Origin of the sequence: Pedobacter flavus (assembly GCF_036324285.1) — a bacterium.
GTDB lineage: Bacteria > Bacteroidota > Bacteroidia > Sphingobacteriales > Sphingobacteriaceae > Pedobacter > Pedobacter flavus.
The window spans coordinates 367,892-425,562 of sequence record NZ_JAZDQU010000001.1 but is presented as its reverse complement, the minus strand read 5'-3'; the positions used below and the strand labels follow the sequence as shown (position 1 = coordinate 425,562).

The following is a 57,671-nucleotide window of genomic DNA, read 5'->3' as shown; positions in this document are numbered from 1 at the left end:
AACTGTATTGTTTGAAGTATTTGCCCTAATATCCATTGTTTTTTTAAAGTCTTCTAAACCTTTTGCTTTGGTTCTTAACCAACTTTGTGTTAAACTTTTAATAGATCTATTGAACGATTTTAATGCTATCCATTTTTCGCCGTTTTTAGCTACGATTGGACCATGATGAGAAAAATAAGCTTTAAAAATTTTAGTAATTACCCCATTTTGCTCCTTAACATTAATTCTTATTTCTCGTTCTTCAATTGGAATCCATCGATCGTTGTATTTTGAAAAGTACTTACCACCCTTTTCTATAATTGTTTCTTCATATAAGTCGGCAACATCAACCGCACTTGAAGTATGCATCCATCCGCAATATTCATTAAAGCCTTGGTAAATGAAAAACTGACCCCAGGTAACAGCTCCATATGAATTTAAACCTTCATTACTTTTAACATGAATTTCTGGTCGGAAATAAAAAGTAACATGTGGATTAATATATAAAATTGAATTTTTGCTTTTTGTTTTAGCGGGGCCTAAGGCAAAACCATTAGATCCGGTTTGTATTTCTATAAAATCTTCCTTTTTCTGAAAAGTTCTGGCTAATGTGTTTTTTGAATAAAAATTTTTTAAATCATTTAATGTGGCTCCACCTGTACTAATTGCCCCTATACTGCCATCTGTCCATAATAAAGCATGCCAAGGCTTAAATTTTTTTATTATTTGAGGTTTTACCGATGGGTTTTTATAGAGATAAAAATTAATTCCATCAGCAAAAGCAACCATCAGCTTTTTAAGCCAAGGTTCGGCCATTTCAAATTCTTTTTTTGCATCTACAGTATCAATTAATAAGTGGATTTGTAAATCTTTATATAAATCTATTTCACCATTTATCTCAGATAACTTCCCTAATTTCTCAATATAATTTAATTCAATTCTTTTAAAATCATCTTCGCACTGTGCATATAGCATTCCAAAAACTGCATCTGCATCGGTTTTGCCATAAACATGTGCAATCCCATAATTATCTCTTATAATTTTCACATTGTTTGCCATTTTATTAAATCTGGTAATCTCTTCTTGATTAAAAATTTGAGCATTTAATAAAAGTGGAAATAGTAGAATAGCTGTTTGTGTAAATAATAATCTAAACATAATATCTATGGTGTAAAACTTTAACTATGTGCAAGATATAGTTTTTGTTATATAAAATTTCTGGAAATTTTCCCTTTTACAATATAAAGTGAGGTAATATTTTCCTTATTAATGATCATTTCTCCTTTATAATTAGGGTTTGATGACTTTAGAATAATTTTGGAGGAGTCGGGGTGCTCATGGATTAATTTTAACAATTTTAAATTGTTTGTTCGATGATCTGTAAAAATCACGTAGGCTTCGCCCCATTGTAAAACATTAAAATTATTAATTTCTTTGACTGCTATAATATCTCCAGCAATGTATTTGGGCGACATAGTATTTCCAAATACTGGCAAATATGCCGTACAATCGTTAAATGGTTTAAAATTTATAAAGTATTCTGGATGAACTTCATTCATAGATAAATCGGGATTTGCCTCCTGTATATTTATCGTGTACATGGGAACACCGCCTTCGAAATTATTAGAAATTAAAGATGTGTTATATGGTGTTCCTTCACCTGTTTCTAGCCATTTTATATTTACGTTTAGAATTCTTTCTAATTTTTGCTTTAACATTTTAGATACGCCTAATCCATTCTTTGCCCTTAAAACATCAGAAATAGAGCCGCTTTGCATACCAATTTTTTCCGAAAACTCTTTCTGAGTTTTATAAGGACTGTTTTTAATTAGAATTTTTAATCTCTCATTCTCCGTCATATCTAAGCGCTTAAATACTTGACAAATTTTAGAATTAATAAGAATTCTAATAAATTTATCCAATGGTAAAAATAATTACTTTTAAATATATGAATTTTAATTCAAAGAGTCGAAAGGGAGATTTTATTAATGGGTTTATGCTAATGATGGAAGAATTTGAAATGTATGCTTCTATTAAGCAGCATAAAGCATATATTAAGCGGTGGACTAAATTTTTATTAAATAATACTGGCTTTAATTTAAGCACATCTGATATTTTTATTAGGTATATTATATTAACTGAATTCTTAAATAACCTAAAATATTACTTAGATAAAAGTTTTGATGACAAAGAATTTCAATTAACTAATTTCACTTCAAAGTTTAAGGTAATATTGGTGGAGTTAAATATGCTCTGTAATCAAAAAGAATTTAAAAATAGAGATGAAATATTAATTCAATGGATGTTATCAACCTATATGAAAGAAAGAACTACTGAAAATCAAGTTAAACCATTAAGAAATTGTTTAAAGAAGATATTTCAATATTTGGCAAAATTAAGCGACACAAAAGTTCTTAAGAATAACTCAACAAATTGGTTTTAACTAAAAAGCTTCAGCTAGACTAATATATAGCCCAGATTGTCTTTTTTCGTTAGGTAATTTTTCTCCAATTCCATAATCAACTCTTATACTCAAACCTTTTTCTGGATCAAAAAAGTATCTCAATCCACCTCCATAGTTAGGTTTTAGATTTGATAATTTCAATTTATCAACACCATAAACGTTTCCAGCTCCCGCAAATGCAACAAATCCAAATCTAGAATTATACCTATATCTAAGCTCTGCTTGAAATGCGGCTAAATTTTTGTCTCTATATCTTCCGGTATAATATCCACGCATTAACTCATCATTTCCTAATTGAGGAAGCAGAAAAAATGGGGTATTCTTTCCTCCAACATGGTTGAAATATCCTTGAATACCTAATACTAACTTATTAGTAATTGTAGAGAAATTTCGTAAGTTAACTTTCGTTATAACGCCATTGTAATTTAATTTGGAGTCTATATTTGGCAAATACTGAACAGAAATTCTACCATAGAAACCTTTTGTTGGATAGTTATTAGAATTTCTTGTGTCAAAGCTTTGGGAAACGCCAAAAAATCCTACTGAGCCGCCATTTTTACTTGTATAATTATTTAAGTCAAAAATTCCACCCACTACTTCATCTTTGAAACTATATTTCTCTACCCCAATAGAAACACCCGTATATAAATTGGGAGAAATTCTCTTTTCTACCTCGGCTGTACCGCGAAAAAACGATTGTACCAATTTATCAGCGTTTGTCTCTAAAGTATTGTTTCCAATTCCATAAAAATTAAATGGAATTTCTTTAAATCTTAAATCGCCTAGAATATGATGATCATTGTTTTTAGTCCACAAATCTCCTTTTAAATTTAAATTATAAATACCTTTTGTAGAGTATGAAGCATTTAAAATAAAATTACTACTTCTATTTAAAGTGTCATTTCTATCCATATAATAGGAATAGATTGCACCAATGCCGAATTCAGCACCTCGTTCTTGACTGTAACCAAAAGTAGGAAGGGGCAAAAAACTTGAATTTCGAGCTGTATCGTGTTCGTTAGAAATTAATTTTTGTATTATTTTTTTTTGTGCGAAAACTGGCGTACAAAAAAGCAAGGAAATTAGGAAAATACTGGTTTTCATTAGGTCAAAGGTAAATGAATTAAATGTGAACCTCATTAAAATGTTGATATATAGTTTAGTTATCTCTTAAATATTCCCTATTTAGGTTAAACTTTATAAGAATTGGACTTTATTGCTTATTTTTACACTTCAATTATAATTACACATGAATAAAAGAGGACCAATTTCTGACTTTATTGAGAAAAATTATCTTCACTTTAATGCTGCGGCATTAATGGATGCAGCAAAAGGATACGAAAGTCATCTAGATGCTGGTGGGAAGATGATGATTACTTTAGCAGGGGCTATGAGTACGGCTGAATTAGGGATATCATTAGCAGAAATGATTCGCCAAGACAAAGTTTCAATTATATCTTGTACTGGAGCTAATTTAGAAGAAGATATAATGAATTTGGTGGCTCATTCTCATTACAAAAGAGTGCCAAATTACAGAGATTTGAGTCCGCAAGATGAATGGGATTTGCTAGAAAATCATTATAACAGAGTAACTGATACTTGTATTCCTGAGGAAGAAGCATTTAGAAGACTTCAAAAACATATCCATAAAATTTGGACAGATGCTGAAGCTGCTGGAGAGCGTTATTTCCCACATGAATACATGTACAAGATGTTATTAAGTGGTGATTTGGAGCAATATTATGAAATTGATCCAAAGAACTCTTGGATGTTAGCTGCTGCTGAGAAGAATTTACCGATTGTGGTTCCAGGATGGGAAGACTCTACAATGGGTAATATATTTGCATCGTATGTTATTAAAGGCCAAATAAAAGCCACTACAATGAAAAGCGGTATAGAATATATGGCTTGGTTGGCAGATTGGTATATTAAGAATTCAGAAGGAAAAGGTGTAGGTTTCTTTCAAATTGGTGGTGGTATTGCTGGAGATTTCCCAATTTGTGTAGTTCCTATGTTGTATCAAGATATGGAAATGGAGAATATTCCATTTTGGAGTTATTTCTGTCAAATATCAGATTCAACTACTTCTTACGGCTCTTATTCGGGTGCAGTACCTAACGAAAAAATAACATGGGGTAAATTAGATATTAATACACCAAAGTTTATAGTTGAATCTGATGCGACAATAGTAGCTCCGCTGATATTTGCGTGGTTGTTAAAAATGTAACATAAAAAAGTCCAAAAGTAGAACCATTAAGACTAGATTTAGTTCTAATTTAGAATGAATATAAATTGTATTTCCATGTCATTAATTTGTCAGGGATGTCTTAATAAGTTATACTTTTGTTCAAGTGTTAATGAAATAAAATCAATAAGACCAATAAAACAGTTCATAAATTGCATAAAATACTCATTATGAGGAACATCTCATTAGTCTGTAGGAACGTTTTGAAATCAGCTATGTTGATTTCGGCGTTTACTTTTTTATTAAATTTTTCTGCAAATGCGCAGGATTTAGTAGAGGGGCGAAAAATTTTCCGTGAAAAATGTGCTTCTTGTCACTCTTTAGATAGGGATAACGTAGGACCTGCGTTACAAGCTAAAGTAAATGAGAAGAGCGAAGCATTTTTAATTAAATGGATAAATAATGCTCCGGCCTTTACGGCATCAGGTGATCCAGAAGCGGTAGCTGCTTCTAAATTCAGTGAAAAAGAAATGACTGCATTTCCTTCTTTAACTGAAGATCAAATAAAAAATATTATAGCTTACGCAAAAGCTGGCGAGCCTAAGAAAGAAGGTGCCGTTGCTGCACAAGCTAATTCTGAAATATCAGGCTTATCAATTGCTGGTGTAATAGCAGTTATAATTGGAGCTATTTTAGTATTAGTGATGTTAGGAAGAGCTACTAAAATGCTTGAGCGTTTAATACTTCAAAAACAAGGAATAGAGGTTGTAGAAGTAGAAAGCGTACCTGCGTCAGTTGTAGCGCGTAAAATGTTCAAGAACAAGAAATTTGTTTTCTTCGTGGTATTATGTCTATTAATGGTTTTAGGATCATTTGGATGGATGACCATGTGGAATACAGGTGTTCATACTGGATATCAGCCAGTACAGCCTATTAAATTCTCTCACGAGTTACACGCAGGTATCAATCAAATAGATTGTCAGTATTGTCACTCAGGAGCATTTAAATCTAAGAACGCTACAATTCCTAGCTTAAATGTTTGTATGACTTGTCATAAACAAGTTCAGGCAACAGATAAATATGATGGTGAGATTTCTCCAGAAATTCAAAAAATTTATAGTGCAATGGGTTACGATCCAACTAAGCCAGATGCGCCTTTAGATCCAGCAAAACAACGTCCAGTTGAATGGGTTAGAATACATAATTTACCTGATTTTGCATATTTTAATCACTCACAACATACTGTTGTAGGAGAAGAGGCAATACGTAAGCAGTCTGGATTAAAACCAAATGAGCCTGTGTGTTTTGCATGTCACGGACCAATTGATACAATGGAAGAAGTATATCAATATTCTCCTTTAACCATGAAATGGTGTATCAATTGTCATAAAGAAGCAGAAATCTCTACAAAAGATAATGCTTTCTATGAGAAAGTAATTGCTGCTCACGAGCAAATTAAAAAAGGACAAAAGATTACTCCTGCATTATTAGGAGGTCTTGAATGCGGTAAATGCCATTATTAATAAAAAACTAAAACAGTAAAATAGCTTAAATGGAAAGCAATAAGAAATACTGGAAAGGCCTGGAGGAGTATAATAATACTTCTGAGTTTGTTGAGAGTTCAAAAAATGAATTCGCTGAGCCGCTTCCAATAGAAGATGTTTTAAATGAAGCAGGATTAAGCACGGTAACACCACGCCGTGACTTCCTTAAAGCGTTAGGTTTTGGCTTAAGTGCAGTTACACTTGCTGCTTGTCAACCTGGCCCTGTTCATAAATCAATCCCTTACTTAATTCGTCCAGAGGAAGTGATTCCTGGGATACCAAACTATTATGTGTCTAGTTTTAATGGACAAAGTATTTTGGTTAAGACGAGAGAAGGTCGTCCAATTAAAATTGAACCTAATCCAAATGCAGGCGCATTTAATCAAGGTACAGATGCACAAGCACAAGCTTCTGTATTAGATTTATATGATGTTTCTAAATTAGAGTCGCCAATTTTAAAAGGAAACTTAGAAAAAAATTGGGACAAAATTGATTCATTTGTTAAAGGTGAATTAAATAAAGTTCAATCTGCAGGTAAGAAAATTAGAATTGTTTCTTCATCTGTAAATAGTCCGTCTACAAAAGGTGTAATTGCTGATTTTACTGCAAAATACACGAATACAAAACATATTCAATACGATGCGGTATCTTATACAGGTATTATTAAAGCAAATGAGAATAGTTTTGGTAAAGCTGTATTACCTAAATATAATTTCGATAAAGCAGACTTAATTGTAAGTTTTGCTGCTGATTTCTTAGGAACATGGATTAACGGAGAAGAGTTTACTTCGCAATACATTTCTAATCGTAATTATAAGTCATTAAATAATGGCAAGATGAGCCGTCACTTCCAGTTTGAGTCTGGAATGAGCTTAACTGGTACAAATGCTGACACTAGAATCCCTGTAAAGTTATCTGAGCAAGGTCCGGCATTAATTGCTTTATATAATGCAATTACTGGCAATAATTTAGCTGGTGCTGGATTACCAAATAACGTTAACGCAGATAAAGCGATTAAATTAGTTGCAAAAGAATTAATTGCAAATCGTGGAAAATCGTTAGTAGTTTGTGGTTCAAATGATGTATCTATTCAAACTATAGTAAATGCGATCAACGCTGCTATCGGCAGTTATGGTACTACTATAGATTTAGATAATCCTTGTAAAAAATATAGTGGTAATGATGCTGAATTAGCTGAATTTATCAACGAAGTAAATAAAGGTGAAGTAGGTGCAGTTATCTTCATGGATTGTAATCCAGTTTATGACTTGCCTAATTCTAAAACTTTAACTGATGCTTTAGCTAAAGTTTCATTAAAGGTTTCATTAGCTGATAGAAACGACGAAACTGCTTCTCTTTGTGATGTTGTTGCTATCGGATTTACTTATTTAGAGTCATGGGGTGATTCAAATGCTTATGAAGGTCAATATACCATCGTACAGCCTACTATCAACCCTGTTTTTAATTCTAGACAAGCAGAACAAAGCTTATTAATTTGGTCAGAAAATCCTGTTACAGATTATTATCAATACGTTCGTAATACTTGGGAAACCAAAATTTTGCCAAGCGTAGGTAAAACATGGGCAGAATTATTGCAAACAGGCGTTGTTAATGCTCCAGCAAAAACTGCAGGTGCATATAGCTTTAGCATGTCGTTAGACTCTGTTGTATCTAGTATCACAAGTACTAGCAAAAACTTAGCTAAGGATATTGAATTACAAGTTTATGAAGGTGGTGCTATTCGTGATGGTAGATATGCAAATAATGCCTTCTTACAAGAATTACCTGATGGTGTAAGTAAAGTAACTTGGGATAACTATGTTGCTATAGGACCAAAATTCGCAGAAAAATTAGGCTTTAAACAATCAGATGTAGTTAGTGTTAAAGCTGCAAATGGTTATTCAATAGATTTACCAGTATTAATTCAACCTGGACAAGCAACAGGAACTATTTCTATTGCTTTAGGTTATGGTCGTACCAATTCTGGTAAAGTAGGTGATAACGTTGGTAAAAACGCTTATCCATTTATTCAATCAGTAAACGGAACTAATTTATATGCTAATTCAGTAAAATTAGAAGGTACTGGAAGAACATATGAATTAGCACAAACGCAAACACACCACTCTTTCGAAGGAAGAAATATTATTCGTGAAGCTACTTTTTCTGAATATGTAAAAAACCCAACTGCAGGTTCTGGTAATCATGCTCCTAAACATAAAACTTATGATTTATGGGATAAATATGAGACACCTGGAAACAACTGGGTTATGGCAATTGACTTAAATGCATGTACAGGTTGTGGATCTTGTGTGGTAGCATGTAACGTTGAAAACAACATTCCTGTTGTTGGTCGTGATGAGGTTCGTCGTAGAAGAGAAATGCATTGGTTAAGAATCGATCGTTACTATAGTTTCGACGAAGGAGCGGCTACTCAGGCTACTGTAAATAAAACTGGTGCTACTCAAAAAGTAACTAAAGAAACTGAGATCGCTAAATTGGATAATATGGATACGGTAACAGTTGTACATCAGCCTATGCTATGTCAACATTGCGACCACGCTCCATGTGAAACAGTATGTCCGGTATTAGCAACAGTTCACTCATCAGATGGTTTAAACCATATGGCTTATAACCGTTGTGTAGGTACTAGATATTGTGCTAACAACTGTCCATATAAAGTTCGTCGTTTTAACTGGTTTAACTATTGGAATGATAGCCGTTTTGATAACTACTTAAATAATGAGTTTACACAATTAGTGTTAAATCCAGATGTTACTGCTCGTACAAGAGGGGTAATGGAGAAATGCTCAATGTGTATCCAAAGAATTCAAGCTGGAAAATTAAAGGCTAAAATAGAAAAACGTCCACTACAAGATGGCGACATTAAAATGGCTTGTCAGCAAGTTTGTTCAGCAAATGCAATTGTATTTGGTGATGCAAATGATCCTGAATCAGAAGTTTCTAAAGCTTTACGTAGTGAAAGAATTTACTATGTATTGGAAGAAATCAATGTTCAGCCAGGAATTGGTTATATGACCAAAATTAGAAATGTAGACACTGTACAAGCATAAGCTCGACTAAAAGAATTAAAAATTATGTCAGGACATAACGAATCGATATTAAGAGAACCGTTAATTACGGGAAATGACATCACTTACGATAAAATAACGAGTGATGTATTATACCCTGTTGAAAATAAGCCAAATAAAGCTTGGTGGATAGGATTTATTGTAGCTTCATTAGGAGCTTTACTTTGGATCGTAGCAGTAAGTTATACTTTTTGGTTTGGTATTGGCGCATGGGGATTAAATAAAACAGTAGGTTGGGCTTGGGATATTACCGGCTTCGTATGGTGGGTAGGTATTGGTCACGCTGGAACATTAATTTCAGCAGTATTATTACTTTTCCGTCAGAATTGGAGGAACTCAATTAACAGATCTGCTGAGGCGATGACCATATTTGCAGTTATTTGTGCTGCAACTTATGTTGTATCGCACATGGGTAGACCATGGTTAGCATATTGGGTATTACCATTACCAAATCAGTTTGGCTCATTATGGGTTAACTTTAACTCACCATTGGTTTGGGATATGTTTGCTATTTCTACTTATTTTTCAGTGTCATTATTATTCTGGTACACTGGTTTATTACCTGATATTGCAACAATTAGAGATAGAGCTACAGGAACTAGAAGAAAAATTTATTCAATATTTTCATTTGGATGGACAGGTAACGTAAAGACTTGGCAAAGATTTGAAGCAGTATCTTTAATCTTAGCGGGTATTTCAACTCCATTAGTACTATCTGTACACACAATTGTATCTATGGACTTTGCAACTTCGGTGATTCCAGGATGGCATACAACAATTTTCCCTCCATACTTTGTGGCAGGAGCTATCTTCTCTGGATTCGCAATGGTACAAACCTTATTATTGGTTGCGAGAAAAGTATTAGGCTTAGAGAACTATATTACCATGTTCCACATTGAATCTATGAACAAAATTATTATTGTTACTGGATCTATAGTTGGGGTTGCTTATTTAACTGAGTTTTTTATTGCATGGTATTCAGGATCTGAATATGAATTATATGCATTCCAAAACCGTGCAGCAGGACCATACTGGTGGGCTTATTGGTTAATGATGACTTGTAACGTTATTTCACCACAGTTATTTTGGTTCAAGAAAATTCGTACCAGCATTGCAGCATCGTGGATATTATCAATAGTTGTAAATATTGGTATGTGGTTCGAGCGTTTCGTAATTATTGTTACTTCGTTGCATAGAGATTATATTCCATCAAGCTGGGCTATGTTCTATCCTACATGGGTAGATGTGGCGATATTTGTTGGATCAATTGGTTTATTCTTTACCTTGTTTTTATTATTTATCCGTGTATTACCATCAATTGCGATGGCAGAGGTTAAATTACTAGTGAAAAGCGCTAGTGAGCAAGAGAAGAAAAGACAAATTGCTGCAGGTGAACATGATTCTGAATATGTAAAAGAATATATAGAATCCTTAGAGAAATTTGATAGTGTTAAACAAGAAGATTACGCAAAAGTATAACAATGAGTAATATCAAATATATTTTAGGAAGTTTTGGCGATCCAGATCAAATGATGGATGGCATTGGAAAGCTTCAGGAACAAAACATTTCCATTTATGATGTTTATACACCCATGCCAATTCACGGCATTGAGGCTAAGTTAGGTGTTAAAAGATCTAGACTTGATATTCTTGCATTCTTTTGCGGAATTACAGGAACTATTTCAGCTTTCGCTTTAATTTATTTAACGTCAGTTGTAGATTGGAAACATAATATTGGTGGTAAACCTGCATTAGCAATGCCTGATTTTATTCCAATTATGTTCGAATTAACAATTTTATTTACGGCGTTTGGTTTAGTATTATCTTACTATGCATCTAGCCATATGTTCCCAGGAAGAGCGCCTAGGGTAATGGATTTAAGGGCTACAAACGATCGTTTTGTAATTGCAGTAGATGCATCAGAAAATGCAGATCATTCTAAAATCGATGAACTTTTTAAACAAGCAGGTGCTCTTGAAGTAAAATATAATGAAAGGAAGTATATCAGCTATGAATAGGAATAAAATTATATATGGTTGCTTTTTTTCAGTGGTTATCGCGGTAGCGGTTGCTGCTTGTGGAAAGCGTAGTACAGGAATGGAATTTGCAAGAAATATGTATGATCCAATTGGATACAATCCTGACCAACCTAATAAAGGTTTTAAAAATGGATTAACATCACAAGTTCCTCCTTCAAATACTACACCTGTAGGTTTCCAAGAAGTGGATACTTTTCCAAATACTAACGAAGGTGCTGTAATGGCAGGTGTTCAATTAGTTAATCCTTTGTTACCTGAAGAGAAAGTATTATTAGAAGGTAAAAAGTTATTTAACGTATTTTGTTCTCCATGTCATGGTGAGCTGGGTGATGGCCAAGGTCATTTAGTTAAACTTGAAAAAGTATCTGGTGTGCCAGCATATTTTGGAGATGCAGCTTCATCAAGAGGAGGTTTAGTAAAAGATATTCCTGCAGGAAAGATTTATCATACCATTAAACATGGTTTAAATACAATGGGTTCTTTTGCTTCTCAACTAACTCCTACTGAACGTTGGAAAGTAGTTACATATGTTCAACAATTACAAAAAACACAATAAGATATAAATGGCAACTCATCAATATAATTTATCCGAACAATTTGAGTTTACAGGAAAAGCAAAAACTTTAAGCATTGTTGCTATAGTTGTTGGTTTAATAGCAATTGGTTATGGCTTTTCTGATAAAAGTATGCATGAGCGTACTTTTGCTAATTTATTGTTAATGAGCTACTATTTTGCTTGTGTATGTATGTCAGGTGCATTCTTTTTAGCAATTCAGTATGTAGCTCAAGCAGGTTGGTCGGCATCTATTTTGCGCGTTCCACAAGCGATGGCAAAAATTTTACCTTTAGCTTCTATCATTTTACTTTTAGTGATGGGTTTAGGTTTATATACTCATAATTTATATCACCACTGGTATGCTGAAGGATTAACTGATCCTAATAGCGAAAATTATGATAAATTAATCGCAGGTAAATCAGCATTTTTAAATGTTCCATTTTTTATGGGACGTCAAATTGTTTTCTTATCAATTTATTCATTCTTTGCAGTATTATTAGCAAAATTATCTAATAATGAAGATTTAGAAGGAGGCTTAAACTCATACAAACGTAGTTTTAAGAATTCTTGTATATTCTTAGTTATTTATGGTTTTACTACACCTATTTTTGCTTTTGATACAGTTATGTCATTAGAAGCACACTGGTTCTCTACCATGTTTGGTTGGTATAACTTTGCTGCAATGTGGGTTAGTTGTTTAGCTATTATTGCAATTATTGTAATTAGCCTTAAAAAAGCAGGTTATATGAGCTATGTAAATAGTAGCCATTTACACAACTTAGGTCAATTTATCTTTGGTTTCTCTATTTTCTGGACTTATGTATGGTTTGCACAGTTTATGTTAATCTACTATGCAAATATTCCTGAGGAAACGGTATATTTTTACAAGAGATTTGAAATGTATAAATTTTGGTTTTTCTTAAATCTAATTTTAAACTTCTTAACTCCTGTATTATTGTTAATGGACAGAGATAACAAGCGTAGTGAGAATAAATTATTAATTGTATCGATTATTGTATTATGTGGACACTGGGTAGATTATTACCAAATGATTATGCCAGGAACAGTAGAAGCACATAACGGTTTTGGTATTTTAGAAATTGGTACTGCAGTAGGTTTTGTAGGATTATTTACATTTACTGTTTTAAATGCTTTAAGTAAAAAGGCATTGGTTGCTAAGAATCACCCGTTTTTACAAGAAAGTTTACATCATCATATTTAGGATTAATAAAATACAGGGCACGTACTGGTTAAAAAAATGAGGTTAATAAATTTTATAAATAGAAAAGTAATTGCAGTTACAGGCTTATTCTTATCATTAATGGTAAGTACTACTGCATTCGCGCAAACAGCTGCAGCTGGGGCTGCAACAGCTAAAGTAGATATGGGACCGATTTATAAATCGATTTCTTTCTATGTTCTCTTGTTTCTATTGTTATGTCTATTTGTAGGCATTATTGGGAAAGCATTAAAAATATATGAGCTTTCTCGTGAAGTTCAAGGAAAACCAATAGGAATCAATTGGAATATTGTAAACGGAACTCTATTTGCAATATTTTTAGTTGTTGGTTTATATGGCGTTTATTGGGAATATACTGTACATGGAAGTATGATTCTGCCTGATGCTGCATCTGAGCATGGTCAAAGAATTGATAAAATGTTTAATTTAACATTAATCATTACTTCTATTGTATTTATATTAACCCACATCGCATTATTTGTTTTTGTTTACAAGTATAAAAATGATGGAAAGCGTAAAGCTTATTTTTACCCACATAATAATACATTAGAGTTAGTTTGGACTATTATTCCTGCTATTGTTTTAACAATATTAGTTTTAATGGGCTTCTTAACTTGGAGATCTATTTTCTACAAAGAGACTGATCCAAATAATTTGCCAATTAACATTGAAGTAACTTCTTCTCAATTTCAATGGGATGTAAGATATCCAGGTGAAGATGGTGAAGTAGGTGAGCGTTATTATAAATTGACTACACCAACTAACTCGATTGGTATTAATTTTAAAGATACAAAGAGTTTAGATGATCAAATGGCTCCTGATACAATTACTATTCCTATTGGTAAGCCAGTTAAATTTAGACTAAGTAGTAAAGATGTAATCCATAGTTTTTATTTGCCTCATTTTAGAGTTCAATTAAATACTGTTCCTGGTTTAACTTCATATTTTGAATTTACGCCTACTGCTACTACAGCAGATATGATCGCAAAAACAAATGATCCTAAATTCTCATATGTATTATTGTGTTCTAAAATTTGTGGAGATGGACATTATAACATGAAGAGAATTATAAATGTTGTTTCCGTAGAAGAATATGAAAAATGGGTTAAGAGATTACCAAGATACCTGAATAATGATTTGAGAAAACAATTTGATATTCCGGTAGTAGAAGAGCCAACCGTAGAAAAAGTTGACTCAGCATCTACAATGAGTACTTTAACTGCACAAAATAATTAATTTATACTGAAAGCTAATTATGTCAACAATAGCAATACACGATACAGATAATCATCATAATCATGACGACCACTCTCATGGTCATCATAAAGAGACATTTTTGACTAAATATGTTTTTAGTCAAGATCATAAAATGATTGCTAAGCAGTTCCTTATAACAGGTGTTATAATGGCTGTTATTGCAATGGTTTTATCTATCTTATTTAGGTTACAATTGGCTTGGCCAGATAAATCGTTTCCTATTTTAGAAACTTTTTTAGGTAAATGGGCTGAAGGCGGTCGTATTAAGCCTGATTTTTTCCTTGCCTTAGTTACCATTCACGGTACCATAATGGTATTCTTTGTTTTAACAGCAGGGTTAAGTGGTACATTTAGTAACTTATTAATTCCTTATCAAGTTGGTGCTAGAGATATGGCTTCACCATTCTTAAACATGCTTTCATATTGGTTATTCTTTGGTGCATGTGTTGTAATGATGAGCTCATTTTTTACACAAACTGGTCCAGCTAGTGCGGGATGGACGATTTATCCTCCTTTGTCTGCTGTACCTACTGCTATTGATGGCTCTAAATCTGGTATGACATTATGGTTAATCAGTATGGTTATGTTCGTTGCTTCTTCATTAATGGGAGGTATTAACTATGTAACTACTGTTTTAAACATGCGTACTAAAGGGATGGATTTATGGAAAATGCCATTAACAATTTGGTCATTTTTCTTAACTGCTATCTTAGGTATCTTATCATTCCCAGTATTAGTTGCCGGTGTAGTTCTATTAATTTTTGATAGAAGTTTTGGTACCAGTTTCTATTTAAGTGATATGGCATTTGGTACTCAAATTTTACCAAATGAAGGTGGTTCGCCAATTTTATGGCAACACTTATTCTGGTTCTTAGGTCACCCTGAGGTATATATCGTTATTATGCCAGCTTTAGGTATTTCGTCTGAAGTTATTGCAGTGAATGCTCGTAAGCCAATATTTGGTTACCATGCGATGGTTTATTCATTAATTGGTATTACTACATTATCATTTATTGTATGGGGTCACCACATGTTCGTTACTGGTATGAATCCATTATTAGGGGGTGTATTTATGATTACAACCTTAATTATTGCGGTTCCATCTGCTGTAAAGACTTTTAACTACTTAGCTACATTATGGAGAGGTAATATTCGTTTCACTCCTGCTATGTTATTTGCTATTGGATTAGTTTCTTTCTTTATTTCAGGAGGTTTAACTGGTATTTTCTTAGGTAATGCTGCATTAGATATAAACTTACACGATACTTATTTCGTAGTTGCTCACTTCCACTTGGTAATGGGTTCTGCGGCTATTTTTGGTATGCTTGCTGGTGTTTATCATTGGTATCCAAAAATGTTCGGTAGAATGATGAGTTCTAAATTAGGTTATTTACACTTCTGGTTAACTTTTATCTCTGCTTACTTAGTGTTTTTCCCAATGCACTTCTTAGGATTAGATGGTGTACCTAGAAGATATTATGCATTTACTGAATTTGAATTCATGAATAAATGGTTAACTGTTAACGTATTTATTACATGGGCTGCAATTATTGGAGCATTAGCACAAGTTGCTTTCTTATTCAACTTCTTTTATTCTATGTTTAAAGGAAAACGTGCTCCTCAAAACCCTTGGGGTGGTACAACTTTAGAATGGACAACTCCAGTAGAACACATTCACGGAAACTGGCCAGGAGAAATTCCTACAGTTTACCGTTGGCCATACGATTACAGTAAGCCAGGTGCTGATGAAGATTTTATTCCTCAGACTGTACCTTTCTCTCAAACTATGAGATCTAATATGCCTCATGATTTTGAAGGTGATGCTGAAATGGAGCGCATCCAAAAAGAATGGAATGATGCAAATCCGCTAGAAGAGACTAAAAATTCTTAATAGCGATAATTTCAAAATATACAGTATAAACAGGAAGATTTTCTTCCTGTTTATGCATAGTACCAATACAAGTGATGGTGTCAAAAGCAGAAAATAACTTTATTAGATTTAACTTTTTTACAATTGTTATTACTTTTCTGTTAATATTAGCTGGAGGTGTAGTTAGAAGTACGGGCTCAGGAATGGGTTGCCCAGATTGGCCAAAATGTTTCGATAGCTATGTTCCACCAACTAATTCTGCTCAGTTACCCCCAAACTATCAACATAAATATATTGAAGGTAGAATTAAGAAAAATGAGCGTTTTGCTGGTTTTTTAGAAAAAATTGGGAAGCAAGAATTAGCCGATCAAATTCGTAACGATAAATCTGTTTTAGAGCCAGAAGTTTTTAATGCTACTAAAACATGGACTGAATATGTTAATCGACTAATTGGGGCTTTAACAGGAATTTTATTGATAATATTAGCTGTTAAATCTTATCATTACATTAAAATTGCGCCAAGAATTTTCTGGTTAAGTGTAATTAATTTAGGAATTACAATTTATCAAGGTTGGTTGGGTTCTATTGTGGTTACCACAAATCTAACTCAATGGGTAGTAACTATTCATATGCTTCTGGCCGTTGTAATTGTCTCTATATTAATCTACACCTACTTTTATTCTAAACACTTAAATAAAGAGGCCAATGTTATTATGGCAAAATTACCATGGTTAAAATGGTTCCTTGTGATCTCTTTAATATTAAGTTTTATTCAAATAATATTAGGTACCGAAGTAAGGGAAGCAATTGATGTTGTCGCTAAACAATTAAACTTTATAAATAGAGATTCTTGGGTTGAGAAGACAGGTAAAATATTTTTTGACCATAGGAACTTATCTATTTTTGTAGTTGTTATTAATGTAATTCTTTATAAAATGATAAAGGATAGATTTAATGGCAAAGCAGAACCGTTAATTGTTTGTAATTGGATGTTGGGAATTTTGATCGTTCAAATTCTTAGCGGAATTATTTTAACTTATTTAGGACTTCCTCCTGTTACCCAAATGATTCATATTTTATTTGCTGTTTTATTATTTGGGATGCAGTTTTATTTATACTTATTGGTTAATAGAACCAAGACTTACAAACCACAATTAAATTGAAGCAGTTTTTTTCTGATTTCTCGAAACTCATAAAATTTAGGTTAACGTTTCTAGTTGTATTTTCAGCTTCTGTATCGTTTCTAATAGGATCTCAAGTACCAAATGCTGAAGGGATAATATCACCTATAGATTGGGGAAATTGGGGCTTACTTATTATTGGTGGGTTTTTGGTTACAGGTGCAGCAAATTGTTTTAACGAAGTTATTGAGGTAGATCTAGATAAATTAATGTCAAGAACTAAGGACAGACCCATGCCTTCTGGGCATATGACCACAGGTCAGGGTTTGGTATCTGGTTTAGTGATGGGTATTTTAGGTACTTATATTTTAGGTAAATTAAACTTAGAAACGGGTTTATTATCTGTTTTTTCTATTTTTTTATATGCATTTGCTTATACGCCATTAAAGAAGAAATCGCCAATAGCCGTGTTTGTTGGTGCAATTCCAGGTGCTTTGCCGCCGTTAATAGGTTATGTTGCGGCACATGGTAAAATAGATGATATAGCAATTATTATCTTTTTAATCCAATTTGTATGGCAATTTCCACACTTTTGGGCAATTGCATGGGTATTAGATGACGATTATAAAAAGGCAGGTTTTAGATTATTGCCAACTACACACAGAGATAAAAGAAGTGCTTTTATTACCTTTGTAAGTACTTTAATTTTAATCCCTATTTCTTTAATTCCTACCTTTATGGGATTTGGAGGATATATTATTGGTGTTGTTTCACTAATTTTAGGGGTGATTTTTTCTTATTACGGTTTCAAGTTGTATAAGACTTTAGAAATGGCTGATGCAAGAAAAGTAATGTTTGGTTCATTTTTCTATTTGCCTATTGTGCAAGTAGTATTGTTAATAGATTTTTTAGGTAAATAATAATGGTTGATAATTTAACAAGTTCGGAAGAACAAAGAACTTTTAAGGCTAAGAAATTTATAGTGTGGTTATTTGTAGTATCCTCATCAATTATGTTTGGTGGATTTACAAGTTATTATATTGTATTTTCGGAAGCTAAAGGTAAAGGTCATGGTTTAGTGCTACCAGACTTATTTATGTATAGCACTGTAGTATTACTGTTAAGTAGTATTTGTTTATTTATTGCATCAAAATCTTTTAAATCTGGAAATTTTGCTAGACAAAGGATGTTGTTGTGGATTACAATAATATTAGGCGTTATATTTGGTGCTTTACAATTTGAAGGTTGGAAGAGTTTAATATTAAATGGAGCGGTTTTAGTAAATAATAACGCTTCAATTTCTATGATTTATGTATTATCTGGTTTCCATTTATTACATATTTTAGCCGGGATATTTATTATTATCGGCGTATTATTGGGCTCATATAAAGGGATTTCTTTAGAGCGACAAGGTTTTCGTGTACAAATTGCCAGTATTTTTTGGCATTTTATAGATATATTATGGATATATCTGTATGTTTTTTTACTTTTGAATAGTTAGAATTAATAATACTAAATACAACAATAAATAATGGATTCTATCACCCAATTAGACAAAGTTAAATCCACCCCTTGGAGCGGTGGAAGATCCCCATGGTCTTTAGAGTATGGAAAAATCATGATGTGGTTTTTCTTAATTTCTGATGCCTTTACATTTTCTTCATTATTAGTGTATTACGGAGCTCAACGTTTCTCAAAAGATACTTGGCCGTACCCTGATCATGTATTTCAATCTATTCCAGGTATAGCTGATAGCGGTTATCCATTGGTATTTGTGGGTATAATGACCTTCATTTTAATTATGAGTTCATTAACTATGGTATTAGCTGTAAATGCAGGTCATAGAGGTAAGAAAAAAGAAGTTATCTGGTGGATGGTTGCAACTATTATTGGTGGTTTTGTATTCTTAGGCTGTCAAGCTTTAGAGTGGAGTCACTTGTTTCACCAAGGATTTAATTGGGGACAAATTCCAGCTGACTTAAATGCGTTCTTTTTAGGAGAGCCATCTACAATAGCTGCTCAACAGTTTGCAAATTTATTCTTTACGATTACCGGTTTCCACGGTTTCCACGTATTCACAGGAGTTGTTATTAATATCATAGTTTTAATTATGGTAATAAATGGAACTTTTGAGCGTAGAGGTCATTATTTAATGGTTGAAAAAGTTGGTTTATACTGGCATTTTGTCGATCTAGTTTGGGTTTTCGTATTTACATTTTTCTATTTAGTTTAATCTTATTTTTATGTCAGTAAATAATCATAGTTCAGAAGAACACGAAGAGTTATCTGTAGGTAAAATTTGGAAGGTTTTCTTTATTTTATTGGTTTTAACTGTTATTGAGTTTATAATTGCTCTTTGGGTTAAACCAGCAGGTTACTTTGGTAATCACGCTTTATTAATAGGAAATACAATATATATTACTTTAACCTTAATTAAGGCTTATTATATTGTTGCATATTTTATGCACTTAAAATATGAGAAGTTTGGATTTCAATTAGCATTAACTGTATCATTCATTTTTATTATTTACTTCATAGTACTTATGCTAATTGAAGGTGAATTTTTGAACTTGCATATGGTTGGTTAAATGAAGAACTTTTCAATAAAAAAAATATTAATCCTGGTAACTATATTAGCGTTGCCAGGATTTTTGTATTATTTACTAGAGGAAAAAGGTAAAAACAGATACAAAACATTAGCCTATTTTGGGCCAAAAACACCTGCTGATACTTTTCATTCTAAAATGGGTAAAAAGATACGTGATACAATTTATCATGAAGTTAAATTACCTGTATTAACAGATCAAGAAGGAAAGAAATTTGACTTTAATTCTGAAAAGGATCAAATTTTCGTTTTTAATCTTTTTTATACTCAAGCTGGTCATCCTGCTTTAATTGCTAATCTTGCCGTTTCTAAATTTGCTCAATCATTTCAGCGTAACGAACGTGTCAAATTTTTAAGTATTACTTTAAATCCTGAAGTTGACACTCAAAAACGCCTAAATTTATACGCAGATAGTTTAAATGTAAACTATGGTCAGCATAAGTTGTTGACAGGTGAGAAGGATAGTATTTATTTGGCAGTTAAAAATAGTCTGCTTTTAGATGTTAACAATACCACTCCAATTTCTTATACAAATATGATGGTTTTAGTTGATTATAAACATCGTATAAGAGGAATTTATGAAGTAGCCAATGCTGAAAGTCTATTAAGACTAGAAGATGAAATTAAAGTTTTAATTGCAGAAGAATTAAGAAATATAAATGATGGAAGATAATTTAAGCACTCAAAGTGAAAGTTTAAAATTTAAGAAACTAATAATATTGCTTTCAGTGGTTATTCCTTTAGCTGTAGCAGCATTATTTGTGATTAAAATTCCAGGTGCCACTCCTTTAAATTTCCTGCCTAAAATTTATGCATTTATAAATGGAACTACTGCTGTAGTATTAGTTAGTGCCATTATTGCTGTGAAGAATAAAAAGTTCAAACTTCATGAAGGCTTAATGAAATTGGCTATTTTTTTATCTCTGGTTTTTTTATTGATGTATATCGCTTATCATATGACTTCTGAATCTACTAAGTTTGGTGGTGAAGGAACAATTAGAAGCGTTTATTTTTTTATTTTAATTACCCATATATTATTATCTATCCTTGTAATCCCATTGGTGTTAATCTCTTTTGTAAGGGCATGGTCTAAACAATTTAAACATCATAAGAAAATTGCAAGAATTACGTTTCCTATATGGTTATATGTTGCTGTTACTGGGGTAATCGTATATTTAATGATATCTCCTTATTATAATTTTTAGTTATTATGAAAAGAGGCCTATTAATATTGTTTGTTGTATTCCTGATATTTTCAGCTGGGGATGCTATGGCGCAATGTTCTATGTGTTCTGCTAATGCAGAATTGGGCGCTCAGAACGGTAATACACATACTAAAGGCATAAATCGTGCTGTTTTGTATTTATTGTCTTTCCCTTTTGCTTTAGCTGGTGGGGTAGGTGTGCTATGGTATACTAAGTTCCGTGTAAAGAAAATGCAAAGTGAAAATTGAAAAATCAACTTTACAATTTTTAAATTCGCTCTCAGCAAATAATAATAAAGACTGGTTCCTAGATCATAAGTTAGATTATGAATCTGCAAAAAATAATGTTTTAAATTTTGCTGAGGAAATAATTAATATCATAAGTGCTATAGACCCGGCAGTTCCTGCTACTTATCCTGTTAAAAAAGCTGTATTGCGTATTTATAGAGATATAAGATTTAGTAAGAATAAAGATCCCTATAAGCAGTACTTCGGAATTTGGGTGCCAAGTTTTACTAATTTGGCAAGTGGGCCAGGTTATTATCTTCATATCCAGCCTAATCAATCATTTTTAGGTGCAGGTTATTGGATGCCAAGTGGGGAGCATTTGAAATTAATCAGGCAAGAATTAGACTATAATTCAAGTGATTTCATTAATTTAATTTCAGAAAAATATTTTTCATCTAACTTCAAATTCAATTTTGAGAATGCTTTAAAGCGGGCGCCAATAGGTTATTCGCCTGATCATGAATTAATGCAATATTTGAAATTAAAAAGCTTTGAAGTATCAAAACCTTATACAGATGAACAATTAATAGCAGAGAATTTCGTTCATGAGTTACAGAAAGATTTTCAAAAATTAACTTCATTTATAGCCTTTATTAGGACTTCTATTACAATTTAATCAGCATGAAGCATTCTATATTAATATCTACTATTTCATTACTTCTATTTTTAAGTTCATGCGTGATTTTATCACCTAAAAAGTATAATTCATTATTAGCAAAACAAGACTCGCTAAGTAAGGGTTGGGGTGAAGCGCAAGTTAAAATTGAGGATTTAGAAAAATACATTTCCAAACTTCGTTATGATACGACCGTATTAAATGGGATGATTAAAAACTTAAAAAGTGAATTGGAAGATAGTGAAGTTAAATTAAACGCCTTAAAAACTAATTCTAATGCTGAAATCAATAAATTACTTGCCGATTTAAAGGTCAGAGAATCTCGTTTAAAGGAAGTTGAAGAAATTCTTAATAAACGCGAAGAAGCTAGTCAGCAGTTAAAAGAGAAACTTCAGAATGCTTTACTTGGATTTACAAAAAATGGGTTAAGTGTTGAATTGAAAAATGGGAAAGTATATGTTTCACTTACTGACAAGTTATTATTCCCTTCTGGAAGTATAATTATTGATGAAAGAGGGAAACAAGCTTTGACGGGTTTGGCTGAAGTTTTAAAACAACAGCCTGAGATAAATATAGCAGTTGAAGGTCATACCGATAATCAAAAAGTTAATAATTTAGGTCAGATTAAAGATAATTGGGATTTAAGTGTATTGAGGGCAACTTCTGTAGTAAGATTTCTTACCGAGGTTACTAAGGTCGAACAAATAAGGATGACGGCTACTGGGAAAGGTGAATTTCAACCATTGGTGCCCAATGTATCATCTGAAGATAGAAGTAAAAATAGGAGAATAGAGATTGTGTTGTCTCCGAAACTTGATGAATTATATGAATTAATCAAAAAGTAATTTTAGCCTTTTAAATTTATAAAAGTTAAAATTTATTATACTTATAATGATTTAATTTTTAATAATTATTCTCTAGTTGAACTTTTAATAATAACAATCATAAATAATTTAAAATTTTTATTAACTTTAAATTAATAGTATATTTTTCAATTAATTTAAAGTTATGAAAGTAATAATTATTGGAGAAGATGCATCTATCTTAAATCTTCTAGCGGATTATCTAACTAATATTACGGATTTCGAAATTGTGGACGTGTTTAATTCCACTAACTATGCATTAATGGTTGAAAAGTTGCATAAAAATGAAATCGATCTAATTTTTTTCGAAATTAATAGAGAAACTTCTGATTTAATTGAGGTATGTAGATATTTAAGAAAATGTACAAAGTCGTTGATTTTAACTTCAAAAAATAAGGATTTTACCAGTTTTGCTTTTGATGTTGGTGCGGATAACTATTTACATATACCCATAACAGAAGAAAAGTTTAATATTGAAATTTTTAAGATTAAAAATAAAATTAGGGAGAAGCAAATATTAGAGACGCATAAATTTGGAAATTTCTATTTAAAAGGAGGATCAAAAAATTCCTTTTCTTCAATTTCCATTAAGGAAATATTAAGTGTTGAAGGGTTGAGGAATTATGTAATCTTTAATTATTTTGACTCCTCTAAGCCAGAATCAAAGAATTCAATTACTTATTTAAGTTTAAAAGAAGTTGAGAAAAACTTAGAGTCACTATATTTTTTAAGAATTAATAAATCTCAAATAATTTCTCTACGTCATATTTTAAAAGTTAGCGGAAATAAAATAACGATGAAAAATGATAGGGAATTCATTGTAGGTGCAAAATATAGAGATAAGTTCTTTACCCATATTAATAAGCATAAAATATTTTAGGATTAAATAGGTTTATACCTTTAAAAATTGGGTTTGGGATAATAATTGATGTAGTTGGTATAATAAATTTTTGATTTTTAGAATGGTAACACATATTTGATATGAATTTAATAAACCATTTATTACTCAATTAGGGATGATTGAAAGGTGGGAATCAGCGGTGAGTAGGTATTAAAAGCAAATTCCGAAAGCTGCTGATAACCATAAAGTTGAAATTTAAGGTTAAGTATATAATAAAAAAATCCCATTTAGTGTTTTGCTAAATGGGATTTTTAATTAAACTATTTAATTTTTATTTAAATGCGAATCTAACTGAAATACCAAATCTTCCAGCTTCAGATGGACCATCCGTAACGGTTAATGAAGGTCTCCAGTCAAACGCAAAGTTTAAAGGTGCGTTAATGATTTTATAATCTAATCCCAAAACTGGTCTAATTTGAACTTCAGTATTATTATTTCCGAAGATAAAATTTGGACCTATACCTGCATAATACTTTAGGCCTGAAGCACCATTTACATTTCCATTATATTGGTATTCTCCCCCTAGTCCAACTGCACCACCATCAAAAAATATTAAATTGGCATCAATTGCACCTGTTGAAGTAAGGAAATGTTTAACATTTAAACCGAATCCTGAAGCTCCATCGCCTACATCAATTCTAAGACCTCCTGCAGTTTTATAAGAACTTCCATTTACTTGTGCTTGAGCTTCACTTGAAGAAGCTGCTAAAACCACACCGAATACAATTGCTAATAATAATCTTTTCATATTAATCTTTTTTTTAATTAAATACCGGAATCAACCGATTTGTTTTAGAAAAAAAAATTATAGCGAAAATTAAGCCACAATCATGAATTTTCAGAAAAAACTTTAACTTTTTTGCTGGAAAAACTATTTTTTGAATATAAATAGCTCTTTTTGAGCTTTATCCGATTTGTAAAATTGTACGATTTTATTAGATTTGGAAACCACGTGTTCCTAAACACAAAAACTAAATTTGAACTATATGTCGACTACAATAAAAAGGGTTTTTGATTTTCTTCCTTATAATATTCAATTAAGAGGGGATTATGATTTTTTAAATGGAAAAGTTGGGGGAAAATGGAATAAAATTTCCAATACTGAGTTTCAGAATCAAATAAATTTAGTTAGTAATAGTTTAATAAATTTAGGCGTCGGAAAAGGTTCGAGGGTGGCAATTATGTCGTCTAATAGAATAGAATGGAATATTTGTGATTTTGCAATCATGCAATTAGGTGCATATCAAATTCCATTATATCCTACACTAGGAGAAAATGATATTAAGTTTATTTTAAATGATGCTGAAATATCCATTTTATTTGTTGCAGATAAGGCACTTTTTGAAAAAGCTTCATCAATAGTTAAATCAATGAATATTGATGTGAAGCTATTTACATTTGATGAAATAGAGGGGGCGAACCATTGGAAAACCCTTTTAAATCCCTCAGAAGAGCATAATTTAGAATTGTATAGAGAAAAAGTTACTGCTGACGATATTTTAACGATAATTTATACATCAGGAACAACTGGTCAGCCCAAAGGTGTTATGTTAACCCACAATAACTTAGTGCAAAATGTAATTAATTCATCCGTTTTATTCCCGCCAAACATTAAGACAACGATGAGCTTTTTGCCATTATCTCATATATTCGAGCGAATGGTAATCTACATGTATTTTTATTTAGGCTTAAGTATTTATTATGCCGAAAATATGGATACCATTGTGGCTGATATTAATGAAATAAAACCAGATGGATTTACTTGTGTGCCTCGTCTGTTAGAAAAAATCTATGATAAAATCATGGAGAAAGGAAAGGCACTTACTGGAATTAAGCGTAACATATTCTTTTGGGCGGTTAGTTTAGCTGAAGTTTATGATCATAATAGTGGTTGGTGGTATAGGTTTAAATTGGGGATTGCCAGAAAACTTGTGTTTAAGAAATGGAAAGAGGCTATGGGTAATGAGATTAAATTAATGGTTTCTGGGGGAGCAGCTTTAAATCCACGTTTATGTAGAATATTTTGGGCAGCAGGGATGCCTGTTTTTGAAGGATATGGCTTAACAGAAACTTCGCCAGTAATTACTGTAAATGATTTTGCATCAAATCGTTTTGGAACTGTTGGATGTCCAATAAAAGGTGTTGAAGTTAAAATTGCAGAAGATGGAGAGATATTGGCGCGTGGGCACAATATAATGAAGGGCTATTATAAAAGAGATGATTTAACTGCAGAAAGTATTGAAAAAGATGGCTGGTTTCATACGGGCGATATAGGGGAAATGGTGGAAGGTAGGTTTCTTAAAATCACAGATAGAAAAAAGGAGATTTTTAAAACAGCTGGGGGGAAATATATTGCACCTCAACCTATAGAAACTAAGTTTAAAGAATCGTCTCTTATCGAACAAATAATGGTAGTTGGAGAAAATAGAAAGTTCTCTAGCGCTTTAATTGTTCCATCGTTTTCTGCATTAGAAAAATGGTGTGAAACTAAAAATTTAAGCTTTACCTCAAGAAAAGAAATGTTAGAAAATGAACAAGTTTTAGATAAGTATAGTAGGGAAATAACTTTTTATAATAAGGAGTTTGGCAAGTGGGAACAGGTGAAAGACTTTATATTACTTGATAAAGAGTGGAGTATTGAAGGCGGAGAATTAACCCCGAAATTGAGTTTAAAACGAAAAATTATTGTAGATAAATATGCTCGTTTAATTGATGACTTATACATAAGAGCAGAAAAGAATTTTAAAGGATAGTTTAATGCAAATTCAAAAATATAAATACGGGTTTTTATTGTTTGTAGCAATATTATCCTCTTGTGTTAACGGTCAAATAGGTCAAAACGCATCCGGTCAGTTTAAGAACGGAATGGTTGTATCTGCGAGTGATTACGCCTCTAATGTTGGTGTTGAAATTCTTAAAAAGGGGGGTAATGCAGTAGATGCAGCTGTAGCTGTACAATTTGCTTTAGCCGTAGTTTATCCAAACGCAGGGAATTTAGGAGGGGGTGGATTTATGGTTTATCGCTCAGCGAAAGGAGAAATGGCTACATTAGATTTTCGAGAAAAAGCACCTTCACTTTCTACAAGAGACATGTATTTAGATGCAAGCGGAAATCCTATTATTGAAAAGAGTTTATACGGGGCATTGGCAGCAGGGGTTCCAGGATCTGTAGCTGGTATGGAAGAAGCGCATAAAAAATTTGGTAAATTGAAATGGGCCGAATTAATTCAGCCCTCAATAAATTTAGCAGAAAATGGATTTGAAATAACCGCTCGTCAGGCTAGAGAATTAAATGAGTTAAAAGGAAAATTAGTTCAATTAAATCCATTGGGCACCAATTTAATAAATAAGAATGCTGTATGGAAAGAAAAGGATAAATTAATTCAAACTGAATTAGCTACAACCTTAAAGTTAATTCGAGATAAGGGCAAAAAGGGATTTTACGAAGGGCCAGTTGCAGATAGTATTGTGGCTGAAATGAAACGAGGAAATGGAATAATTACTTTGCAAGATTTAAAAAATTATACTGCAGAGTGGAGAGAACCATTGACTGGGACTTATAGAGGCTATAAAATTATTACCATGCCCCCACCATCAAGTGGTGGAATAGCATTACTTCAATTATTAAAATCTGTTGAACCCTATGCTCTTAATAAGTATGGATTTAATTCAGACTCTACCGTACAATTAATGGTAGAAGCAGAGCGACGCGTATATGCAGATAGGGCAAGTTATTTGGGAGATCCAGATTATTTTAAAGTTCCAGTCCAGCAGTTGCTTTCGAATGAATATATACAAGGTCGTATGTCGAGCTTTAGTTTTGCTAAAGCTGGCAATAGTAATGAAATATTAGCTGGTGTATTATCGCCTGCCGAACATGAAGAGACCACCCATTTTTCTATAGTTGATAGAGAAGGGAATGCAGTATCGTTAACTACTACTTTAAATGGATCGTATGGTTCTGCTGTAGTTGTAAAAGGCGCCGGATTTTTATTGAACAATGAAATGGACGATTTTTCTGTTAAGCCAGGAGCGCCAAATATGTACGGTTTAGTAGGTGGTGAAGCAAATGCAATTGAGCCAGGAAAACGAATGTTGAGCTCTATGACGCCAACCATTTTAGAAAAGGATGGCAAATTGTTTATGGTAGTTGGTACACCTGGAGGATCTACCATCATTACTTCAGTATTTCAAACTATTTTAAATGTAATAGATTTTGAAAAAACGATGCAGGCGGCTGTTTCTGCTAAAAAAATTCATCACCAATGGTTACCAGATGTTGTAAATTATGAAGAAGGAGCATTGGATTCTTTAGTTCTCAAAAAGCTAAATTCTAAAGGTTATCTGCTTAAACAACGTGGGCCAATTGGCAGAGTTGATGCAATTCTAATTACAAAATGGGGCTATTACCAGGGTGGTGCAGATCCGCGTGGTGATGATGCAATAGTCGCTTATTAATTACATTTAAAAAAAACTATTATGAACAGGAATTTTCTATGGGTTTTCTCGTTATTTTTTTCGCTTTTGATTTTCACAAGTGCCATTAAAATTAATGATTTAAATATGGTTGTGGTTATAAGCGAATATCAAGCAGATAACCAAATGATGAATAGAAAATATCCAATAAAGTATTCAGATGCGTATTTTAAAAGAATGCATCAATTTTATCAGGATTGGGATAAAAAATTAAAATCTATAGATTATGCTAAACTAAGTGTAAATGAGCAAGTAGATTATCAACTATTAAAACGCAACATATCTATAAACTATAAGCAGCTTATGGAAAATGAAGTTGCAAAGAATAAGTTGTTACCAATTTTAAGCTGGAAAAATTATATTGAAGAATTTCAAAGATTAAGAAGTGTTGGTACGGTTCAAGATGGGAATAAAGTAGCTAAGGATTTTGAATTTTTAATTTCTAAAGTAGATGAAACCATAAAAACACTCGATAATTATAATGAAATTGAGGCTAAAGATTTTGTTAAAGCTTATGAAATAGCGGAGCAATATAGGTTGGCATTAGTAGAGAGTTTTAAATTTTATGATGGTTATGATCCAGTTTTCACTCAACAGGTAAAGCCTATTTATTTAAAGGCAGAGAGCTCGCTAAGAAATCTAATCAAAGCTTATTCTGTTAAATCAGCCAAAGTAAAACAAGTAGACGATGGAAGTGGTATAATTGGGAATCCGATTGGTAGAGAAGCATTTATTAAGGCTTTAGAAGGGGAGATGATTGCTTATACCCCAGAAGAGCTTATAGATGTTGCGTTGAAAGAATTCGCCTGGAGTGATCGCGAAATGCTTAAAGCGTCAAATGAAATGGGCTTTGGGGATGACTGGAAAAAGGCTTTAGAAAAAGTTAAAGGAGATTATGTTCCTCAAGGAAAGCAGCCTGAATTGATTAAGTTTTTGGCAGATGAAGCAGTAGAATTTATAGAAAGTAAAAACTTAATCACCATTCCTGAACTTGCAAAAGAGGGATGGTCTATGAGAATGTTATCTGCCCAAGAGCAATTAACAGCTCCATTTTTTTTAGGTGGTGAATCTATATTAATAGCTTATCCAACCGATGGTATGACAGATACAGCAAAGATGATGAGTTTGCGTGGTAATAATAAACATTTTGCTAGAGCAACGGTTCATCACGAATTAATTCCTGGTCATAATCTTCAATATTATATGCAAAATAGGTATAAAACTTATAGACGACCATTTGGTACGCCATTTTGGTCTGAAGGTTGGGCATTGTATTGGGAAATGTTATTGTGGGATAATAATTTCGCAAAGTCTCCAGAAAATAGAGTAGGTATGCTGTTTTGGAGAATGCATAGAAGTGCAAGAATAATTTTTTCTACTAATTATCATTTAGGGAAATGGACACCTCAACAATGTATCGACTTTTTAGTAAACAGAGTAGGTTTTGAAAGGGCAAATGCGGAGGCTGAAGTTAGAAGATCTTTTACAGGCGGCTACGGACCACTTTATCAAATTGCTTATATGATTGGTGGTTTACAATTTAGAGCATTACATAAGGAAATGGTTGCTTCGGGAAAGATGACGAATAAGGCTTTTCACGATAAAATATTACAAAATAATTCTATGCCAGTAGATTTAGTTAGGGTGATTTTAAATAATAAACCTATTCCTGAAAATTATAAAGCCAACTGGAAGTTTGTCGATAAACTTTAATTTTTTGTAGCTAAAACTGAACGCTAAAGCTTTATTTTAAATTGAGCTATACGTTTGATTTTTAGCGGCATACTCTTTTGTATAGTTAATTATTGAATTTGGTATGTGTATTGTATAACACTATGCAATTACCAGAATAAATTTAAAAATTAATACTATGAAATTTAAATTATTAAAAGGAACTGTTATAGCAATTGGAGCCGTTATCATTGGGAATGGTGCTTTTGCTCAAGAAACAAATTCGGGTGCTAATCCTCCTATGAGGACTTGGTCTATTGGTGTTAATGTAGGTGCGCTTACCCCATTGTCGCCGTTTGGTGGTCAGAACGATTATTCTCACAGAACTTCTAAACTAGGTTATGGTCTGTATGTAAAAAAGCAATTCACTAATTATTTTTCATTACGTGCAGATGGCTATGCAGGCAAGTTGGCCGGTGATAATAATGAACCTTATCGTTCGGGAGCTATAAATGTTAGTCCATACGCATCCTTCGAAACTGATGTTAATTATACAGCTTCGTTAAATGCTGTGGTAAATATGTTTAACATAGATATGTTTAAGAAGGAAAATGCACTACAGCTTTATACTTCAATAGGAGCGGGAGTTGTAGGATATGAAGTTAACACGGTTGGTAGAGCTGGGACTGCAAATACGAATATTAAAACTGATAAGTTAACCATTCCGGTAGGACTAGGGGCTAAATTTAAAATTTCGGATGCAGTAAATTTTGATTTGGGGTGGACAGTGAACTTTGTAGATGCAGATGATTTAGATGGATATTACAGAGGCGCAAATGATAAATTTAATTACGCTTATGCGGGATTAGAATTTAACTTAGGTAAAGGAAAGCAATTAGCATTCCACAACCCTGTAGCTTTAACATATGATGAAGCGGTAAAAGCTAAAGCTGATGCAGCATCTGCAAATGCATTGGTGAGTACATTAAAAACTGATTTAGAAAACTCAAAATCTGAGAATTCGAAATTGAGATCTGATTTAAATAGTTTAATGGCAGATGCCGATGGAGATGGCGTTTCAGATAAATTTGATAAATGCCCTGGAACTCCTTCAGGAACACCTGTTGATGGATCTGGTTGTCCAATTAAGTTAACAAATCAAATTACCGAAAAAGTAATCATCACAGATGCTGATCGTAAAATTGTTGATCAAGCTATTAAGAATTTGGAATTTGATTTTGCAAAATCAACTATTAGATCTAAGTCTTATGCATCTTTAAATCAAGTTGCAAAACTATTAATTGATAAAAATTTCAGCTTAAAATTAGCTGGACATACAGATAATGTAGGTTCAGATGCTGCCAACTTGAAATTATCTAAAGACCGTGCAGAAGCTGTAAAATCATACTTGGTGTCGCAAGGAGCTAATCCTTCGAGAATTGAGGCAACTGGTTATGGTAAGAACCAGCCAATTGCATCTAACAATACCGCAAGTGGTCGTCAGAAAAATAGAAGGGTAGAGTTTACCTTATTCTAAATCTAAAATTTAATAATTTTTTGAAGAGGCTGATTCTTAAAAAGAACAGCCTCTTTTTTTGATTTTAATTTTTATTATGCTTGCATAATAAAAAATTAAAATATACATTTGTTATGTAAGCATAGTAAATTAAGATGCATCACCAAACTTTAGATTATCACTTAAAACTAGCATGGCAAGCTGTATTGAATAAATACAATCAAATTGCTTCCACCCATGGTATTTCTCAGGCCATAGGTTATATGCTCATAAATATAGAAGAGAATGGTACTGCTGTAACTAAATTGGCCTCATTGCAAGGTGTTAAGCCAACCAGTTTATCGAGAATGTTAGTCAGCATGGAAAAATCTGGCATGATTACCAGAGAAATTGCCGCAGATGATAAACGATCTATTTTAGTTAAACTTACTTCAGAAGGCAAAGAGAAACAAAAAATTGCTAAATCAGTAGTTAAGCGATTTAATGAATATTTAAATGCTTCATTTGGAGAAGAGGAACAACAGCAATTATCAGAATTATTAAAGAAATTAAACGTATTAGCCACAGAATATTCAGTTGAATACTATGAACAGGAAAATTAATAAAGTAGCTGTATTAGGGTCGGGTATAATGGGTTCCCGTATTGCTTGTCATTTTGCAAATATTGGCGTTGAGGTATTGTTATTAGACATTGCTCCAAAACAATTATCAGCAGCAGAAGAGGCAAAAGGAATGAGATTAGATCAGCCTGCAGTTAGAAACAGTATTGTAAATAATGCTTTAAATACAGCAGTAAAAACCAGTCCATCACCTATTTATAACAAAAAATCATTGGATAAAATTACCACGGGTAATTTTGAGGATGATATGTCTAAAATTTCCAATTACGATTGGATAATTGAGGTGGTTGTAGAGAACTTAGAAATTAAAAAGAAGGTTTTTGAGCAAGTTGAGCAATATAGAAAGCCTGGAACATTAATTACTTCCAATACATCTGGTATTCCCATATCAAAAATGGCAGAAGGTAGAAGTGAAGATTTTGTAAAACATTTTTGCGGAACCCACTTTTTTAATCCTCCAAGATATTTAAGACTATTAGAAATTATTCCGACCGAAAAAACAGACCCTTCGGTAGTGGATTTTTTAATGGAATTTGGCGATAAATTCTTAGGGAAAACCACTGTACTATGTAAAGATACCCCTGCATTTATAGCCAATAGAGTGGGTGTTTACTCTATCATGGCATTATTGCATTTGGTAGAAAAAATGGATCTAACAGTTGAGGAGGTTGATAAATACACTGGCCCTGCATTAGGCAGACCAAAATCGGCTACATTCCGTACAACTGATGTAGTAGGATTAGATACAATGATAAAGGTGGCAAAGGGCCTTTACGAAAATTGTACAGAAGATAAAGCACACGATTTATTTAAACTTCCAGCTTATGTAAGTAAAATGGAAGAAAACAATTGGTTGGGTGATAAAACTAAGCAAGGGTTTTACAAGAAGACAAAAAATGCTGAAGGTAAAACAGAAATTTTAGCATTAGACCTTAAAACATTAGAATACAGACCACAGCAAAAGATTAAATCGGCGACACTTGATTTAACAAAATCTATTGAAAGTGTAAAAGATAGAATGAAAGTATTTGCTGCGGGTAAAGATCGCGCTGGCGAATTATTTAGAGCTTCATTTTTTGGTTTATTTGAATATGTATCAGATAGAATCCCTGAAATTTCTGATGAACTATATAGAATAGATGATGCAATGCGCGCAGGTTTTGGATGGGATTTAGGTCCATTCGAAGTTTGGGATGCAGTAGGTGTTGAAGAGGCAATTAAAGGTATGGAGGCCTTGGGTCATCAAGCAGCTGCTTGGGTAAAAGAAATGTTGTCGGCAGGAAACACTTCATTTTATAAAGTTGAAAATGGCATAAAAAAATATTATGATATTCCTTCGAAATCATATTTGCCGCTTCCAGGGTCCGACTCATTCATTATTTTAGATAACCTTAGAGCTAAAAAAACATTATATAAAAATTCTGGTGCATCTATTATTGACTTAGGTGATGGAATTTTAAATGTTGAGTTCCACTCTAAAATGAATACCATTGGCGGCGATACTTTAACAGCTATTAATAAAGCCATTGATATGGCAGAAAAAGATTATAGAGGGGTTGTAATTGGTAACGACGGTGCTAATTTTTCTGCTGGAGCAAATGTTGGGATGATATTTATGATGGCGGTTGAACAAGAATGGGATGAGTTAAATATGGCCATTAGAATGTTCCAGAACACATCTATGAGAATAAGATACTCATCTATTCCAGTAGTAGTTGCACCTCATAATTTAACCTTGGGTGGCGGTTGTGAATTTAGCTTACATGCAGATCATGTTCAATTGAGTGCCGAAACTTATATGGGATTGGTAGAATTTGGTGTGGGAGTGATACCTGGTGGTGGTGGTACAAAGGAATTTGCTTTGAGAGCTTCTGATGAGTTTAAAGAAGATCAAATTGTGCAAAATACATTAAAAGAGAGATTCTTAACCATTGGTATGGCTAAAGTATCTACTTCTGCCTTAGAAGCTTTAGACTTGGGCTACTTACAAAAAGATAAGTTTAGTATTTCGATGAACAGAAGCAGATTAATTGCAGATGCTAAAGCAAAAGCAATTGAACTTGCAGATGCAGGTTATATTAAACCAGTTCAAAGAAAAGATATTATGGTTTTAGGTAAACAAGGATTAGGAATTGTTTATGCTGGAGCTAACAGTATGTATTCTGGTAATTTTATTTCGGAACACGATAAAAAGATCTCAGAAAAATTAGGTTATGTAATGTGTGGTGGCGATTTATCATCACCTACAAAAGTTACTGAACAATATTTGTTAGATCTTGAGCGCGAAGCTTTCTTATCGCTATGCGGTGAAAGAAAGACGCTAGAAAGAATTCAAAGTATAGTAGTTAAAGGAAAACCATTAAGAAACTAATTGAAGATTAATTGGGCTTTAGGTTGAAAACTCGACCATAAGCTTTAAAAATATAATTTATTATGGAAGCATATATAATAGCAGGACTTCGTACAGCAGTTGGGAAAGCACCTCGTGGAGTTTTTCGTTTTACAAGAGCGGATGATTTAGCTGCTGATGTGATTAGGCAATTAGTTGCCTCTGTTCCGAATTTAGATAAAGAGCAAATAGATGATGTAATTGTTGGGAATGCTACTCCTGAAGCAGAACAAGGATTAAATATTGGTAGAATGATCTCTCTAATGGGATTAGATACCGATAAGGTTCCTGGAGTTACGGTAAATAGATATTGTGCATCTGGACTTGAAACTATTGCAACAGCAGTGGCTAAAATTAAGTCGGGAATGGCCGATTGTATTATTGCAGGTGGAGTTGAGGTAATGTCGGGAATGCCATTTGGGGGATGGAAATTAGTGCCAAATCCTGAAGTAGCGAAAAATAATCCAGATTGGTATTGGGGAATGGGACTTACTGCCGAAGCGGTAGCAAAAGAGTATAATGTAAGTAGGGAAGATCAAGATTTATTTGCTTATAATTCTCATATGAAAGCCATTAAGGCTATTCAATCGGGCGCGCTAAAAGCTGGTGTTGCACCAATCAATGTGGTTGAGAATTATTTGGATGATAAGTGTAAAAAGCAAACTAAATCTTATGTAGTAGATACAGATGAAGGTCCAAGAGCTGATACTACAGTAGAGCGATTAAGTCAGTTAAAGCCTGTTTTTGCTGCTGGCGGATGTATTACGGCAGGAAATTCATCACAGACTTCAGATGGTGCGGCCTTTGTTTTAGTAGTTTCAGAAAAAAAATTAAAAGAACTAGGTGTAGAGCCCATAGCTAGATTGGTAAGTTATAGTGTTGCGGGTGTTCCTCCAAGAATTATGGGTATTGGACCAATTGAAGCAATACCTCAAGCACTAAATAAAGCGGGATTAAAAAAGTCGGACATCGATTTAATTGAATTGAATGAAGCTTTTGCCTCTCAGTCGTTAGCAATTATCAGAAATTTAGATCTTGATTCATCTATCGTTAACGTAAATGGAGGAGCCATTGCATTGGGTCACCCACTGGGTTGTACAGGAGCAAAATTATCTGTTCAGCTATTTAATGAGCTAAAATCAAGAAACAAAAAATATGGTATGGTAAGTATGTGCGTAGGAACAGGTCAAGGTGCTGCCGGAATATTTGAAATGTTATAATTGAGCGTTTATTTAAGATATACTAAGTAAAAAAATTATTTAAAAGATATGGAAAGTACTAAAAAATCAATAAAAGGTGGAGAGTTTTTAATCTCAGAAACTAATTATCAGGATGTATTTATACCAGAAGAATTTGATGAAGAGCAGCAAATGATTGCTCAAACTTGTCGTGATTTTTTAGCGGCAGAAGTTTATCCGAATTTAGATAGAATAGATAACCAGGAAGAAGGTTTAATGGAGATGTTGGTGTCTAAGGCAGGAGAACTAGGTATGTTAGGTGTTTCTGTTCCAGAACAATATGGTGGTTTTGGGAAGAACTTTAATACATCTATGCTTGTTGCAGACGTGTGTGGTGCGGGACATTCCTTTGCAGTAGCTTTATCTGCACATACTGGAATTGGAACATTGCCTATTTTATATTATGGAAATGATGCTCAGAAAGATAAATACATTCCAAAATTATCTACCGGAGAGTGGAAAGCGGCTTATTGCTTAACTGAACCAGATTCTGGATCTGATGCCAACTCAGGAAAATCTAAAGCTACATTAAGTGCTGATGGTAAACACTATGTTTTAAATGGCCAAAAAATGTGGATCACGAATGGTGGTTTTGCTGATATTTTTATTGTTTTTGCTAAAATAGATGATGATAAAAATTTAACTGCATTTATTGTTGAAAAGGCTTTCGGTGGAATTACCATGAATCCAGAAGAACATAAAATGGGTATTAAGGGTTCTTCTACACGCCAAATTTTCTTCAACGATTGTATGGTTCCTGTAGAAAATATGTTAAGTGAGCGCGAGAATGGATTTAAAATTGCAGTTAACATCTTAAATATTGGAAGAATAAAATTAGCTGCGGCAGCTTTAGGTGCTTCTAAAAAAGTAATTGATACAGCAATTAATTATTCTAACGAGCGTATTCAATTCGATCGCCCTATTTCTAAATATGGTGCTATTAGGCATAAATTGGCAGAAATGGCCGCAAAAGTTTATGCAGTAGAAGCAGCAAGTTATAGAGCTGGACAAAACATAGATGATGCTTTCGATGCATTAGTTGCAGGTGGTATGGATGAGTCTAAAGCAAAATTAAAATCAACTGAACAATTTGCGGTAGAATGTGCTATTCTAAAAGTTTGGGGTTCTGAAGCATTAGATTTTGTAGTTGACGAAGGTGTACAAATTTATGGTGGTATGGGATTCTCAGCAGATGCACCTATGGATAGAGCGTATAGAGATGCTAGGATCAACAGAATTTTCGAAGGAACGAACGAAATAAACAGATTACTTACTGTTGATATGATGTTGAAGCGTGCAATGAAAGGAGAATTAGATTTAATGACTCCAGCAACAGCTGTAGCATCAGAACTTATGTCGATTCCTGATTTTGGAGAAGAAGATGATACACTTTTTGCAGCTGAGAAAAAAATAATTGCAAATCTTAAAAAAGCAACATTAATGGTGGCGGGTTCTGCGGTTCAGAAATTAATGATGAGCTTAAGTAAGGAGCAAGAAATATTAATGAATATTGCCGATATGGCGAGCTACGTTTATGTTGCAGAATCTGCAATGTTACGTACAGAGAAATTAGTAAGTATGAGAGGAGAGGAAGCTTGTGCCGGACAAATTAATTTAATGAAAATTTATTTTGCAGAGGCTGTAGATGCTGTAAATAAAGCTGGTAAGGAAGCACTTTGGGCATTTGCTGATGGCGATGAACTAAGAATGATGATGGTGGGATTAAGAAGATTTACAAAAATGGAGCCGTTTAACGTTAAAGCTGCAAGACAAGCGGTTGCAGTAGAAATGATTAATGCCAATAAATTTCTTTATTAGTAGTTTTTAATTCAATTTTAATCCGTTAGATTGGCCAAAATCTAACGGATTTTTTTATTTCATTTAATCTATTTAAAATGAAATTGTTAAAATTGGTTAAAAATTGTAGTATCCGCTTTTATAACGTAATTTTGCAATTATGTCTAAACTAAAAATTTATTTTACCATGCTAATAAGTATGGTGGTTATTGCGTCTTGTAGCAAAGATAAATTTGATGCAAATGCTCAAATGGCAATTGATGAAGAGCTTATTAAAAAGCATATTGCAACAAATAATATTCCTGCAACAAAACATACTAGTGGATTGTACTATCAAATAATTACACCTGGAACTGGTAAAACTATTTCATCATCATCTACTGTTTATGTTCAGTACATTGGAAAATTATTAAGTGGAACAACATTTCAAGAACAAACCGGCTCTACAGTTCCTTTGAACTTAGGTACAACTATTCAAGGTTGGCAAATTGGAATTCCTTTAATTAAAGAAGGCGGACAAATTAGATTAATTATTCCATCGCCATTGGCATACGGTAAAAATTCACCATCTGCTAGTATTCCTGCAAAATCGGTGTTAGATTTTACCATTTACGTATCAAAAGTTCAATAAGAATTTATGAAGATTCAAAAACTAAACATTTTCTTTATTTTATTAACTTCTATAGCTGTTTTTTCTTCTTGTAAAAAGGATTATGAAACACTTCAAGAATATGATGAAAGAAGAATTACAGATTATATAAAAAGTAGTTCAATACAAAATGCGCTAAGAGATGCTTCTGGCTATTATTACTCAATTAGTAATACTGGAAATGGAGGCGTAATAACTAATGCTGATTCAGTTTTGTTTACTTTAAAGCTTACGAATATTGCAGGTAAAAGTTATTTTCAAACACCAGATTTATCCAATAGTGGCGATTATGTTGGCTATCTTGTAAATTCTCCAGAAAAGGAAATGGTTCCAGGATTGGCCTACCCTAAAGAGGTTTTTAAATCAGCCTTAACCAAAGTTCAAAGAGGTGGTACTATTAAAGTTATTATACCTTCTTATCTAGCTTATGGTACTAATGGAAATAGCGTTGTTCCTGAAAATGAAATATTAGTGGCAGAAATTAATGTATTAAAAGAGAAAAGTCAGGCTGAATTAGATGAAAATAGAATTAAAGCTTTCCTAACAAAAAATAATATTACAGCAACTAGACATTCAAATGGTGCTTATTACCAAGTGTTAAATGAGGGAACTACTGGACTTTCTGCGGCATTAACATTTATTATTAAGACAAAATATAAAGCGAGATTATTTGATGGCTATCTTTTTGATCAAACTTTAGGTGATAATGTTTATGAAACAGAATTAAATAATACCAGATATTTTGGAATTAAGAAAGTATTGGAAGGAAGAAAAGCGGGTTCTAAACTGAGGATATTTCTACCCTCTAGTTTAGCATTAGGCGCTTTTTCATCGTATGATGTTCCAAAAAATACACCTATAGATATTGAAGTTGAAATAGTAGAAGTAGTAGACGATTATCCGCCTGCTAGCGAATAAGTTTTTATTGCTCTATTTCTTGCAAAGGTATGTTCAACAATGGGTTGGGCATACCTTTTTGTATTTAATTCCTCTATCCATAACTTACAGTATTTAAATTCTGGATCAAACTTTTCTTGTTGCGTGGTAGGGTTAAAGACTCTGAAATAAGGAACTGCATCATTTCCGCTGCCACAGGCCCATTGCCATCCACCAACGTTGTTAGCCATGTCGTAATCTAATAACTTTACAGCAAAATAAGCCTCTCCCCAACGCCAGTCAATCAGCAAATGCTTAGTTAAAAAACTAGCAACAATCATTCTTACTCTATTGTGCATAAAGCCAGTTTCATTTAACGACCTCATACCTGCATCTACAATTGGATAACCCGTTTTGCCTTCACACCACGCTTTAAATTCTGACTCATTATTTCTCCATTCTACGAAGTCAAATTTTTTCTTAAAAGCCTTATTTTCGGTATGTGGAAAATAAAATAAAATCATGTGATAAAAATCTCTCCAAGCTAATCCCGCAATCCATTTAAGTGCATTTAAATTATGCGCTTTTTTAAACGCATCTCTAATACTGATTGTTCCGTATCTTAAATCTACACTAATTCTGGTTGAGGCATCTAGAAATGGAAAGTCTCTATTTAGTTCGTAAGAAGGTAATTTAGCATCTAAGTTAATTTCAGGAAGATCTAAAGTTTGTTCTACATAACCTAAATTCTTTAAACTTGGAAAATCATTAGCTTCATAGTTGGCTAGATTTTTTATTAATTTTTCGGAAGGATAGTGTATTGAAGTAAATTTTTCTACCTCAATCATCCACTTTTTAAAATAGGGAGTAAAAACGGTATACGGGGTTCTGTCGCCCTTTACAATCTCATCTTTGTGAAAAAGCACATGGTCTTTGTAGGTCTTTACCACCATTCCTTTTGACTCTAAAAATCGTTTTATTTGAGTATCTCTGTTTATGGTATAAGGTTCATACTCCTCATTAAAATAAACTTTGTTAATGTTAAATTCATTGACTAAGCTTTCCCAAATTTTAAAAACATCACCTTGTTTTATAAGGATGGAACTACCATAGGCTTCTACCTCTTTTTGGAGTTTTTTTAAGCTATTGTAAATAAAATTTGCCTTGTCGTTAGCATTTATAGGGTTATTTGTTTCAAAAATATAGAGCAAAACAACCGGTGTATTTTCAGATAATGCTTGAAATAAGGCATTATTGTCGTTTAATCTAAGATCTCTTCGTAACCAATGTATATTAATTTTTTCTGTAGATATCATATAGTGCCAAGGTAATATTTGGAAATTTAAAATTAAAGCCTGTTTCCATTATTTTTTTGGCGCTACAATTTTGGCTACTCAGTATCAGCTCAATTCTTTCTCCCAGGATTATTTTCAATATAAATTTTGGGACATGAATTGGCCATATCCATCTTTGTAGAGCTTTTCCTAATGCTATGGTAAGTGTTTTATTGGTAACTGGATTAGGTGTCGTAGCATTAAATACCCCATTAAGATTCGGGTTTTTAATGAAATGAGAAATTAATAGAATTAAATCTTGTAAATGAATCCAGGATACCCATTGGTCTCCATTTGCTAAGGGCGCGCCAAATCCGACTTTTATGGGCATTGCCATTTGAGGTAAACTTCCTCCATTTTTATCTAAAACAATCCCAAATCTTAAGATACTCACATTTAAATTCAATTCTTTTAGTTGCTGATGAGCCTCTTCCCATTTTATACAACAATAAGCTAGGAAATCTTGACCTGGTGCTTTGTCTTCAGTTAAAATTTCGTGATTATTACTTCCATAATAACCAACAGCAGATGCTCCGATATAATTTTTTACCGTATTGGGTGTCTTTTTTAGAAGATTGTAGATTAATTGTGTGGATTTTACTCGACTGCTAATAATTTCATTTTTTCTAGCCTCCGACCAGTTTTCGGTGCCAATAGATGCGCCAGCTAAATGGATAATAGTATCCACACCTTCTAAACACACGGGGTCTATATAATCGCGTTCTACATCCCATATAAATGGAGTACCATTAGCAATTGAGTTGTATTTTCTTACTAAAATATTTACTTCAAATCCTTCCTTTAAAAGAAAACTTGTTAAAGCTTTTCCTATTAATCCAGTAGCACCAGTTATTAGAATTTTATTTTTCATTTAAAAATTTTTAACAATTGTATTGTATCCATTATGTAAAGATTAGAGTATATTTTGGTTTATGGTACAAAAAAGCAATAAATTTGTTTAAAGGTTAGATTTTTGGGATGTCACAAAGAAATATTTTAGTCTGGTTTCGGAATGATCTGCGTTTGCACGACAATGAAATGTTGTTTGAAGCAGTTCAAAAAGCCGACAAAATTTTACCTGTTTTTTGCTTCGATCCCCGTCATTTCACAACCACTACCTTTGGGACCTTAAAAACTGGTATAAATAGGGCACAATTTTTAATTGATAGTGTTCTAGATTTAAGAAATTCTTTTCGAGAAAAAGGTGGCGATTTACTGGTGTGCATAGGAAATCCAGAAGATTTATTACCATCTATAGTAGAAAAATATAATATTACCGAAGTTTATCATCATCGCGAAGTGGCGCCAGAAGAAACCAAAATTTCATCTGCAACAGAAGATGCGTTATGGAAATTAAAAGTAAACTTAAAGCATTTTATAGGGCATACTTTGTTCAATAAGGAAGATTTGCCTTTTCCAATTAAAGATATTCCAGATAGTTTTTCGAAATTTAAAAAGAAGACAGAGCGCGAATCTATCGTTAAACCATGCATTGGTGTTCCGGATAAATTTGAATTTATTGAAGTAGATGAAGTTGGGAATTTGCCCCAGCTATCAGATTTATTTCAAGAATCAAACTTCATAAACGTCCCTAATTTAAATAGAATTGGGGGAGAGACTAATGCTTTAAATCATCTTAAAGAAATAATTTCTTTTGTTGAAAGTTGTGAAAAGTCTGTTTCTTCAATCAACTTAAATTCGGGATTATCGCCATGGCTTTCTTTTGGGTGTATTTCTCCAAGAAAAATTTATTTTGAATTAAATCAAAGAGGCGATAATAAGGAACAAAAGTCCTTTTATAATAAGATGATTTTAGGCTTGTTTTGGAGAGATTATTTTAGATTTATGTTTAAAAAACATGGAAATAATTTCTTTAAATCTAATGGTTTCTTAGATAAACCATCTTATACTTTTATTGATGATCCTGTTAAATTGTCGAATTGGAAAGACGGAAAGACGGGAAACGAAGTAGTAGATGCAATTATGATTCGTTTAAAGGAGCAAGGTTATATAGATGGGATATCCAGAAACTTGGTGATAACTTATTTTATAGAAATTTTACAATTGGATTGGACCCAAGGAGCTGCTTATTTTGAAGAAATGTTAATTGATTATGCGCCTGCTTCAAATTGGGGAAATTGGGCTGTACAGGCGGGTGTAGGCAATGATTTAACACATAAACCGCTTCCAAATTTTGACACTCAACTTAATAATTTTATTAAGTTTTATAGAAGTTCTTCCTTTGCTGCATAAAATAGCCAAATTCTATTTTTATTCTGCTACTTTTGTGGTGTAAATTTGGGTTCAAAGTCCTATTTTTGCAATCTTATAGTTATAATCTGAAGAATGGATAACCTAACATATCTCAACGGCGCTAACGCAGAATATATAGAAAGTTTATATCAAGAGTATAAGCAAGATAAAAATTCAGTAGAATTTGGCTGGCAAAAATTTTTTGAAGGTTTTGATTTTGGGCGTGGCTCCAATGCTTCTTCTGTGTCGGCAGAAACTCCAGAGCATTTCCTGAAAGAGGTTAATGTACTTAATCTAATTGATGGATACCGGAATAGAGGGCATTTGTTTACCCAAACAAATCCAGTTCGTGAAAGAAGAAAATATACACCAACTCTAGATTTAGAGAATTTTGGTTTATCACAATCAGATTTAGATACAATTTTTAATGCTGGAGTAGAAATAGGTATTGGTCCTTCCAGCTTAAGAACAATTATAGAATTTTTACGTCAAACATATTGCGGCTCAATTGGAGCTGAGTATAAATATTTAAGAACACCTGAAGTTATTAATTGGATTCAGGGGACGATGGAGGCTAAAAGAAATACGCCTAATTTTTCATTAGTTGAGAAAAAAAGAATGTTAAACAAGCTTAATGAAGCAGTAGCATTCGAAAATTTCTTGGGCACAAAATTCTTAGGTCAAAAGCGTTTTTCTTTAGAAGGAGCGGAGTCATTAATTCCAGCATTAGATTCAGTTATTCATAAAGGAGCTGAGTTGGGAATTCGTGAATTTGTAATCGGGATGGCACATAGAGGTAGATTAAACGTCTTAGCCAACATCATGCAAAAATCTTATAAAGATATATTTGCTGAATTTGAAGGAAGAAGCTATAGCGAAGAATCTATTTTTAGTGGAGATGTGAAATATCATTTGGGTTATTCAACTGATATTGTAACAGCAACAAATAAAGAAGTTCATTTAAGTTTATGTCCAAACCCATCTCATTTAGAAACTGTAAATGGTGTTGTAGAGGGTATCACTCGTTCTAAAATAGATTTTAAATACGATGGTGATGATTCTAAAATTGCTCCAATTCTAATTCATGGCGATGCTTCTATTGCTGGACAAGGAATTGTTTATGAAGTAATTCAAATGGCAGGTTTAGATGGTTATAAAACTGGAGGAACAATTCATTTAGTGATTAATAACCAAGTTGGATTTACAACTAATTTTAAAGACGCTAGAACAAGTACTTATTGTACAGATATTGCTAAAGTAACTTTATCGCCTGTTTTCCACGTTAATGGTGATGATGTAGAAGCTTTGGTTTACGCGATTAACTTAGCGATGGAATATCGCCAGAAGTATAAAAATGATGTGTTCATTGATGTGCTTTGCTATAGAAAATATGGTCATAATGAGGCTGATGAGCCTAAATTCACACAGCCGTTATTATACAAGGCAATTGAGAAACATCCAAATCCAAGAGAGCTGTATATTCAGCAATTAATTAAAGAAGGAAATTTAACAGCGGAAGAAGGCAAAGCGATAGAAAAAGACTTTAAAGCTTTATTGCAAGCCGATTTAGATCAATCGAGAACTGAATCTAATCCGAAAGAAAATATAAAATTTGGTGGTGCTTGGGCAAAAATGAGGTTGGCAACGCAAGACGACTTTGAAATTTCTCCCGACACAGCAGTATCTAAAACCACCTTATTAGAGTTAGCTAATAAAATAAGCACTTTGCCAAAGGATAAAAAATTCTTCAAAAAAATAGAAAAATTATTTGAAGAAAGAAATAAAATGGCAACCGAAACGCATGTATTCGATTGGGCAATGGGTGAACAACTTGCTTATGCAACCTTAATTAATGAAGGCCATAGAGTAAGAATAAGTGGTCAGGATGTTGAAAGAGGAACCTTCTCTCATAGACATGCGGTTATTACGCTAGAAAATTCTGAAGAAGAATATATCCCATTATCTAATATCAGTGAGGGACAAGCAAAATTTGATATTTATAATTCTCATTTGTCGGAATATGGTGTCTTAGGATTTGAATATGGTTATGCAATGGCTAATCCTGAAGCTTTAACCATTTGGGAAGCACAATTTGGAGATTTCTTTAATGGAGCACAAATTGTAGTTGATCAATACATTGCTAGTGCAGAAACAAAATGGCAACGTGAAAATGGTCTTGTTATGTTATTGCCTCACGGTTATGAAGGGCAGGGTCCTGAGCATTCTTCGGCTAGAATAGAGCGTTTTATGGAGTTATGTGCAGAAAACAATATGCAAGTTGTAAACTGTACAAATCCAGCAAACTTTTTCCATGTTTTAAGACGTCAGTTAAGTAGAGATTTTAGAAAACCTTTAATTGTGTTTTCTCCAAAAAGCTTGTTAAGAAACCCATTGTGTGTAAGTGGAATTGAAGACTTTACAAAGGGTGGATTTAAAGAAGTTATTGACGATCAGTCTGTAAAAGCAGCTTCTGTTAAGCGTGTTTTATTCTGTAGCGGAAAGATTTATTATGATCTTTTAGAAGCTCAAAAAGTTGGAAATCATACAGATGTTGCAATTGTAAGAATAGAGCAATTATATCCAGCTCCATTTATTCAAATGGAAAAAGTTTTGGATAAGTATAAGCATGCTACAGAAATATTCTGGGTGCAAGAAGAACCAGAAAACATGGGATATTGGCCATATTTATCTAGAAAATCACGTAAAACGGCTTTTAGCCATATTGAAGTTATTTCTAGAAAAGAAAGTAGCAGTACTGCCACAGGATATATGAAACAACATGCCAATCAACAATCTTATATTGTTTCTACGGCATTTAGTTCAGTTGGAAACGAAAAAGTAAAAGAAATTGTAGGCAAGGCCTCAAAAAAATAGTTAATATTGATCAAAAAATAACACTTTATGAGTTTAGAAATTAAAGTCCCGCCAGTAGGTGAATCAATTACAGAAGTAACGCTTTCTAGATGGATAAAAAACGATGGCGATTATGTAGAGATGGACGAGGTAATTGCTGAGTTAGAATCGGATAAAGCTACATTTGAATTAACTGCTGAACAAGCGGGTGTTTTAAAGGTAGTAGCTGCTGAAGGAGATACTTTGCCAATTGGAGCAGTGGTATGTTCGATAGAAGCTTCGGAAAAACCAGAGAGTTCTAAACCAGATCAAGTTAAAGGTATTGAAACTCCTGCAACGCCTGCAAGTGATGCTTCTCAAACCCAAGTAAAGGATAGTGGTTATGCTGAAGGTACTCCATCACCAGCTGCTGCTAAAATTTTAGCTGAGAAAAATATCTCTGCAGCAGATGTTAAAGGTACAGGCGTTGGTGGAAGAATCACAAAAGATGATGCTAATAAAGCAGAGGCTTCAAAACCTGCTGCAGCTGCTTCAAAACCAGAGCCTGCAAAATCTACACCAGTAGTTCCTGGTTCGAGAAATGAACGTAGAGAGAAAATGTCTCCTTTACGTAAAACAGTTGCTAAAAGATTAGTTGCAGTTAAAAATGAGACGGCAATGCTTACTACATTTAATGAAGTAAACATGAAGCCTATCATGGACTTACGTTCAAAATATAAAGATCAATTTAAAGAAAAGCATGGTGTTGGTTTAGGCTTTATGAGTTTCTTTACTAAGGCAGTTTGTGAAGCCCTTAAAGATTTCCCAGCAGTAAATGCTAGAATTGAGGCTGAAGAAATTGTTTATAATGATTTTGCAGATATCTCTATTGCAGTTTCTGCGCCAAAAGGATTAGTTGTTCCAGTAATAAGAAATGCAGAGTCTATGAGTTTAGCTCAAATTGAAGCTGCTGTTGGTGTTTTAGCTGGAAAAGCTAGAGACAATAAATTAACACTTGATGAAATGTCTGGTGGTACATTTACCATTACAAATGGTGGTGTTTTTGGATCAATGATGTCAACTCCTATTATTAACGCGCCTCAATCAGCAATATTAGGAATGCATAATATTGTTGAAAGACCGGTTGCAGAAAAAGGTGAAGTGGTTATTCGTCCGATGATGTATCTTGCATTATCATACGATCATAGAATTATTGATGGACGTGAATCTGTTGGATTCTTAGTTAGAGTAAAACAATTATTAGAAGATCCAGCTAGATTGCTATTAGGTGTCTAATACTTATTAGAATATAAAGCAAAAGCCCCGAAATTTTCGGGGCTTTTTGCTTTTAGACTGTTGCTAAATTTAAAAACTTAGCTTTTATGCTGTCTTTATTTTTCTAAAATCCAATTTGCTAGATCCTTGATGTATTGCTCAGATACGTTTCCTGGAACCTGGTATTGTTGAGGAGTACCTTTCTCTTTTTGAGGCATAAAGAAATGATCTAAATCAGGATACAATTTAGCAGTTGCATTTTTTCTACCTGTAATTGTTTTTTGCCAGAGATTGAAATCAGTTTCAGAAACCTGAAAATCCATTCCGCCTTGAGCAACAAAAACTCTAGGTTTTGGCATACCTTTTAATAAGTTAATTTGATTCATGCTGTTTAAGTCAACCCAATAAGAAGCAGGCAATCCAACTAATAATGAATCTGGTTTAATATTACCTAAAGTTTTTATTTTAGAGGGCTCTAAAAATTTAACAATTTCATCAAATCGTTCATTAGAGTTAACTGTGGTGTCTTTAGATAAGTTTAGAAAATATTTATTTTGATCTAAAATAACATCTGTTAAAGTTCTCGCTGGACCAGCAGCAATTATTAATCCAGCTAAATCAGGAACTGAACTTGCAATTCTAGGTGCTAACATACCACCCAAACTATGTCCATACAAATACACTTTTTTAGGATTTACACCTTGCATTTTTTTAGCTAATGCTAAAGCAGTAAGTGCATCTTCAATTGTTTCTTCCTTAACTGTAATAGCCCCATTTAGATCATAAATCATACTTCTTTTTACATATCTTATGGTAGCAACTCCTTGTGTAGCTAAACCAGCTGAAATATCTTTAAATGACTTATTAGGGCCTACGGTTTGATCCATGTCTGATGGACCAGATCCATGAACTAAAACAACAACTGGAAAATTTTGAGCGTTTTTAGGATAGGTAAACTTGCCTACTAACTTATATTGTTTAGTTTCAATAAATACCTCTTTCTCGCTAAATTTAGTTGTATCAGCATAAGTAGGAAGTTTATATTCTATTGTTTCTGTTTTTGGAGCCAAAAATATCCCTACTAATTTTTGCGATTTATTATAAACCATTAAAATATTTTGGGAAGAATTTGAAAAGGAAACTTCTACAATTACTCTAAATAGATCCCCTTCATTAGAGCTTTTTACTAAATCCACAGATTTGTATTCACCGTAAGCAGTTTTTAATTGTGACCAAAGTGAATTTAAACTTTCTGGAGTAATTTTTTCCTTAGCTGTTAAGTCAAAAAATCCCTGTGCTTCTTCATAATTTCCTTTTTCTAAAGTTTCGAAGAAATTCTGAGAAGTACTAATAAGCTCAAAAATATTCTGCGCTTGAATAGTTAAAGTGGTACTAAAAAATAGAATAGTTGCTATTAAAAATTTTTTCATTAATGATAATTTATAGAATATTAAAGGTAGTGATTTATCAATACTTAAAATTTAAAATATGTTAAATAAACGAAAAAAGTCAACCTAAGGTTGACTTTTTTCAAAGAATTTATAATTTAATTTTTCTGGATTACTTTTCCGGATCCAGAATTAACAGAAGTTATTTTTGGACTTCCTGCGTAGTATATTTTTCCGGATCCATTAATTACAGATTTTAGTGACTTGTTTACTTTAACATTGATATTTCCAGAACCTGAAATTGAAGCTGATGAAGATTCAGTTGAAAAATCTGAGCCTAAAAATACGCCCGAACCCGAAATACTAAAATTTGCAGAATCCACATTTCCAGAACATTTAATTTTCCCTGATCCATTGATGGCACCAGAGAAATGTTTAAAAGATCCTTTTAATTCTATATTTCCAGATCCATTTAGAGACGTTGTAAAGTTTTGAGTGTTGATGTTATCATCAACACGAATTAATCCAGATCCATTTAGGACAATAGTATTAATTGATTTAGCCGTTACATATATATTTAACCTTGTCCCATTGAAATTTTTGTTCCAAAATTTTTGGTCTTTAGGTTTAATAATTAAACTTTGGTTTTCTACAACGGTTTTTAAATTCGAAATGGCAGTAGGGTCTCCCTCAATTTTAATTTTTTCTACATTTCCAATCTTTACAAACACATTGAAATTCCCGCTTACTGCTATACTTTTAAAATCTTTTATATTTCTTTCTTCGGTAATAGCCGAATATTTTATTTCAACAATATCGCCAGCCCTTGATGTTTGAGCGATAAATGCAATAAACAGCGTGTAAATAAGTAATTTTTTCATAGTAATAGTTGTTTTGGTTGATGTTACTAATTAGACAAAAAAAATCTTTAAAAGTTGCATCACCAATCTATTTCTTTACTACCTTTTTAGGAATTACATAATAATTTGGGTTCAACTTAAACTGATTAATGTCCGTATTTGCATCAATCGACATAGATTGCCATTCATTACTAGGCTTTAAATGTTGATAGTCTTTACCATTAAATGTAAACGCTATAGGCAAATTAAAGTCTTTAACATCTGTTACCCACCTATAATTCAATACTTGATTTATAAACTCATATTCAAATACAGGTAATCTGGCATTTCTTAAGTATTGATTGAAGAATTTGGTTAAATCGAGCCCGCTTTTATTAGCTATATAATTTTCAATTTCTTTGGAGGTAACCGAAGTGTGTTTATAAGTATGGTTAAGTCCATGTAATAGTTGTCTGAACTTCTCATCATCAACCATTAGCTCGCGTATCATATGAATTATATTTGCCCCTTTAGCGTACCTATCCTTACTGCCAACTTGGTTAGCGTCGTACCTGCCAATTATTGGTTCAATATTTTTGATAGATGGCCTTAATCCATATAAATAGGTGTTTCCTGCCTCTTTACCTTGAGTAAATTCTGCAAATAAAACCTCAGCATAAGTAGAAAATCCGTCTTTAATCCAGTTATCTGCTACATCTTTTGCTGTTATACTATTTCCAAACCATTCATTTGCGCCATTCTGAACTAAAATGTAATCCCAATCTAAACCAATTCCTGTTCCGGAAAGGTCAATGCCTAAATATCCTTTTTTAAATTGGTTTCCATACGCATTAGCAGATTGATATTCGGCACCAACAAATGGCGATTGAACAATTTTATATCCATCTTTATACCATGGGAATGGACCTAACCAAAACTCTAAAGCCGTAAGCATTCTTGGAACTTCATAATCCCAGTGTTTTTTTGCAGTAATTGAGTCCTCTTTTAGCGACCAAAAATCTAGATTTAATTTTCCTTGTAAGCTTTTATAAGATTCAGACCAATTCGCATAACTTCCTATATAAAATGTTGTATTATGACTATTAATGGATTCATTAACTAGCCAATTATACTTTTTTAATCCGCCACTCAATAGTTCTGTACTTTTTAATATTCCATTAGAAATTGCCTTTAGATTAGCAGGGATGGTTATGCTGACAAGCGTACTATCTGCTTTATCATTTTGGAGATCTTTTGTTGGCCACCAAATGCTACCGCCTAAATCATCAGTTGATATTGAAACAAAATGGTTTCCTTCATTGTCCTTACTGAAAATCATTCCTCCGTCCCATGGTGGGTTTCTAGCGATTTTTGGAGCGCCTTCATATATCACAGTAAATTTCTCTTTGCTTCCTTTTTTAATCACCTTCGGGAAAGAAATAAAAACGGCATCACCTTCGCGAGAAAAAGACAAATTATTGTTTTCAAATGTAATTCTTCCAATTTTTAGATTTTTCGATAAATCGAACTGAATTCTAGTTAAATCTTCTAATGCCGTAAAACTAAATTGTGAACTACCGGCAATAAGCTGCTTTTCTAAATTTAAATTAATATCAAGATGATAATAATTCACATCATAATTTGCTTTTAATGGAGTTAATTTGCCTTTAATGGCATAAGATTTTAATTCAGTAGCTGAAATATAAGGCGTTTGCGCATTACTTTTTAAAACAAATAAAGCGCAGAAGAATACGTAGAAAAAAAACTTCATGTGGTGTTTATATAATACACGTTTATATTTTAAAAATAAACATCATAAAACGTGTGATTAGTTTTTAAATTAATTGTAAATATCTGTATTCTTTTGAATTGTTTTCCAATAACTTCACTCAAAAATGGGATGAATAGGGTATTTTTTTCTTATGATAAATTTCTGAAAAGAAAATATTACGAAATATAAAACTTAATCGGTTGCTAGACATTGGCAAAATAAACTCATTTTAATTAACTTTGATTAAATTTTTAAATAATATGGAATACGATGTTGTAGTAATTGGCTCTGGTCCTGGTGGGTATGTTGGAGCTATAAGATGTGCTCAATTAGGCTTAAAAACCGCAGTAGTAGAAAAATATAAAACTTTTGGAGGTACTTGCCTAAATGTAGGATGTATTCCTTCTAAAGCATTACTCGACTCTTCAGAACACTATCACAATGCGGCACATACATTTGTAACCCATGGTATTGAATTAAAAGGTTTAAAAGCCAACATGAGTCAAATGATTGCTCGTAAAGACGATGTAGTTGCTCAGAATACTGCAGGAATTCAATATTTATTTAAGAAAAATAAGGTTGATACTTATCAAGGACATGCTTCATTTTTAGACAAAAATACAATTGAAGTAAATAAAGAAGACGGAAGTAAAGAGGTATTAAAAGCTAAAAATGTAATTATAGCTACTGGATCTAAACCTACAGCATTGCCATTTTTACCTGTCGATAAAAAACGTATCATCACATCTACAGAAGCATTAAACTTAAAAGAAGTTCCTACTTCAATGATTGTTATTGGGGGCGGAGTAATTGGCTTAGAATTAGGTTCTGTTTATGCAAGATTAGGTACTAAAGTGAGTGTCGTAGAATTTATGCCATCTATTATTGGTACTATGGATGCTGGTTTAGGTAAAGAATTACAAAGAGTTCTTAAAAAATCTCTAGGAATGGAGTTCTTTATGGGTCATAAAGTAACTGGTGCTGAGAATAAAGGTAAGAAAGTAGTTGTTTCTGCTCAAAACAGCAAGGGAGAGCCTATCACATTAGAGGGGGATTATTGTATTGTTGCTGTTGGTAGAACTGCTTATACTGAGAACCTTGGTCTAGAAAAAATTGGAATTAAAACAGAAGAAAGAGGTAATAAAATCCCTGTAAATAACCATCTTGAAACTAGTGTTTCTGGTATTTACGCTATTGGTGATGTGGTTCGTGGAGCCATGTTGGCGCATAAAGCAGAAGATGAAGGAATTTATGTTGCTGAATATATTGCAGGTCAAAAACCACATATAAATTATAATTTAATTCCAGGCGTAGTTTATACTTGGCCAGAAGTAGCTTCGGTAGGCGCAACTGAAGAGCAATTGAAAGAAAGTGGAGTAAAATATAAAACAGGATCATTTCCATTTAAAGCAAGCGGAAGAGCAAAAGCAAGTATGGACACAGATGGTTTCATAAAAGTATTAGCCGATGCAAATACGGATGAAATTTTAGGTGTTCACATGATTGGTCCAAGAGCAGCAGATATGATTGCAGAAGCTGTTGTGGCTATGGAATTTAGAGCTTCAGCAGAAGACATTGCTCGTATTTGTCATGCACACCCAACTTTTACAGAAGCTTTAAAAGAAGCGGCAATGGCGGCGACAGAGAATCGTGCTATTCACATATAATTTTGATAAGAATATATAAAAGCCTCGAATTTTCGGGGCTTTTTTTTTGCGCCAACCCAGTTATTGTATTTTTCTTTTATGAAAATAATTTCTGTGCTCAGTGTTATTAATATATTTTTGTTGTTTAAGCATTAATAATAGGATTTAAAGAATGGAAGTTGAAATTTTAAATGATTACTCATTAAAGGCACATAATACTTTTGGTATAGATGTCAATACAAAATATTTTACCTCAATAAAAAGTGAAGATCAGCTCCCTCTTTTAATAGAAACACCTATTTACGAAAATGCTAAAATTTTAATATTGGGTAGTGGAAGCAATATATTATTCACTAAAAAATTTGAAGGATTAGTAATTAAAAACGATATACAAGGAATACATGAAGAGGTAATAGGGGATGATGTGTTTATTACTGTAGGTGGGGGGATGATTTGGAATGATTTTGTACAATATTGCGTAAAGAATTCTTATGGTGGAGTAGAAAATTTAAGTTTAATACCTGGTACAGTTGGCGCTTCGCCAGTTCAAAACATCGGAGCCTATGGTGTCGAAATTAGTGATGTATTATTTTCTTGTAAAGCATTTGATTTTAAAACGGGTTTATTCTACGAATTCACAAATGAAGAATGTGAATTTGGTTATAGAGACTCAATCTTTAAAAATAAAGCAAAAGGCAGGTATATGATTGTATCTGTTACTTATAAATTAACCAAGCAGCCAGTTTTTAAAATATCTTATGGAGCAATTCGTGAAGAATTAGATAGAATGGGTATAGAAACCCCTACTATAAAAGCAATTTCGGATGCAGTTTCTACAATTCGAGTTAATAAATTACCTGATCCATCTACCATTGGAAATGCAGGTAGCTTCTTTAAGAATCCTATAATTTCGAAAATTGAGTTTGATGAATTGATCTTCAAATTTCCAGAAATGGTACATTATCCAGCCGGGAATGCATCTTATAAAATTGCAGCCGGATGGTTAATTGAGCAAGCTGGATTTAAAGGAATAAAAATTGGTGAGTCAGGGACTTGGAAAAATCAAGCCTTGGTTTTGGTAAACTACGGAAACGCTTCGGGTGTAGAACTGTATAATTTTTCAGAAAGAATTATAGAAGAAGTGCAAATAAAGTTTAATATAAAATTGGAACGAGAAGTGAATATATTTTAACTATTTGCCTCAGGGGCTGTAAACCAAGATTTTGCGTTAATTTTTTGTTAAGTCATTTTTTTGGCATCATGGTTGTAATATCACTAGTGTAATTAAGCGCTACTATTTTTAAGTGCAATTGTAGAACTAAACACTAAAGATTATGACTAAGTTAGAATTTAATCAAGAACTTCATCAGCATGCTGTTTCATTGAGATCATTTGCGTTAAATTTTACTAAAGATTCAGAAGACGCTAATGATTTAGTACAGGATACGATGTTAAAAGCTGTTACTTATTATAGTAAGTTTAAAGAAGGTACAAACCTAAAAGGATGGTTGTTTACCATTATGAGAAATACTTTTATAAATAATTATAGAAGATTAGTAAAAACAAATACTTTAATAACGCAGTCAGACGATATATCTTCCGCAAATTTACATTTTAGTGCAAGTTCAAATAAAGCCGAAGGGAAATTTGTTTTAGCAGATATTCAGAAAGCATTATCTACCTTACAAGCAGAATATCATGACCCATTTATGTACTATTTTGAAGGGTATAAATATCATGAAATTGCAGATATGCTAAATATTCCTATCGGAACTGTAAAGACCCGCATTCATGTAGCTCGAAATATTCTTAAAAAATATTTAAAAACTTATTCTAAGGATTTACCAAGTCAGAATTAAGATGTTAAAACTATAAATTAGGCACTTTTTAAATAAAAAGTGCTTTTTTTTGCCCTTAAATTTATTAAACTATATTAAAATCTTAATTTTGATGAAATTAGAATATGTTAAATATAGTTTTTACCGCTCGGAACATTTTCCTAGCTTCTTTCATGGCCACCTTTATGTTGACTTTGTTCAACTATGCGTTAATAGATAATGATATATTATCTTATCAAGTAAATGCATTCGGAAGCAATAGTTTCCAAGGCCAACCTGTGGTTGCTCCATTGTTTATGTTTTTAATGTTTTTTGCTGCGCTATATTTTTATATATTCTTAAATAAAAAATATTTTCATAATACATTAGAAAAATACTCCTTCGCTGTAAGTAATATATTATTAGGGCTTTGTATTGCAGTAGGCTTTTTTGCCAATGCCAGACCATTTACTTTACTAACTTTTGTGTTGTTATTTCTTTGTTTAATCGCTATTGAATACATCAATAAAATAAGATTTATGGGGAAATTTTACAGGTTGTTTTTGGCGTTTTTAATGCCTTTTTGGTTAATCAATTTCGTTTTAATTTCACAAAAAACGATGGTTTTTAATCCAGAAATGCGTGTTCAACTAAATATTGGTCCAGTGCCTGTAGAGAATTTGTTTATCTGGTTTATATTTTCTTTAGTCGCAGTATATTTTTTCGAACGATTGGAAGCCCCTAAAAGAGCCTAAATATGGATTTGCCAATATATTCCAAACAACAATTGGCACTTAGAAATGGCCAAGATAAACCTTCGGTTTGGGTGGCTTATAAGGGCATAATTTACGATGTTACGAAAAGTAGGTTATGGGAAACAGGTAAGCATTATGAGCATTGGGCTGGTCAAGATTTGACTGATGAATTAAAAGATGCTCCACATACGGCAACTGTTTTCGAAAAGTTTGATAAAATAGGGGTTTTAAAAACCTTATGATTGCGAAAAATATAAACTAAAAATTTTAGCTTATATTTGTTTATTTGCCAATATTATTAGTATATTTAATCCATTAAATTTTTGAACTATGTATAGAAATATTAACGACTTTATAAATGATTGGGCTTTAGAAGTAGAAAGTACTGTTAAAGTGTTTTCGGCTATTAATGACGAAGCAAGTCATAAAAAAGTGCATCCTGATGTGAGAACTTTAATGCGCCAAGCTTGGCATCTGACAGAAACATTGCCAGAAATGGGGTTAAAAGCTGGCTTATTTACTGAGAATTTATTAGAAGGCAAACCTGAGCCCGAAAATATGGCATCTCTAATAGAAATTTATAAAAACTATGCGAATCAGTTAGTAAAGGCTGCTCATTCTAAGTGGACGGATTCTGTATTAGAAGAAACGATAGAGATGTACGGTGATTCTTGGACAAAAGGAAAGACATTACAGGTGTTTATTTTGCATCAAGCGCATCATAGAGGTCAGATGACAGTTGTTATGCGCTTATTGGGATTAGCTGTTCCTGGAGTTTATGGGCCATCTAAGGAGGATTGGATGAGTTATGGAATGGAAGTGCCAGTATAACCTAATCTGGTATATCACTTTTTAATATTAAACACTTGTGAAAGATTCTCTTGATAATATAATATTTGTTTAAGGGAATCTTTCATTTTTTCGCGTTTATAATTTTTCTTTTTTTCTGTTGGTTTTTTTCAATCATTACCTGTTTTCTAAAAACTATTATATCCTCAATTAGCGTTATTGGTAATGGGATGGAGTGTGGTAGCTGAATAGACCCTATGCCTGTTTTATAATTAACGAGCGCATCCTTAAATTGTATTAAGGCTTCAGATCCAGGGTAGAGCCCTATGTGGTGTTCATATGCAGCGAAGTGTAATAAATTGCCATGAAATACAAAAGTTGGCATGCCGTATTTTATAGCTTCCTCAGCTTCTGGCACTAAATTTTTTATAAGTAATCTTAATTTTTCTAACCTTTCTTGAATAGGATATGGGTATTGGTTGATATAGGTATCAATATCTTTAATTGCTCTCATAAGATGTAGCGTTAATGAATCGTTAATTAAATTTAATAAGTTTTGAGGTTAGTAGTTGTGTGTATTTTAAATTTTTTAATTGATAATCAGTAAATTAACTTAATTTGCGTATATGGTTATCCGATTAGCTACTTTAAATGATATTTCGGGAATTATGGATTTGGTAAAATGCGTAGTTCCATTGATGCAGGCATCTGGTAATTTTCAATGGGATGAAGACTATCCGAATCCAGAAGTTTTTTCTAATGATATTTCCTTAAACCAACTTTGGGTAGTGGAGATAGATGGAATAATTTCAGGCGTGTCCGCTATTACAAAAGATCAAGATCCTGAATACGCAGATGTAGGGTGGGACATTACAGAATCTGCCATAGTAACACATCGATTGGCTGTAAACCCGGCTTTTCAGGGAAGGGGAATCGCTAAAGCTTTAATGCAGCAAGCAGAACATGTGGCTAAAGAACAAAACATAATTAAATTAAGGGTTGATACTAACACCAAAAATGTAGCTACACAGGCCTTGTTTCCAAAATTGGGATATTTGTTAAGTGGGGAAATAAGTTTGGCCAAAAGACCTGGATTAAGATTTTATTGCTATGAAAAGATTTTGTCTTGAAAATGTTTAGGTGAATTTGAAGGTCTTTCTTTTGGCAACTTAATGTAGAATATCATTTCAAATTGAAATCCAATGCAGCTGTACCTCTGACTCATCTTTCTGAAGCGTAATCTTCCTGACTCGTCCTCCTGGAGCGGAATACAATGTAGCGATAGGATCTCATTGATTAGTTCATCAGATCCTATCGGCCACTTTTCGCTTCGCTCTAAGTTGCGCCTCCAGGATGACAGACCTCGGTTAATCCAAAAATGACCCACTCGACCCGTCCTCCTGGAGTGTAATCCCCCATGATTTGTCCTCCTGGAGCGGAATGCAATGCAGCGATAGGATCTCATGGATTAATTTATTTTATCCTGAGGCTGAAATAAATGGAATGAAGGATTTATCGAATATCTTTAGTTGCGCTCAAAGTTGAGACATCATAATTGCCCGACTGGGAATTGGCCCTAATGCAGAATGTAAAATGTAGATATAAAAGAGCATAAAAAAAGTCATCGCTAAAAATTAGGGATGACTTTAAAATTGCTCCCGATCCCGAAGCATCGGGACGAACCAGCGATAGAAAATTAATTCAACAAAACTTAACTCTAACCAGCTTAGGAAATACTGTTGTTAATATTTCATGCTCAATTATTTTTTTAATAAAAGTTTTACTTTTCTACTTTTTTATAAAGTTTTCGATTGTAATGGCATCTGATTTTGAGTTTCCACAACAAAACAAAGCTTTTAATTTCCAAGGTCTATGTTTATGGGTATAGGTTAGTTTAGCGCCAAAATTATGTTGAAATA

General features: G+C 32.9%; 51 protein-coding genes (1 of these 51 cut by a window edge). 41 read left to right on the top strand and 10 right to left on the bottom strand.

Translation table 11 applies throughout. From position 1 onward, the window contains the following. Positions 1 to 1,137, bottom strand: partial view of a penicillin acylase family protein gene (locus tag VRU49_RS01950; protein WP_330145089.1) — the 5' portion only. The gene continues 1,050 nt to the left of window position 1, outside the view; 1,137 of the gene's 2,187 nt are visible here — the first part of the coding sequence; the start codon lies at positions 1,135 to 1,137; its stop codon lies off the left edge, out of view. Between the two features lie 47 nt (positions 1,138 to 1,184). After that, the gene (locus VRU49_RS01945; protein WP_330145088.1) at positions 1,185 to 1,838 is read right to left on the bottom strand and encodes a LexA family transcriptional regulator; all 654 of its coding nucleotides are present in this window, start codon (positions 1,836 to 1,838) and stop codon (positions 1,185 to 1,187) included. Between the two features lie 89 nt (positions 1,839 to 1,927). On the opposite strand from VRU49_RS01945, the gene VRU49_RS01940 reads away from it, so the two are divergent. Beyond that, positions 1,928 to 2,422, top strand: coding sequence for a hypothetical protein (locus tag VRU49_RS01940; RefSeq protein ID WP_330145087.1), 495 nt, complete (start codon positions 1,928 to 1,930; stop codon positions 2,420 to 2,422). Here the strand turns inward: VRU49_RS01940 and VRU49_RS01935 are convergent, their stop codons facing one another. After that, the gene (locus VRU49_RS01935) at positions 2,423 to 3,547 is read right to left on the bottom strand and encodes a BamA/TamA family outer membrane protein (protein WP_330145086.1); all 1,125 of its coding nucleotides are present in this window, start codon (positions 3,545 to 3,547) and stop codon (positions 2,423 to 2,425) included. Positions 3,548 to 3,692: 145 nt separating this feature from the next. Here VRU49_RS01935 and VRU49_RS01930 point away from each other — a divergent pair, with 145 nt between their 5' ends. The 20 genes from VRU49_RS01930 (at position 3,693) to VRU49_RS01835 (ending at position 23,800) form a co-directional block, all read left to right on the top strand. Continuing rightward, the gene (locus tag VRU49_RS01930; protein ID WP_330145085.1) at positions 3,693 to 4,670 is read left to right on the top strand and encodes a deoxyhypusine synthase family protein; all 978 of its coding nucleotides are present in this window, start codon (positions 3,693 to 3,695) and stop codon (positions 4,668 to 4,670) included. A gap of 188 nt (positions 4,671 to 4,858) precedes the next feature. Beyond that, positions 4,859 to 6,151 carry a c-type cytochrome gene (locus tag VRU49_RS01925; RefSeq protein ID WP_330145084.1) on the top strand — a complete coding sequence of 431 codons (1,293 nt, stop codon included), beginning with the start codon at positions 4,859 to 4,861 and terminating at the stop codon, positions 6,149 to 6,151. 29 nt (positions 6,152 to 6,180) lie between these two features. Then, positions 6,181 to 9,243 (top strand): TAT-variant-translocated molybdopterin oxidoreductase, encoded by a 3,063-nt coding sequence (locus VRU49_RS01920; protein ID WP_330145083.1) that lies wholly within the window; start codon positions 6,181 to 6,183, stop codon positions 9,241 to 9,243. Positions 9,244 to 9,267: 24 nt separating this feature from the next. After that, positions 9,268 to 10,740 carry an NrfD/PsrC family molybdoenzyme membrane anchor subunit gene (gene nrfD / locus VRU49_RS01915; protein ID WP_330145082.1) on the top strand — a complete coding sequence of 491 codons (1,473 nt, stop codon included), beginning with the start codon at positions 9,268 to 9,270 and terminating at the stop codon, positions 10,738 to 10,740. A gap of 2 nt (positions 10,741 to 10,742) precedes the next feature. Beyond that, positions 10,743 to 11,279, top strand: coding sequence for a DUF3341 domain-containing protein (locus tag VRU49_RS01910; protein WP_330145081.1), 537 nt, complete (start codon positions 10,743 to 10,745; stop codon positions 11,277 to 11,279). Further along, positions 11,251 to 11,856: a c-type cytochrome gene (locus VRU49_RS01905; RefSeq protein WP_330145080.1), complete on the top strand. Its 606-nt coding sequence runs from the start codon at positions 11,251 to 11,253 to the stop codon at positions 11,854 to 11,856. Before VRU49_RS01910 ends, VRU49_RS01905 begins: the two co-directional genes overlap by 29 nt. Positions 11,857 to 11,863: 7 nt before the next feature. Next, positions 11,864 to 13,078: a quinol:cytochrome C oxidoreductase gene (locus tag VRU49_RS01900; RefSeq protein ID WP_330145079.1), complete on the top strand. Its 1,215-nt coding sequence runs from the start codon at positions 11,864 to 11,866 to the stop codon at positions 13,076 to 13,078. 36 nt (positions 13,079 to 13,114) lie between these two features. Continuing rightward, complete coding sequence (locus tag VRU49_RS01895; RefSeq protein ID WP_330145078.1) at positions 13,115 to 14,332, top strand: cytochrome c oxidase subunit II; 1,218 nt, start codon at positions 13,115 to 13,117, stop codon at positions 14,330 to 14,332. 19 nt (positions 14,333 to 14,351) lie between these two features. After that, positions 14,352 to 16,244 (top strand): cytochrome c oxidase subunit I, encoded by a 1,893-nt coding sequence (locus tag VRU49_RS01890; RefSeq protein WP_330145077.1) that lies wholly within the window; start codon positions 14,352 to 14,354, stop codon positions 16,242 to 16,244. A gap of 74 nt (positions 16,245 to 16,318) precedes the next feature. After that, positions 16,319 to 17,386 carry a COX15/CtaA family protein gene (locus VRU49_RS01885; RefSeq protein WP_330145076.1) on the top strand — a complete coding sequence of 356 codons (1,068 nt, stop codon included), beginning with the start codon at positions 16,319 to 16,321 and terminating at the stop codon, positions 17,384 to 17,386. Continuing rightward, positions 17,383 to 18,264: a heme o synthase gene (cyoE, locus tag VRU49_RS01880; RefSeq protein WP_330145075.1), complete on the top strand. Its 882-nt coding sequence runs from the start codon at positions 17,383 to 17,385 to the stop codon at positions 18,262 to 18,264. Before VRU49_RS01885 ends, cyoE begins: the two co-directional genes overlap by 4 nt. Positions 18,265 to 18,266: 2 nt before the next feature. Beyond that, positions 18,267 to 18,845 carry a cytochrome c oxidase subunit 3 gene (locus tag VRU49_RS01875; protein ID WP_330145074.1) on the top strand — a complete coding sequence of 193 codons (579 nt, stop codon included), beginning with the start codon at positions 18,267 to 18,269 and terminating at the stop codon, positions 18,843 to 18,845. A gap of 30 nt (positions 18,846 to 18,875) precedes the next feature. Then, positions 18,876 to 19,577 (top strand): cytochrome c oxidase subunit 3, encoded by a 702-nt coding sequence (locus tag VRU49_RS01870; protein ID WP_330145073.1) that lies wholly within the window; start codon positions 18,876 to 18,878, stop codon positions 19,575 to 19,577. A gap of 10 nt (positions 19,578 to 19,587) precedes the next feature. Further along, positions 19,588 to 19,932, top strand: coding sequence for a cytochrome C oxidase subunit IV family protein (locus tag VRU49_RS01865; RefSeq protein WP_330145072.1), 345 nt, complete (start codon positions 19,588 to 19,590; stop codon positions 19,930 to 19,932). Continuing rightward, positions 19,933 to 20,622 carry an SCO family protein gene (locus tag VRU49_RS01860; RefSeq protein WP_330145071.1) on the top strand — a complete coding sequence of 230 codons (690 nt, stop codon included), beginning with the start codon at positions 19,933 to 19,935 and terminating at the stop codon, positions 20,620 to 20,622. Further along, positions 20,609 to 21,154, top strand: coding sequence for a DUF420 domain-containing protein (locus VRU49_RS01855; RefSeq protein ID WP_330145070.1), 546 nt, complete (start codon positions 20,609 to 20,611; stop codon positions 21,152 to 21,154). Before VRU49_RS01860 ends, VRU49_RS01855 begins: the two co-directional genes overlap by 14 nt. A 5-nt stretch (positions 21,155 to 21,159) precedes the next feature. After that, complete coding sequence (locus VRU49_RS01850) at positions 21,160 to 21,402, top strand: hypothetical protein (protein ID WP_330145069.1); 243 nt, start codon at positions 21,160 to 21,162, stop codon at positions 21,400 to 21,402. After that, positions 21,392 to 22,057, top strand: coding sequence for a DUF2461 domain-containing protein (locus tag VRU49_RS01845; protein WP_330145068.1), 666 nt, complete (start codon positions 21,392 to 21,394; stop codon positions 22,055 to 22,057). The genes VRU49_RS01850 and VRU49_RS01845 overlap by 11 nt, the downstream gene beginning before the upstream one ends. A gap of 5 nt (positions 22,058 to 22,062) precedes the next feature. Then, positions 22,063 to 22,902 (top strand): OmpA/MotB family protein, encoded by an 840-nt coding sequence (locus tag VRU49_RS01840; protein ID WP_330145067.1) that lies wholly within the window; start codon positions 22,063 to 22,065, stop codon positions 22,900 to 22,902. Between the two features lie 163 nt (positions 22,903 to 23,065). Beyond that, entirely contained in the window at positions 23,066 to 23,800 is a 735-nt protein-coding gene (locus tag VRU49_RS01835) for a LytR/AlgR family response regulator transcription factor (RefSeq protein WP_330145066.1), read from the top strand. A 292-nt stretch (positions 23,801 to 24,092) separates the two neighbouring features. Here VRU49_RS01835 and VRU49_RS01830 read toward each other — a convergent pair whose 3' ends face one another. After that, positions 24,093 to 24,569 (bottom strand): hypothetical protein, encoded by a 477-nt coding sequence (locus VRU49_RS01830; RefSeq protein WP_330145065.1) that lies wholly within the window; start codon positions 24,567 to 24,569, stop codon positions 24,093 to 24,095. Between the two features lie 238 nt (positions 24,570 to 24,807). On the opposite strand from VRU49_RS01830, the gene VRU49_RS01825 reads away from it, so the two are divergent. From VRU49_RS01825 to VRU49_RS01780, 10 genes are all read left to right on the top strand, one after another. Beyond that, positions 24,808 to 26,574, top strand: coding sequence for an AMP-dependent synthetase/ligase (locus VRU49_RS01825; RefSeq protein ID WP_330145064.1), 1,767 nt, complete (start codon positions 24,808 to 24,810; stop codon positions 26,572 to 26,574). A 4-nt stretch (positions 26,575 to 26,578) separates the two neighbouring features. Further along, the gene (gene ggt / locus VRU49_RS01820; RefSeq protein ID WP_330145063.1) at positions 26,579 to 28,279 is read left to right on the top strand and encodes a gamma-glutamyltransferase; all 1,701 of its coding nucleotides are present in this window, start codon (positions 26,579 to 26,581) and stop codon (positions 28,277 to 28,279) included. Positions 28,280 to 28,300: 21 nt separating this feature from the next. Continuing rightward, positions 28,301 to 30,010 carry a DUF885 domain-containing protein gene (locus VRU49_RS01815; protein ID WP_330145062.1) on the top strand — a complete coding sequence of 570 codons (1,710 nt, stop codon included), beginning with the start codon at positions 28,301 to 28,303 and terminating at the stop codon, positions 30,008 to 30,010. Positions 30,011 to 30,167: 157 nt separating this feature from the next. After that, entirely contained in the window at positions 30,168 to 31,505 is a 1,338-nt protein-coding gene (locus tag VRU49_RS01810; RefSeq protein WP_330145061.1) for an OmpA family protein, read from the top strand. A gap of 134 nt (positions 31,506 to 31,639) precedes the next feature. Further along, positions 31,640 to 32,086 carry a MarR family winged helix-turn-helix transcriptional regulator gene (locus VRU49_RS01805; protein WP_330145060.1) on the top strand — a complete coding sequence of 149 codons (447 nt, stop codon included), beginning with the start codon at positions 31,640 to 31,642 and terminating at the stop codon, positions 32,084 to 32,086. Then, positions 32,070 to 34,475, top strand: coding sequence for a 3-hydroxyacyl-CoA dehydrogenase/enoyl-CoA hydratase family protein (locus VRU49_RS01800; protein WP_330145059.1), 2,406 nt, complete (start codon positions 32,070 to 32,072; stop codon positions 34,473 to 34,475). Before VRU49_RS01805 ends, VRU49_RS01800 begins: the two co-directional genes overlap by 17 nt. Positions 34,476 to 34,537: 62 nt before the next feature. Then, positions 34,538 to 35,713: an acetyl-CoA C-acyltransferase gene (locus VRU49_RS01795; protein ID WP_330145058.1), complete on the top strand. Its 1,176-nt coding sequence runs from the start codon at positions 34,538 to 34,540 to the stop codon at positions 35,711 to 35,713. Positions 35,714 to 35,761: 48 nt separating this feature from the next. Beyond that, entirely contained in the window at positions 35,762 to 37,549 is a 1,788-nt protein-coding gene (locus VRU49_RS01790) for an acyl-CoA dehydrogenase FadE (protein ID WP_330145057.1), read from the top strand. Positions 37,550 to 37,688: 139 nt separating this feature from the next. Next, positions 37,689 to 38,159 carry an FKBP-type peptidyl-prolyl cis-trans isomerase gene (locus VRU49_RS01785; protein ID WP_330145056.1) on the top strand — a complete coding sequence of 157 codons (471 nt, stop codon included), beginning with the start codon at positions 37,689 to 37,691 and terminating at the stop codon, positions 38,157 to 38,159. 6 nt (positions 38,160 to 38,165) lie between these two features. Further along, on the top strand, positions 38,166 to 39,095 hold the full coding sequence (locus tag VRU49_RS01780) for an FKBP-type peptidyl-prolyl cis-trans isomerase (RefSeq protein WP_330145055.1): 930 nt from the start codon (positions 38,166 to 38,168) through the stop codon (positions 39,093 to 39,095). On the opposite strand, the gene VRU49_RS01775 is transcribed toward VRU49_RS01780, so the two are convergent. Continuing rightward, the gene (locus VRU49_RS01775) at positions 39,074 to 40,369 is read right to left on the bottom strand and encodes a cryptochrome/photolyase family protein (RefSeq protein WP_330145054.1); all 1,296 of its coding nucleotides are present in this window, start codon (positions 40,367 to 40,369) and stop codon (positions 39,074 to 39,076) included. The two genes, VRU49_RS01780 and VRU49_RS01775, sit on opposite strands and share 22 nt — an antisense overlap. After that, entirely contained in the window at positions 40,347 to 41,258 is a 912-nt protein-coding gene (locus VRU49_RS01770) for a TIGR01777 family oxidoreductase (protein ID WP_330145053.1), read from the bottom strand. Before VRU49_RS01770 ends, VRU49_RS01775 begins: the two co-directional genes overlap by 23 nt. A 107-nt stretch (positions 41,259 to 41,365) precedes the next feature. On the opposite strand from VRU49_RS01770, the gene VRU49_RS01765 reads away from it, so the two are divergent. From VRU49_RS01765 to odhB, 3 genes are all read left to right on the top strand, one after another. Next, entirely contained in the window at positions 41,366 to 42,640 is a 1,275-nt protein-coding gene (locus VRU49_RS01765) for a DASH family cryptochrome (RefSeq protein WP_330145052.1), read from the top strand. A gap of 93 nt (positions 42,641 to 42,733) precedes the next feature. Beyond that, the gene (locus VRU49_RS01760; protein ID WP_330145051.1) at positions 42,734 to 45,514 is read left to right on the top strand and encodes a 2-oxoglutarate dehydrogenase E1 component; all 2,781 of its coding nucleotides are present in this window, start codon (positions 42,734 to 42,736) and stop codon (positions 45,512 to 45,514) included. Positions 45,515 to 45,541: 27 nt separating this feature from the next. Then, on the top strand, positions 45,542 to 46,768 hold the full coding sequence (odhB, locus tag VRU49_RS01755; RefSeq protein WP_330145050.1) for a 2-oxoglutarate dehydrogenase complex dihydrolipoyllysine-residue succinyltransferase: 1,227 nt from the start codon (positions 45,542 to 45,544) through the stop codon (positions 46,766 to 46,768). Between the two features lie 95 nt (positions 46,769 to 46,863). Here the strand turns inward: odhB and VRU49_RS01750 are convergent, their stop codons facing one another. From VRU49_RS01750 to VRU49_RS01740, 3 genes are all read right to left on the bottom strand, one after another. Further along, complete coding sequence (locus VRU49_RS01750) at positions 46,864 to 48,177, bottom strand: alpha/beta fold hydrolase (protein WP_330145049.1); 1,314 nt, start codon at positions 48,175 to 48,177, stop codon at positions 46,864 to 46,866. Positions 48,178 to 48,293: 116 nt separating this feature from the next. Further along, on the bottom strand, positions 48,294 to 49,016 hold the full coding sequence (locus tag VRU49_RS01745) for a head GIN domain-containing protein (protein WP_330145048.1): 723 nt from the start codon (positions 49,014 to 49,016) through the stop codon (positions 48,294 to 48,296). A gap of 67 nt (positions 49,017 to 49,083) precedes the next feature. Beyond that, the gene (locus VRU49_RS01740; RefSeq protein ID WP_330145047.1) at positions 49,084 to 50,745 is read right to left on the bottom strand and encodes a M1 family metallopeptidase; all 1,662 of its coding nucleotides are present in this window, start codon (positions 50,743 to 50,745) and stop codon (positions 49,084 to 49,086) included. Positions 50,746 to 51,005: 260 nt separating this feature from the next. Between VRU49_RS01740 and lpdA the strand changes: the two genes are divergently transcribed. From lpdA to VRU49_RS01710, 6 genes are all read left to right on the top strand, one after another. After that, positions 51,006 to 52,412 carry a dihydrolipoyl dehydrogenase gene (lpdA, locus tag VRU49_RS01735; RefSeq protein WP_330145046.1) on the top strand — a complete coding sequence of 469 codons (1,407 nt, stop codon included), beginning with the start codon at positions 51,006 to 51,008 and terminating at the stop codon, positions 52,410 to 52,412. 151 nt (positions 52,413 to 52,563) lie between these two features. Continuing rightward, positions 52,564 to 53,583, top strand: a complete 1,020-nt coding sequence (murB, locus tag VRU49_RS01730; protein WP_330145045.1) for a UDP-N-acetylmuramate dehydrogenase — start codon at positions 52,564 to 52,566, stop codon at positions 53,581 to 53,583. 142 nt (positions 53,584 to 53,725) lie between these two features. After that, entirely contained in the window at positions 53,726 to 54,250 is a 525-nt protein-coding gene (locus VRU49_RS01725) for an RNA polymerase sigma factor (protein ID WP_330145044.1), read from the top strand. Positions 54,251 to 54,354: 104 nt separating this feature from the next. Beyond that, on the top strand, positions 54,355 to 54,963 hold the full coding sequence (locus VRU49_RS01720) for a lycopene cyclase domain-containing protein (protein ID WP_330145043.1): 609 nt from the start codon (positions 54,355 to 54,357) through the stop codon (positions 54,961 to 54,963). 2 nt (positions 54,964 to 54,965) lie between these two features. Continuing rightward, complete coding sequence (locus tag VRU49_RS01715; protein ID WP_330145042.1) at positions 54,966 to 55,205, top strand: cytochrome b5 domain-containing protein; 240 nt, start codon at positions 54,966 to 54,968, stop codon at positions 55,203 to 55,205. Positions 55,206 to 55,293: 88 nt separating this feature from the next. After that, positions 55,294 to 55,794: a DinB family protein gene (locus VRU49_RS01710; protein WP_330145041.1), complete on the top strand. Its 501-nt coding sequence runs from the start codon at positions 55,294 to 55,296 to the stop codon at positions 55,792 to 55,794. An 82-nt stretch (positions 55,795 to 55,876) separates the two neighbouring features. On the opposite strand, the gene VRU49_RS01705 is transcribed toward VRU49_RS01710, so the two are convergent. Next, complete coding sequence (locus tag VRU49_RS01705; protein ID WP_330145040.1) at positions 55,877 to 56,266, bottom strand: iron chaperone; 390 nt, start codon at positions 56,264 to 56,266, stop codon at positions 55,877 to 55,879. A 112-nt stretch (positions 56,267 to 56,378) separates the two neighbouring features. Here VRU49_RS01705 and VRU49_RS01700 point away from each other — a divergent pair, with 112 nt between their 5' ends. After that, positions 56,379 to 56,882 carry a GNAT family N-acetyltransferase gene (locus tag VRU49_RS01700; protein ID WP_330145039.1) on the top strand — a complete coding sequence of 168 codons (504 nt, stop codon included), beginning with the start codon at positions 56,379 to 56,381 and terminating at the stop codon, positions 56,880 to 56,882. The last annotated feature ends 789 nt before the right edge of the window (positions 56,883 to 57,671 follow it).

Excerpts from the sequence above, each read along its gene's own strand:
- VRU49_RS01815 (WP_330145062.1), top strand. The coding sequence starts at position 28,301 with ATGAACAGGAATTTTCTATGGGTTTTCTCGTTATTTTTTTCGCTTTTG.
- VRU49_RS01905 (WP_330145080.1), top strand. The coding sequence starts at position 11,251 with ATGAAAGGAAGTATATCAGCTATGAATAGGAATAAAATTATATATGGT.
- VRU49_RS01795 (WP_330145058.1), top strand. The coding sequence starts at position 34,538 with ATGGAAGCATATATAATAGCAGGACTTCGTACAGCAGTTGGGAAAGCA.
- VRU49_RS01810 (WP_330145061.1), top strand. The coding sequence starts at position 30,168 with ATGAAATTTAAATTATTAAAAGGAACTGTTATAGCAATTGGAGCCGTT.
- VRU49_RS01895 (WP_330145078.1), top strand. The coding sequence starts at position 13,115 with ATGAGGTTAATAAATTTTATAAATAGAAAAGTAATTGCAGTTACAGGC.
- VRU49_RS01825 (WP_330145064.1), top strand. The coding sequence starts at position 24,808 with ATGTCGACTACAATAAAAAGGGTTTTTGATTTTCTTCCTTATAATATT.
- VRU49_RS01890 (WP_330145077.1), top strand. The coding sequence starts at position 14,352 with ATGTCAACAATAGCAATACACGATACAGATAATCATCATAATCATGAC.
- VRU49_RS01930 (WP_330145085.1), top strand. The coding sequence starts at position 3,693 with ATGAATAAAAGAGGACCAATTTCTGACTTTATTGAGAAAAATTATCTT.
- VRU49_RS01850 (WP_330145069.1), top strand. The coding sequence starts at position 21,160 with ATGAAAAGAGGCCTATTAATATTGTTTGTTGTATTCCTGATATTTTCA.
- VRU49_RS01715 (WP_330145042.1), top strand. The coding sequence starts at position 54,966 with ATGGATTTGCCAATATATTCCAAACAACAATTGGCACTTAGAAATGGC.
- ggt (WP_330145063.1), top strand. The coding sequence starts at position 26,579 with ATGCAAATTCAAAAATATAAATACGGGTTTTTATTGTTTGTAGCAATA.
- nrfD (WP_330145082.1), top strand. The coding sequence starts at position 9,268 with ATGTCAGGACATAACGAATCGATATTAAGAGAACCGTTAATTACGGGA.
- VRU49_RS01720 (WP_330145043.1), top strand. The coding sequence starts at position 54,355 with ATGTTAAATATAGTTTTTACCGCTCGGAACATTTTCCTAGCTTCTTTC.
- VRU49_RS01725 (WP_330145044.1), top strand. The coding sequence starts at position 53,726 with ATGACTAAGTTAGAATTTAATCAAGAACTTCATCAGCATGCTGTTTCA.
- VRU49_RS01765 (WP_330145052.1), top strand. The coding sequence starts at position 41,366 with ATGTCACAAAGAAATATTTTAGTCTGGTTTCGGAATGATCTGCGTTTG.
- VRU49_RS01935 (WP_330145086.1), bottom strand. The coding sequence starts at position 3,547 with ATGAAAACCAGTATTTTCCTAATTTCCTTGCTTTTTTGTACGCCAGTT.
- VRU49_RS01710 (WP_330145041.1), top strand. The coding sequence starts at position 55,294 with ATGTATAGAAATATTAACGACTTTATAAATGATTGGGCTTTAGAAGTA.
- VRU49_RS01945 (WP_330145088.1), bottom strand. The coding sequence starts at position 1,838 with ATGACGGAGAATGAGAGATTAAAAATTCTAATTAAAAACAGTCCTTAT.
- VRU49_RS01840 (WP_330145067.1), top strand. The coding sequence starts at position 22,063 with ATGAAGCATTCTATATTAATATCTACTATTTCATTACTTCTATTTTTA.
- VRU49_RS01785 (WP_330145056.1), top strand. The coding sequence starts at position 37,689 with ATGTCTAAACTAAAAATTTATTTTACCATGCTAATAAGTATGGTGGTT.
- VRU49_RS01745 (WP_330145048.1), bottom strand. The coding sequence starts at position 49,016 with ATGAAAAAATTACTTATTTACACGCTGTTTATTGCATTTATCGCTCAA.
- VRU49_RS01940 (WP_330145087.1), top strand. The coding sequence starts at position 1,928 with ATGAATTTTAATTCAAAGAGTCGAAAGGGAGATTTTATTAATGGGTTT.
- VRU49_RS01775 (WP_330145054.1), bottom strand. The coding sequence starts at position 40,369 with ATGATATCTACAGAAAAAATTAATATACATTGGTTACGAAGAGATCTT.
- VRU49_RS01740 (WP_330145047.1), bottom strand. The coding sequence starts at position 50,745 with ATGAAGTTTTTTTTCTACGTATTCTTCTGCGCTTTATTTGTTTTAAAA.
- VRU49_RS01790 (WP_330145057.1), top strand. The coding sequence starts at position 35,762 with ATGGAAAGTACTAAAAAATCAATAAAAGGTGGAGAGTTTTTAATCTCA.
- VRU49_RS01870 (WP_330145073.1), top strand. The coding sequence starts at position 18,876 with ATGGATTCTATCACCCAATTAGACAAAGTTAAATCCACCCCTTGGAGC.
- VRU49_RS01900 (WP_330145079.1), top strand. The coding sequence starts at position 11,864 with ATGGCAACTCATCAATATAATTTATCCGAACAATTTGAGTTTACAGGA.
- VRU49_RS01780 (WP_330145055.1), top strand. The coding sequence starts at position 38,166 with ATGAAGATTCAAAAACTAAACATTTTCTTTATTTTATTAACTTCTATA.
- VRU49_RS01705 (WP_330145040.1), bottom strand. The coding sequence starts at position 56,266 with ATGAGAGCAATTAAAGATATTGATACCTATATCAACCAATACCCATAT.
- VRU49_RS01875 (WP_330145074.1), top strand. The coding sequence starts at position 18,267 with ATGGTTGATAATTTAACAAGTTCGGAAGAACAAAGAACTTTTAAGGCT.
- VRU49_RS01770 (WP_330145053.1), bottom strand. The coding sequence starts at position 41,258 with ATGAAAAATAAAATTCTAATAACTGGTGCTACTGGATTAATAGGAAAA.
- VRU49_RS01860 (WP_330145071.1), top strand. The coding sequence starts at position 19,933 with ATGAAGAACTTTTCAATAAAAAAAATATTAATCCTGGTAACTATATTA.
- VRU49_RS01750 (WP_330145049.1), bottom strand. The coding sequence starts at position 48,177 with ATGAAAAAATTTTTAATAGCAACTATTCTATTTTTTAGTACCACTTTA.
- VRU49_RS01830 (WP_330145065.1), bottom strand. The coding sequence starts at position 24,569 with ATGAAAAGATTATTATTAGCAATTGTATTCGGTGTGGTTTTAGCAGCT.
- lpdA (WP_330145046.1), top strand. The coding sequence starts at position 51,006 with ATGGAATACGATGTTGTAGTAATTGGCTCTGGTCCTGGTGGGTATGTT.
- VRU49_RS01800 (WP_330145059.1), top strand. The coding sequence starts at position 32,070 with ATGAACAGGAAAATTAATAAAGTAGCTGTATTAGGGTCGGGTATAATG.
- VRU49_RS01805 (WP_330145060.1), top strand. The coding sequence starts at position 31,640 with ATGCATCACCAAACTTTAGATTATCACTTAAAACTAGCATGGCAAGCT.
- VRU49_RS01835 (WP_330145066.1), top strand. The coding sequence starts at position 23,066 with ATGAAAGTAATAATTATTGGAGAAGATGCATCTATCTTAAATCTTCTA.
- VRU49_RS01865 (WP_330145072.1), top strand. The coding sequence starts at position 19,588 with ATGTCAGTAAATAATCATAGTTCAGAAGAACACGAAGAGTTATCTGTA.
- VRU49_RS01885 (WP_330145076.1), top strand. The coding sequence starts at position 16,319 with ATGGTGTCAAAAGCAGAAAATAACTTTATTAGATTTAACTTTTTTACA.
- odhB (WP_330145050.1), top strand. The coding sequence starts at position 45,542 with ATGAGTTTAGAAATTAAAGTCCCGCCAGTAGGTGAATCAATTACAGAA.
- VRU49_RS01700 (WP_330145039.1), top strand. The coding sequence starts at position 56,379 with ATGGTTATCCGATTAGCTACTTTAAATGATATTTCGGGAATTATGGAT.
- VRU49_RS01920 (WP_330145083.1), top strand. The coding sequence starts at position 6,181 with ATGGAAAGCAATAAGAAATACTGGAAAGGCCTGGAGGAGTATAATAAT.
- VRU49_RS01760 (WP_330145051.1), top strand. The coding sequence starts at position 42,734 with ATGGATAACCTAACATATCTCAACGGCGCTAACGCAGAATATATAGAA.
- murB (WP_330145045.1), top strand. The coding sequence starts at position 52,564 with ATGGAAGTTGAAATTTTAAATGATTACTCATTAAAGGCACATAATACT.
- VRU49_RS01855 (WP_330145070.1), top strand. The coding sequence starts at position 20,609 with ATGATGGAAGATAATTTAAGCACTCAAAGTGAAAGTTTAAAATTTAAG.
- VRU49_RS01925 (WP_330145084.1), top strand. The coding sequence starts at position 4,859 with ATGAGGAACATCTCATTAGTCTGTAGGAACGTTTTGAAATCAGCTATG.
- VRU49_RS01910 (WP_330145081.1), top strand. The coding sequence starts at position 10,743 with ATGAGTAATATCAAATATATTTTAGGAAGTTTTGGCGATCCAGATCAA.